The organism is Gordonia sp. VNK21 (genome assembly GCF_046098115.1).
Classification (GTDB): Bacteria; Actinomycetota; Actinomycetes; order Mycobacteriales; family Mycobacteriaceae; genus Gordonia.
Genome location: NZ_JBJURU010000011.1, coordinates 146536 through 195366 on the forward strand (window position 1 = coordinate 146536; position 48831 = coordinate 195366).

Sequence of the window (48831 nt, forward strand, 5' to 3'; positions counted from 1 at the left end):
TCACGTCGAGCGAGTCCACGTCGACGGTCCGCGTGACGGCGCTCGGGTGGCCGTCGTCGACGGTGACCTGCGCCTGCCAGGAGGTCACGGCGATGGTCAGCCGGTGACCGGTGCGTGCGGCCTTGCCGGTCACGCCGGTGCGGATGAGCAGTTCGCCGGAGCCTGCGGTGACGGTCTGCGTGTCGGTCATAGCCGCCAGCCTACGGTGTGAGCGCGTCTGCGCCGGGCCGTTTTGACCTGCGCCGATCGACGCGCGTACGCTTGACCGCTGGTGCTTGGCATCGTCGTGCCCGCTTCGGCGGCGTCGGCGATCACCACAGCCCCGGGTCCCCACCGGTCGCCGGGAGCAGCTGTGCCGAGCATTGGACCGGCAATCACGACGAACAGTGAGGACTACTGTGCCTACCTACACCCCGAAGGCCGGTGATGTCACCCGTACGTGGCACATCATCGATGCCACCGACGTGGTGCTCGGCCGCCTCGCCGTGCAGAGCGCCAACCTGCTCCGCGGCAAGCACAAGCCGACCTTCGCCCCGCATGTGGACGGCGGCGACTACGTCATCATCATCAACGCTGAGAAGGTCGCCGTCAGCGGCAACAAGCTGACCGACAAGAAGCTGTACCGCCACTCGGGTCACCCGGGCGGCCTGAAGTCCCGCTCCGTGGGCGAGCTGCTGGAGACCAAGCCCGAGCGCGTCGTCGAGTCGGCCGTCAAGGGCATGCTGCCCAAGAACAAGCTCGGCAACCAGATCGCCTCGAAGCTGAAGGTGTACGCCGGCCCGAATCATCCGCACGCGGCCCAGAAGCCCGTCCCCTTCGAGATCAAGCAGGTGGCCCAGTGACCAACGAGAACGTGAACAACGAGGTCGAGGTCGTCGAGGACGAGGTCGTCCTGGAAGACGGTTCCTACACCACCGAGTCGGCCGAGTCCGAGGCCACCGAGACCGTCTCGCGCGGCCCGGTCGTCATCGACCGCCCGGTCCAGACCGTCGGCCGCCGCAAGGAGGCCGTCGTGCGCGTCCGCCTGGTGAACGGCGACGGCCAGTTCACCCTGAACGGCCGCAGCCTCGAGGATTACTTCCCCAACAAGGTGCACCAGCAGCTGATCCAGGCTCCGCTGGTCACCGTCGAGCGCACCGGTGCCTTCGACATCCACGCCAAGCTCGTCGGCGGCGGCCCCTCGGGCCAGGCCGGTGCGCTGCGCCTGGCCATCGCCCGCGCGCTGATCGAGGTGGCTCCCGAGGACCGTCCGGCCCTGAAGAAGGCCGGCTTCCTCACCCGCGATCCGCGTGCTGTCGAGCGCAAGAAGTACGGCCTGAAGAAGGCCCGCAAGGCTTCGCAGTACAGCAAGCGCTGATCGCTTTCCGTACTGTGGCACGCCTTTTCGGCACCGACGGCGTCCGGGGCCGGGCCAACGATCAGCTCACTGCAGAGCTGGCGCTGGGCCTGGCCTCGGCCGCCGTTTGCGTTCTCGGTGCAGAAGCAACACAGCAGAACCGCCGCCCGCGGGTGGTGGTCGGCCGCGATCCGCGGGCCTCGGGTGAACTGCTCGAATCGGCGCTGTGCGCCGGTCTGGCCGCCGCCGGCGCCGACGCGATCCGGGTGGGCGTGGTGCCCACCCCGGCCGTCGCCTTCCTGACCGCCGACTACGGCGCCGACTTCGGCGTGATGATCTCGGCGTCGCACAATCCCATGCCGGACAACGGCATCAAGTTCTTCGCGGCGGGCGGGCACAAGCTGGCCGACGACGTCGAGGACGCCATCGAGGCGGCGATGAGCGGCGAGCAGCCGCGGCCGACCGGGGCCGGCGTGGGCCGGCTGGTCGACGCCCCCGACGCGGTGGACCGCTACCTGGCCCATCTCGCCCAGGCCGGTCACGGCACCCTCGACGGGCTCACCATCGTGGTCGACGCCGCCAACGGCGCCGCCTTCGAGGTGGCGCCCAAGGCCTATGCCGCGGCCGGCGCCCAGGTGATCGCCATTCACGCCGAACCCGACGGCCTCAACATCAACGACGGCTGCGGCTCGACGCATCTGGACGTCCTGCAGGCCGCGGTGCTCGAACACGGCGCCGACCTGGGCCTGGCGCACGACGGCGACGCCGACCGCTGCCTGGCCGTGGACTCGACCGGCGCGGTGGTCGACGGCGACCAGATCATGGCGATCCTGGCGCTGGACCTGCACGAACGCGGCGAACTCAAGGACGGTGTGCTGGTCGCGACGGTGATGAGCAACCTGGGTCTGCATCAGGCCATGACCCGGGCCGGCATCGACGTGCACGTCACCGGGGTGGGCGACCGGTACGTCCTCGAGGAACTGCGCGCGGGCGGGTACTCGCTCGGCGGCGAGCAGTCCGGGCACATCGTGGTCCCGGCCGCCGGGACCACCGGCGACGGCGTCCTCACCGGACTGCTGCTCGCGCAGCGGGTGGTCCAGACCGGCACCCGGCTGGCCGAACTGGCCGCGGTGATGACCGTGCTGCCACAGGTGCTGATCAACGTTCCGGTCAGCGACAAGCATGCGGTCGCCCGGGATCGGGCCGTGGCCGACGCGGTCTCGGTGGCCGAATCCGACCTCGACGGCAGCGGCCGGATCCTGCTGCGCCCCAGCGGAACCGAGCAGCTGGTGCGCGTGATGGTGGAGGCCGAGAGCGCCGACGCGGCACAGACCGTGGCGCAGCGGGTCGCCGAGGTGGTCGCCGCCGTCTGACACGCCCGCGCCGGCCGATGGAACCGGAACGGTCCGTGCTGCGTCTAATCAACATGACGGGTATGCGACTGGACCGGGACGGAGTGGCCGGAGCGGCGGCACGCCAGCGGGCGATCGCCCACGAGCTGGCCGAGGCCGCCGAACAGCTGGGGGAGTGGCATTTCGGAGGCTGGGCCGGCACCCGCGGTCAGCGCCGGGCCGCCGCGGCGCTGCGCGGCCGGCAACTGCACACCTGCGGACTGCTGCGGCGTCAGGCCCGTGCGCTCGACGCCCTCGGCCGCGCCCTGGCCGCACACGAGGCCGCCGTCGGTCGGGTCGACGGCGGCCGGGTGGACGGCGGCCTGCCGTGATCGACGATCTGCTGGCACTGCTGCACAGCTGGGTCGACCGCGGCGCCGTGGTCGACTACGACGACGAGCAGGTGGCGGCTCCGCACACCGTGATCGCCGCCTTCGACGCCGCCGGCTTCGACGACGACGTCGCGCGGCTGACGGCCGGCGCCGAGCATCTGCAGCGGCTGGGCGATCGGCTCGGCGGGGTGTGCGCCGACCTGCCCGAGGTGTGGAGCGGGCCGGGCGGCGTCAGCGCCGCCACCGCCGCGGGCCGGCTGCACGAGGAGCTCGCGGCCGCCGCCGACCAGCTCACGGTGCAGGCCCGTACCGCCGCCACCGCGGCGGCGGTCCTGGGCGAGGTGCTCGGCGAATACCGCACCGTGATGGCGGCAGCCGCCGCACCCCTGGCCGTCGGCACCAGTCCGCAGGCCGCCGGCGACGAGCTGAGCGCCCGCCTCGACGCGGCTCGCGCCGCCGGACTGGCCACCGAGCGGGCGGTGCGCGAGTCCCTGGACGTGCTCGCCGACCAGTGGCGCACCGCGGGCGAGCTGATCCTGGCCGGCGGGCGCTGAGGAGCACCGGGGCATGGACCATCGGAGTGCACTCGAGGAGATCGGCAGGCAGGCGCTCACAGTGCTGCGCAGCAGCCGGCTGCGGCCGCCGGGAATCCCGCCGCGCGGTGCCGCGGGCCTGCGCCGCCGCACCGCGGACGGCGGTCCGGCGCACACGCCGCTGCCACGGCTGATGGTGCCGGTGCCCCTCGTCGCGCGCTCGAAGCCTTAGGCTGGGAACGTGTCCGGAACCAAGAAGGCTCGCAAGAAGAAGGGCTCGGCCAAACCCGCCGACCTGATCAAGACGCTCGCACTGCGCGGACCGCACAAGGTCGACCGCGGCGACCTGGGCATCGTCGGCCTGGCCGGCCAGGTCTTCGCCCCGCGCACCGGGCAGGACTATCCGGCCGTCGCCTTCGGGCACGCCTGGCTCAAGGGCAGCGCCGCCTACCGGGACCTGATGGTGCACCTCGCGTCCTGGGGCATCGTGGTCGCCGCCCCCGACTCCGAACGCGGACCGCTCGCCTCCGACGTGGAACTGGCGACCGATCTGCGCGCCGCCCTCACGGTGCTGCAGAGCGTGCCGCTGGGCACCACCGAACCGGTCACCGTCAACCCCGCGCAGGTGGGGCTGGTGGGGCACGGCTTCGGCGCGGCCGCCGCGGTCCTGGCCGCCTCCTCGCGTCCGCTGCTCGGCCGTCCGCAGATCCCGGTCCGGGCGCTGGCCACCCTGTTCCCGGCGCCGTCCACCCGGCAGCTGCTGCCGGCGGCGGCCGAGGTGACCGCGCCGGCGCTGATCCTGGCCGCCGACGACCAGACGGACTCACTGACCGGCAACGCCGTGCAACTCGCCCACACCCTCGGCGGCGATGTGGTGTTGCGCACGTTGGCCGGGGCCACCAACCGGGGGCTGCTGGAGAAGCGCTCCCTCAAGACCCTGATCGGGGTCAACGGCGCCGACAAGGCCACCCACAAGACGGTCCGCGCCCAGCTCACGGGCTATTTGCTGCACACCCTGACCGGCGACGACCACTATGCGCCGTTCGCGGACCCGGAGGCGGTCTTCCCGGACGCACTGGGAGTGGAGCCGGGGCAGGTGCGGCCGGCCGACAACGATCACATCGCCCAGCTGCTCGGCGCGAAACCCTTCGCCGACGACAAGAAAGGGCAACCGCGTATCGCCGGGTAAACTCGGCGACCATGTGTGGAATCGTCGGATACGTCGGGCAGCGCGACGCCCTGGACATCGTCGTCGAAGCCCTGCGGAGGATGGAATACCGCGGCTACGACTCGGCGGGCGTGGCCATCGCCGACGGTCGGGGGACCATCGCGGTGGAGAAGAAGGCCGGCCGGCTGCAGAACCTGGAGAAGGTCATCGCCGAGGTGGGCCCGGCCGCGCTGACCGGCTCGACCGGCATGGGACACACCAGGTGGGCCACCCACGGCCAGCCCACCGACCGCAACGCCCACCCGCACACCAGCTGCGACGGCAAGGTGGCGGTGGTCCACAACGGCATCATCGAGAACTACGCCCCGCTGCGGGCCGGTCTCGAGGACGCCGGCATCGAGTTCTCCTCCGACACCGACACCGAGACCGCGGTGCACCTGCTCGAACGCGAGTACCTGACCGGCCCGGACGCCGGTGACTTCGTGGCCAGCGCCTACCGCACACTGCGCCGGCTCGAGGGTGCGTTCACGCTCGTCTTCATGCACGCCGATCATCCCGGCACCATCGTCGCCGCCCGCCGTTCGACCCCGCTGGTAGTCGGTGTGGGCGACGGCGAGATGTTCGTCGCCTCGGACGTCACCGCCTTCATCGAGCACACCCGCAACGCGGTGGAGCTGGGCCAGGACGAGGTGGTGGTGATCACCGCCGACGAATACGTGATCACCGACTTCGACGGCGAGCCCACCGGCGGCAAGCCGTTCCACATCGACTGGGATCTGGCCGCCGCCGAGAAGGGCGGCTACGACTACTTCATGCTCAAGGAGATCGCCGAGCAGCCCGAGGCGCTCGAGAGCACTCTGATGGGCCACCTGGAGGGCGGCCGCATCGTGCTCGACGAGCAGCGGCTCTCCGACGACGACCTGCGCGACGTCGACAAGGTCTTCGTGGTGGCCTGCGGCACCGCCTACCACGCCGGCCTGATCGCCAAGTACGCCATCGAGCACTGGACCCGGCTGCCCGTCGAGGTGGAGCTGGCCAGCGAGTTCCGCTACCGGGACCCGGTCCTGGACCGGTCCACCCTGGTGGTGGCGATCAGCCAGTCCGGCGAGACCGCCGACACCCTCGAGGCGGTCCGGCACGCCAAGGACCAGAAGGCCCGCGTGCTGGCCATCTGCAACACCAACGGCGCGCAGATCCCGCGCGAGTCCGATGCGGTGCTCTACACCCACGCCGGACCGGAGATCGGGGTGGCCTCCACCAAGTGCTTCCTGGCCCAGATCGCCGCCGCCTACATGGTGGGGCTGGCGCTGGCCCAGGCCGTCGGCACCAAATACCCCGACGAGGTGGTCCGCGAGTTCAACGCCCTCGAGGAGATCCCGGCCGCCGTGGCCGAGGTCCTCGAACAGATGGGGCCGGTGCGCGACCTGGCCCGCAGCTACGCCACCAGCGACACCGTGCTGTTCCTGGGCCGGCACGTGGGCTACCCGGTGGCGCTCGAGGGCGCACTCAAACTCAAGGAGCTCGCCTACATCCACGCCGAGGGCTTCGCGGCCGGCGAACTCAAGCACGGGCCGATCGCGCTGATCGAGGACGGGCTGCCGGTGATCGTGGTGATGCCGTCCCCGGTGGGCCGGGCGGTGCTGCATTCGAAGATGGTCAGCAACATCCGGGAGATCCAGGCGCGCGGCGCCCGCACCATCGTGATCGCCGAGGCCGACGATGCCGCGGCCGCCGCGGTCGCCGATCACCTGATCCCGATCCCGCACACCCAGACGCTGCTGCAGCCGCTGGTCTCGACCGTGCCGCTGCAGGTCTTCGCCGCCACCGTGGCCCAGGAGCGCGGCTACGACGTGGACAAGCCGCGCAACCTCGCCAAATCCGTGACGGTGGAATGAGCCGATGATCGGTTACCACCGCGTCGAGGCGATCCGGGCCGCCGAGGAGGCGACCGGCGAACTGCTGACCGGCGGGGTGCTGATGGCCCGCGCCGCCTCCGGTGTCGCCCGCGTCGGTGCGGCAGAGCTGCGGCGGCGCTGCGGCGCCGTCTACGGCCGACGCGTGGGTCTGGTGGTCGGTGCCGGCAACAACGGCGGCGACGCCCTCTACGCCGGTGCGCTGCTGCGGGCACGCGGGGTGGCCGTCGACGCGGTCCTGCTGGCCCCCGACCACGCCCATCGCGGCGGTCTCGCCGCGCTGACCGCGGCCGGCGGACGGATCGTGGACCGGCTCGAGCCCAGCAGCGACCTGGTGATCGACGCGGTGGTCGGACTCGGCGGGCACGGCCCGCTGCGCCCGGCGGCCGCCGCGGCCTTCGCCGCCGTGACCGGCGTCCCGGTGCTCGCCGTGGACCTGCCGTCCGGGGTGGACGCCGACACCGGTCGGGTGCACGAGCCGTCCGTGCGGGCGGCGGTGACGGTGACCTTCGGGGTGCCGCGGCGCGCACACCTGCTGGCGGCACCGCACTGCGGCCGCCTGGAGGTGATCGATCTGGGCCTGACGCTGCCGGCACCGGACCTGGCCGCCCTGACCGACGCGGAGGTGGCCGCCGGCTGGCCGCTGCCGGGCCCGGACGACGACAAGTACACCCAGGGGGTGGTGGGCATCGTGGCCGGCTCGGCCACCTATCCGGGTGCGGCGGTGCTGTCCACCTCGGCGGCGGTGGCCGCCACCTCCGGTATGACCCGCTACGCCGGAACAGCCCGCGAGGAGGTGCTCGCCCGGCACCCCGAGGTGGTCGCGGTGAGCGAGCTCGCCGATGCCGGCCGGGCGCAGGCCTGGGTGGTGGGCCCGGGACTGGGCACCGATGCCGTTGCCGCCGACCTGCTGCGACAGGTGCTGGACCGTGACGTTCCGGTCCTGGTCGACGCCGACGGGCTGACGCTGCTCGCCGCACAGCCGGAACTGCTCGCCGCGCGCAGCGCCCCGACCCTGCTCACCCCGCACGCCGGGGAGTTCGCCCGGCTGGCCGGATCGCCGCCCGGAACGGACCGCGCCGCGTCCACGGCCGCCCTGGCCGACCGGCTCGGCGCCACCGTCCTGCTCAAAGGCCGGATCACGCTGGTCGCCGACCCCGGACAGAGCGTGGTCTACGGCAACGACGCCCAGGGCTCGTGGGCGGCCACCGCCGGGGCCGGCGACGTGCTCTCGGGCATCGCCGGCGCCCTGCTGGCGGCGGGCCGCGAGCCGCGCTGGGCCGGGGCGGCCGCCGCCCGTCTGCACGCCCGGGCCGCGGCTCTGGCCAGCGGGGGTGCACCCATCGGAGCCGGCGCCCTGGCCGCCGCGCTACCCGCAGCGCTCGCGGCGCTCCTGGCAGAATGGACACCGTGACCGCTTCTCCCGCACCCGAATCGGCCGCGCTGACGGCCGTGGTGAACACCGACGCCATCGCGGCCAACACCGCGCTGGTCGCCGAGCGCGCGGGCACCGGTGTGATCGCGGTGGTCAAGGCCGACGGCTACGGTCACGGCGCCGTGCCCGCCGCCCGCGCCGCGCTGGCCGGCGGGGCCGCCGAACTCGGCGTGGCGCATGTACCGGAGGCGCTCGGGCTGCGGGCCGCCGGCATCGACGCGCACATCACCTCCTGGCTGCACACCCCGGTCACCGACTTCGGCGCCGCCATCGCCGGCGACGTCGATCTGGCGCTGTCCTCCCCGCGGCAGCTGGCGGCCGTGGTGGCCGCGGCCCACGAGCAGGGGGTGACCGCCACCATCTCGCTGAAGGTGGACACCGGGCTGGGCCGCTCGGGGATCGGCGCCGACGAATGGGACGAGACCGCCCGCGCGGTGGCCGCCGCGCAGGCCGAGGGAGCGGTGCGGCTCCGGGCCATGATGTGTCACCTGGCGTTCGGCGATGAGCCGGAGAACCCGCTGAACTCGCTGCAGGCGCAGCGCCTCGACGAGGCGAGCGCCGACCTGGTCCGGCTCGGCGTCCGGCCGGAACTCATGCACCTGGCGAACTCGCCGAGCGCGCTGACCCGGCCCGATCTGGCGCGGGATCTGGTGCGTCCGGGCATCGCCCTCTACGGCTATTCGCCGATCGTCGGCCGCGACTTCGGCCTCACCCCGGCGATGACGCTGGCCGCCCGGGTGGCGCTGGTCAAGAAGGTCCCGGCCGGGCAGGGCATCTCCTACAGCCACACCTGGACGGCGCCTGCCGACACCACCATCGCGGTGGTGCCGGCCGGCTACGCCGACGGGGTGCCGCGCCTGCTCTCGGGCCGGATGCAGGTGCACATCAACGGCCGCCGCTTTCCCAATGTGGGACGGATCTGCATGGACCAGCTGGTCGTCGACCTCGGCCGGGACGGCGGCGGGGTGCGCGAGGGTGATCTGGCGGTGCTCTTCGGGCCCCCGTCGCCGCAGGCCACCGAGCCGGTGCCGTCGGCCACCGACTGGGCCGAGGAGATCGGCACCATCGACTACGAGATCGTCAGCGGGGTCGGCGGCCGGGCCCGGCGGGTCTACGTGGGCACCGCCGGCCGCAGTGCGGGGGACCGCGATGACTGAACCCGAGCAGCGCCGGTCGGCCTGGAGTTCCGGTCTGGGACAGGCGGGTTCGCTCGGTGCGAGCACCGCCGGCGCCTTCCGGCGGCGCCGCCGGCGGCGCAAGGCGGGCACCGCCGTGGATCCGTACGCCGGCGAGAACTTCAAGATCATCTACGACGACGACTCGTCGACGGTGATCGCCGACGACGGGGTGGCGCTGGCGGTGCGCACCGTGCTCACCGGCGATCCGGACAAGGAGCCGGAGCTCACGGTGATCTTTATGCACGGTTTCACTTTGCGGATGGCGTCCTGGCACTTCCAGCGCTTCCAGCTCGCGCAGCGCTGGGCCGACAAGAACGTCCGGATGGTCTTCTACGATCAGCGCGGCCACGGCGCCAGCGACCCGGCACCCAAACCGAGCTGTTCGATCGCCCAGCTCGGTGAGGATCTGGCCGCGGTGATCCGCGCGGTCGCACCCACCGGACCGGTTGTGCTGGTGGGCCATTCGATGGGCGGCATGACCATCATGGCGCTCGCCCGCAGCCACCCGGAGCTCTTCGGGCACGCCCGCGGCAAGGTGGCCGGGGTGGCGCTGGTGTCCACCGCCGCCCGCGGCATCACCGAAGCCGGCCTGGGGGAGGGCCTGAACAATCCGATCGTCGACGCGCTGCGCGTCTCGGTGCGCTACTTCCCGGGGCTGGTGCAAGCCGGCCGCGGCATCACCCGCCAGGCGGTCGAGCCGGTGCTGGCCGCCGCCAGCTTCGGCCCGGACTTCTACAGCCCGGCCACCGAGCACGCCGTGGAGGCGATGATCCAGAACACCTCGATCGCCTCGATGGTGAACTTCCTGCACGCCCTGGAGAGCCACGACGAGTCCACCGCGCTGCCGGTGCTCGCCCAGGTCCCCACGGTGGTGATGTGCGGCGAGGAGGACCGGCTCACGCCGCTGGCCAACTCGGTGCGCGCCTTCTCCGAACTCGGCGACGATGCGCGGCTGCGGATCGGCGACGGCTGCGGGCACATGCTGCCGATGGAGAGCCCGGAACTGGTCACCGACGGCATCGTCGACCTGGTGGAACGCTCGCGCCTGGCCCGCAACCGGCCCCGCATCCCGTGGCGGAAGGCGCGCAGTGAGCGGTGACGGACACCCTCGGGTCCAGCGCGGACAGCCCGGCCGGGCCGTGCTCCCCGAGACCGCCGACACCGAAGACCTGGGTCGGGCGCTGGCCGGTGTGCTGCGGGCCGGCGACCTGGTGATCCTGGACGGACCGCTGGGGGCGGGCAAGACGGCGCTGACCCGCGGCCTGGGCGCCGGACTCGGCGTGGCCGGCCGGATCTCGTCGCCCACCTTCATCATCGCCCGCGAACACCGGCCGGGGCGGCCCGGCGGGCCGGGACTGATCCACGTCGACGCCTACCGGCTGGGCGGACTGGACGATCTGGACGCACTGGACCTGGACACCGACCTCGACGACAGCGTGGTGGTGGTCGAATGGGGTGAGGGCGTGGCCGAACGGCTCGTCGACGAATACCTGCTGGTGCGGCTGCGGCGCCCGGAAGACTCCGCGGACGGCTCCGAGGTGCGCACCGCCGACTGGGAATGGGTGAGCAATGACTGACACCGGCGGCACCGCCACGGTGCTGACCATCGACACGTCCACCGGCTCGGTGGTCACCGGGGTGGTGCGGCTCGGTCCGGGCGGCCCGCGGCCGCTGGCGCAGCGGGTGGTCGACGATCACCGGCGGCACGCCGAGGTGCTCACCACACTGATCAAGGAGGCGCTCGCCGAGGCTTCGGTGACCGGAGGCGAGCTGGACGCGGTGATCGTGGGCTGCGGCCCGGGCCCGTTCACCGGGCTGCGGGTGGGGATGGCCACCGGCGCGGCCTACGCCGATGCACTGGACCTGCCCGTCTACGGGGTGTGCTCACTCGACGCGATCGCCGCCGCCGAGCCGCAGGCCGTCGGCGACGGTCCGGTGCCGACGATGCTGGTGGTGACCGATGCGCGACGCCGCGAGGTGTACTGGGCGCGCTACGACCACGGCCGGCGGGTGGCCGGTCCCGAGGTGAGCCGGCCCGACGAGCTGGCCGCGGCGCTGGCCGGCGATCCGCCCGCCGTGGTGGTGGGCGATCCGGCGTTCACCTCGCGGTTCGGCCCGGCGGGAACGGCCACCGTGCCCACCCCGGCCGCACTGGCCGCGGTCGGGGCGGAACTGCTGGGTACCGAGCCTGCCCCGCTCACTCCGCTCTACCTGCGGCGCCCCGATGCGGTGGAGCTCAAGGACCAGCGCCGCAAGTCGCTGCTGTGAGCACCGGGCTGCTCGTCGACGCCCTGACGCCGGCGGATCTGCCGCGCTGCGCCGAACTCGAGGCGCAGATCTTCGCCGGCGACTCGCCGTGGCCGCTGGCCGGTTTCGTCGCCGAACTGCGCGCCGCCCACAACCGCTACTTCGCGCTGCGCACCGGGCCGGGTGCCCCGGTCGCCGGCTACGCCGGGATCGCCGTGCTCGGTCCGGTCGGGGCACACGAATGCGAGATCCACACCATCGCCGTCGACCCGGTGCTGCGCGGCCGCGGCGGAGGGCGGGCACTGCTGGCCGCCCTGCTGGACGTCGCCGACGGCCTGGAAGTTGCCGACGGTCAGGTCACCCCGGTATTCCTGGAGGTGCGCACCGACAACGCGCCGGCCATCTCGCTCTACCGGGACACCGGCTTCGGGATCGCCGGGCTGCGCCGCAACTACTATCAGCCTTCCGGCGCCGACGCCTACACCATGGTGCGCCCCGCCCCGCCGGACGACGAGGGGGAGAACGCGCCGTGATCGTGATGGGCATCGAGAGCTCGTGCGACGAGACCGGGATCGGCATCGTCTCCTGGGACGGCGAGCGCGCCACCCTGCTGGCCGACGAGGTGGCCTCGAGCGTGGATCAGCACGCCCGCTACGGCGGGGTGGTGCCCGAGGTGGCCTCCCGCGCGCACCTCGAGGCCATCGTGCCGACCATGCGCCGGGCCCGCGAGGCGGCCGGCATCGACCGCCCCGATGCGATCGCCGTGACCATCGGCCCGGGACTGGCCGGTGCGCTGCTGGTGGGCGTGGCCGCGGCCAAGGCCTATGCGCTGGCCTGGGATGTGCCGCTGTACGCGGTGAACCACCTCGGCGGGCACGTGGCCGTCGACACCCTCGAGCACGGGCCGATGCCGCCGGCGGTGGCGTTGCTGGTCTCCGGCGGGCACACGCATCTGCTCGGCGTGGACGACCTGTCGCAGCCCATCGCCGAACTGGGCACCACGATCGACGACGCCGCCGGTGAGGCCTTCGACAAGGTGGCGCGTCTGCTGGACCTGGGCTATCCGGGTGGGCCGGCGCTCGACGCGGCCGCCGCCGACGGCGACCGCGAGGCGATCGCCTTCCCGCGGGGCCTGACCGGTCCGCGCGATGCCCGCTACGACTTCTCGTTCAGCGGCCTCAAAACGGCCGTCGCCCGCTATGTGGAGGGCGAGGTGCGGGCCGGCCGCCGGGTGAGCATCCCCGACGTGGCGGCCTCCTTCCAGGAGTCGGTGGCCGACGTGCTCACCGCCAAGGCATTGCGCGCCTGCGGCGATCGCGGGGTGGACACCCTGGTGCTCGGCGGCGGGGCCACCGCCAACTCGCGGATCCGTGAGCTGGCCGCCGAGCGGGCGGCTGCCGCCGGCGTGGACCTGCGGGTGCCCAAGCCGCGGCTGTGCACCGACAACGGGGTGATGATCGCGACCCTCGGCGCCCACGTGATCGGCGGTGGCACCCCGCCGTCGCCGCTGACCGTCGCCTCCGACCCGGGAATGTCGGTTCAGGTCAGCGCGCTGTAGCGGGCGGTTCCGGCCACCGGCGCGACATGGCACTGTCCGGGGTTGAGCGCTGGCACTCGCATAGGTAGAGTGCTAGTCGGCACTGGTTCGTTCGCCGCGGCACCCGCGACGACGCGGCAGCGATCCGAAGCCGTCAACGTTCATCAGCAGTGAATAGAGAAGGACTGACATCGTGGCAGGCGTGAACATCAAGCCGCTTGAGGACAAGATCCTCGTGCAGGCCGTTGAGGCCGAGACGACCACCGCTTCGGGCCTGGTCATCCCCGACTCCGCCAAGGAGAAGCCCCAGGAGGGCAAGGTCATCGCCGTCGGCCCCGGCCGCTGGGACGATGAGGGCGAGCACCGGATCCCGGTGGACGTCAAGGAAGGCGACACCGTCATCTACAGCAAGTACGGCGGCACCGAGATCAAGTACGAGGGCGAGGAGTACCTGATCCTCTCCGCTCGCGACGTGCTGGCCGTCCTCGGCTGACACAAGAGACAAGACGACGAAGCCCCGGTGGATCTCCACCGGGGCTTCGTCGTCGGTTCTGCCGTCGCCGCCGATGCCGGGGCACCGGTGCCGGCGGCGCGGCGCGATCAGGAGGCCAGCGGCCGGCTCAGCTGCCGGCGGCGGATCAGATTCCGCTCGTGCTCACTCAGGCCGCCCCAGATGCCGTAGGGCTCGTCCACCGCCAGTGCGTGCTCGCGGCACTGGATGATCACCGGGCAGCCGTTGCACACCTGCTTGGCGCGCCGCTCGCGCTGCATTCTGGCGCGGCCGCGCTCGCCCTCCGGGTGGAAGAAGACCGACGAATCCAGACCGCGGCAGTCGCCGAGGCGCTGCCAGTCCCAGAAGTCGGCATTGGGTCCGGGCAGGCGGTCTGCGGTGGTGGTCACTGTGAACTCCTTGCTCAAGGTCCGCGTCTCGCGGGCGTGTTCATCGCTTGCAAGGCTCAAACTAGGCGGCGCCGATCTGGCCCGTCAAACAACGAATTCAGGCCATCTGAACTGCGTCTTTGCTGTTCGGTTAACGTACGATGAGCCGTCTGGGAATTCCACGTGGACCCGTAACGGGACAGAAACAATCGGGGGCCGCCGGGGCACCTTCCGGCAATCTGGGACGCTGATTGTTAACGCTGGCGAAAGCTCCGAGGCGGCGAGATCTACGCCACAGTGAGGACGACATGACCGATGTGACCCGATGGTGGGCGGCCGTCGAACTCGGTGCGCGCGGCCGTGCCGCGGCCGCCCGGACCGAACTCAACGCTCTCGACGCCGATCCGGGCACCGCACCGGCAGTACGCTCTCTGGCGCACAGTACGCGAGGTTCGCTCACTCGGCAGGCCGGCGGGCACGCCGTCGCCCGCGCCGCCGACGGTGCGGCCTGCGCGCTGGTGGCGACGGCGGTCCGGGACGGCGGGCTCGCCGGCCGCGGCTGGACGTCCGCGCCGTGGACCGCGGCGGCCTGGGCCGACGGCCTGATCGGACTGGCCGCCGACGCTCTCGGGATCGGCGACTTCCGGGCCGCCGACACCCTGCTCGGTCGCACCGAGAGCTTCCTCGACTCGCTCGCCGACGACCCGGCGGCCGATTGGCGCACGCTCGCACGGGTCCGCCTGCGGGCGGCCTGGGTGCGCACCGAGTGGGCCCTCTACAGCGGCCGTATCGCCGCCGCGCACGCGCAGACGGGGCGGCTGCAGTCGGCTGCGGCGGCGGTGCCCTCGCAGCGTCACCGGCTCAAGACCACGCTGATCCTCGCGGCGGTCGCCGCGGCCTCGGACAAAACCGGCGATGCGGTCGCGCTGGCTGAGGACAGCCGCCGCCGGGCCGCCGCACAGGGCGCTCTGCCGCTGCTCTGGGCCGCGGAGAGCATGCTCATGTCGCTGCCCCCATACCCCCAAGATATAGCCTCTGACGTGCGCAGACTCCGCGATGAACTTGCCCTTCGGGGGATGCCCTTCGCGCCCCTGCGGCCCGGTGAGCGACACGGTCGTTAAGGTGGACGGGTGCCACCCGGACAGCTCCCTGCTCAGATCCGGGGTGTGGCATCGATCATCCGTGTAACACTTCGATCACTCTCCGGCGATGAAACTGACAGGTGAGGCGCTGCACGAGGCAGTCCGTCTGGCAAAGGACGGAGACCGGCGGGCGCTGAACTCAGTGCTCGAGAGTGTTCGGGATCCGGTCCTGCGCTACTGCCGGGCACGCATCGGTGCGGCCGAGAGGCATCTCTTCTCGGCTGACGACGTGGCTCAGGAGGTGTTGATGGCGGTGATGACGGCTCTGCCCCGGTACGAAGACCAGGGGCGGCCCTTCATGGCGTTCGTCTACGGCATCGCCTCCCACAAGGTGGCCGACGCGATGCGTACCGCGGCACGCACCAAGGCCGATCCGGTCGAGGACGTCCCCGAGGTGGTCGACTTCTCGTCCGGTCCCGAACAGCACGCTCTCGACAGCGACGCCAGCGCCCGCATGCGCGAGCTGCTGGAGGTCCTGCCGGAGAAGCAGCGCGAGATCCTGGTGCTGCGTCTGGTGGTCGGACTCTCCGCGGAGGAGACCGCCGAGATGGTCGGCAGCAGCCCCGGCGCCGTCCGCGTCGCACAGCACCGGGCACTGGGCAAGTTGAAGAAACTACTGGATCCGGGAGGTGCGCGATGAACGAGAACGATCCCCGGTTCATCGACCCCCGCTCCGGCGAGGCCGCGTCGGTGGACCTGACCGCGGTACACCGGGACGACGAGTTCCTCGATGCCATCGCCGACGGACGGTCGGTGCCGCTGGACGATCCGGCGACCGCCGAACTGGCGGGCCTGATGTTCGCCTGGCGCACCGAGGTGCTGGCGGATCCGCCGCCGGCCCGGCCGACGCTCACCGACGTGGAGACTGCGATCGCCGCCGAGCAGGCCGCGCTGCGCCGCCGCTCCACCACCCGCAACCTGCGTCTCGTCTCCGGAGCCGCCGGCATCCTGGCGCTGGCCGGCGCCGGGCTGATGGTGATGAGCGAGAACTCGCAGCCGGGTGACCCGCTGTGGTCGGTCAAGAAGGTGGTCTTCGCCAGCGAGGCAGAGCAGACTCAGGCCCGGGTCGACGTGCAGAGCACGCTCGAATCGGCCCAGGAGGCGGTCGACGCCGGCGACGACGTCCGCGCCGACCAGCTGATCACCAAGGCCCAGGGGCAGCTCGAGCCGATCAACGATCGGGACACCCGCGAGCGGATGCAGCAGTGGATCCGCCGGTTGCAGGACGACAACGGCGACCACCCGGCCACCACCGACACCTCGGCGCCCGACGCGGCGACCCTGCCGTCCGATGTGACCGGCCAGGACCCGTCGTCCTCGGTCACGGTGACGATCCCGTCCGACTCCTCGTCGTCGAGCGTGCCGTCCTCGCCGTCGCCGTCGTCGAGTGTGCCGAGCAGCAGCACCACGCCCAGCGCCACCTCGTCGAGCGAGGCGCCCGCGCCCTCGACGACGGTCACCGCGGACCGCTCGGTCCCGGTCAGCTGACCGGGGCGGCGGGACGGTGCGCGAGCGCCGTCAGCGGCGTTCGTTGCGGTAGATCAGATAGGCGTCGGTGAATCCGCGGCAGTACTCCCAGGTCACATAGTCCTCGGGGCGCGGATCGACGGCCGGCTCGTGCGGCCGGACGGAACCGTCGGCCAGCAGCTGACTCAGACTGGCGCGCAGCATGTCCCAGTCGTGGAAGTGATCTTCGTGACAGTCCTCGCAGACCACCACCAGGCCGCGGATACCGCGGGGCGCGAGCAGCGACTCGTAGACCTCGAGATCCTCCAGGTCGTCCTGGACGGCGCGACGTTCCTGCTCATCGAGAGGAACGGCCGGTTCGAGAGCGTCGAGAGCCGCCGCGGGGTCGCTCGGATCGTCCGCGAAGGGATCCGGCGGCATTCCTGGTGGCAAGTGGTCTCGCACACCCCCACCGTAGCCCATGCCGGCGGCCCGGATCGACCGTGACGAAGGCCTGTCGGGAAACGACGATAGAATGAGCAGATGACGCGTGTGCACACCGGTGGAGATGATCCCGAGAAGGTCGCGATGCTCGGCCTCACCTTCGACGACGTACTGCTTCTTCCGTCCGCCTCGGACGTGGTCCCCAATGCGGTGGACACCTCTTCCAAGCTGACCCGCGAGATCACCCTCAAGGTGCCGCTGGTGTCCTCGGCGATGGACACCGTCACCGAGGCGCGGATGGCCATCGCGATGGCCCGGGCCGGCGGCATGGGGGTGCTGCACCGCAACCTGTCGATCGAGGATCAGGCGTCGGCGGTCGAGACGGTCAAACGCTCCGAGGCCGGGATGGTCACCGACCCGGTGACCTGCCTGCCCACCAACACCCTCGCCGAGGTCGACGCCATGTGCGCCCGCTTCCGGATCTCCGGTCTGCCGGTGGTCGATCAGGCCGGCGAACTGGTCGGCATCATCACCAACCGCGACATGCGCTTCGAGCACGACCAGTCGCGCCCGGTCTCGGAGGTGATGACCCCGGCGCCGCTGATCACCGCGCAGGAGGGCGTCTCCGCGGAGGCCGCGCTGGGTCTGCTGCGCCGCCACAAGATCGAGAAGCTGCCGATCGTCGACGGCAACGGCCGGCTCACCGGGCTGATCACCGTCAAGGACTTCGTCAAGACCGAACAGCACCCCGATGCCACCAAGGACGCCGACGGCCGGCTGCTGGTCGGTGCCGCCGTGGGGGCGGGCGACGAAGCCTGGAAGCGTGCCATGGCGCTCGACGAGGTGGGCGTGGACGTGCTCGTCGTCGACAGTGCCCACGGCCATTCGTCCGGGGTGCTGGACATGATCGCCAAGCTCAAGGCCGAGATCGGCAGCCGGGTGCAGCTGATCGGCGGCAACATCGCCACCCGCAGCGGTGCGCAGGCGCTCATCGACGCCGGCGTGGACGCGGTCAAGGTGGGCGTGGGCCCGGGTTCCATCTGCACCACCCGCGTGGTGGCCGGTGTGGGCGCCCCGCAGATCACCGCACTGCTCGAGGCGGTCTCCGTGTGCAAGCCGGCCGGTGTGCCGGTGGTGGCCGACGGCGGTCTGCAGTACTCCGGCGACGTCGCCAAGGCGCTGGCCGCCGGCGCCTCCACGGCCATGCTCGGTTCGCTGCTGGCCGGCACCGCCGAATCCCCGGGAGAGCTGATCCTGGTGAACGGCAAGCAGTTCAAGAGCTACCGCGGCATGGGCTCGCTGGGTGCCATGCAGGGCCGCGGCCAGGGCAAGTCGTACTCCAAGGACCGCTACTTCCAGGACGACGTGCTGGCCGAGGACAAGCTGGTTCCCGAGGGCATCGAGGGACGGGTGCCCTTCCGCGGCCCGCTCTCGCAGGTGATCCACCAGCTCTCCGGCGGTCTGAAGGCCGCCATGGGTTACACCGGCAGCGCCACCATCGAGGATCTGCAGGGCGCGCAGTTCGTGCAGATCACCGCCGCGGGCCTGAAGGAATCGCACCCGCACGACATCACTCTCACCGCTGAAGCGCCCAACTACTACACTCGTTGATCGGCAGATCTGACGGCAGAAGAAAGGCGCACCGTTGCGTGACCTCGTCGAATTCGGCATGGGCAGAACTGCCCGGCGTACCTACGAGCTGGAGGACATCTCGATCGTCCCGTCTCGCCGGACGCGGTCGAGCAAGAACGTCTCCACCTCGTGGCAGATCGACGCCTACCGATTCTCGATGCCGATCCTGAACCACCCGACCGATGCGATCGGCTCCCCGGAGACCGCGATCGAACTCGGCCGGCTGGGCGCGCTGGGCACGATCAACGCCGAAGGGCTGTGGGCCCGGCACGAGGACGCCGACGCCAAGATCGCCGAAGTGGTGGCCCTGGCCGAGGCCGATCCGGACCCGTCGGCCGCGGTGCGCCTGCTCCAGCAGCTGCACGCCGCGCCCATCCGGCTCGACCGGATCGCGGCGGCCATCACCCAGATGCGTGACGCCGGCGTGACCAGCGCGGTGCGGGTGAGCCCGCAGCTGGCGCCGACGCTCACCCCGGCCCTGCTCGAGGCCGGTCTCGAGGTGCTGGTGGTGCACGGCACCATCATCTCCGCCGAGCACGTGGTGCTCGTCGACCGCGGCGCCGAGGATCTCGAGCCGGAGCCGCTGAACCTGAAGACCTTCATCGGCGACCTGGACATCCCGGTGATCGCCGGCGGCGTCCACGACCATCGCACCGCGCTGCACCTGATGCGCACCGGCGCGGCCGGCGTCATCGTCGGCTACGGTTCGGCCGAAGGCGCCACCACCACCGGCGAGGTGCTGGGCATCGGGGTGCCGATGGCCACGGCCATCGCCGACGCGGCCGCCGCCCGGCGCGACTACCTCGACGAGACCGGCGGCCGGTATGTGCACGTGATCGCCGACGGCGACCTGCACACCTCCGGCGACGTGGCCAAGGCGATCGCCTGCGGCGCCGACGCGGTGGTGCTGGGCACCCTGCTGGCGCAGGCGCAGGAGGCCCCCGGCCGCGGCTGGTACTGGCCGTCGGCGGCGGCGCACCCGGACACCCCGCGCGGCGCGGTGCTGCAGGTGGCGCCCGAGGGCGAGCGGCCCAGCCTGGCCACTGTGCTGACCGGGCCGTCGGACGATCCGGACGGCCACCTGAACCTGATCGGCGCGCTGCGCCGGTCGATGGCCAAGGCCGGTTACGCCGATCTCAAGGAGTTCCAGAAGGTCGGCCTGTCGGTTCGTGCCTGACCGGTTCGCCGGTTTGCCGCAGAACCGCCGGCGGGCCGACGGTGCCCTAGGCTGAGCGCGTGGAGCTGATGGAAGACGTCTTCGGCTGGGTCGCCCTCGGCTTCGAGGTGCTCGGCGCCCTGTGCATGGTGCTGGGGACGCTGCTCGCACTGGGCCTCGCGGTCCGCGCGCTGCGCCGCGGCCACCCCGGTGCGGACGTCTTCCAGAGTCTCCGGCGGACGCTCGGCGGGGCGATCATGCTCGGTCTGGAAGTGCTGATCGCCGCCGACCTGGTGCGCACCATCACCTCCAAACCGTCGCTCGAGGATGTGGCGGTGCTGGGCATCGTGGTGCTGATCCGGACCGTGCTCTCGCTGTCGATCTCGGTGGAGATCGAGGGGGTGCTGCCCTGGCGCCGGGCCCTGCTCACCAGCGGGGCGAGCGTGATCGCGGCCGAAGCGGGCCGGGATCGGGCGGCGGCCGCACGGGTCCCGGGCGGCCCGACGGGGGAGTCGGTGCCACAACCTTCTCAATGATCATTAGTATGGTTGCATGGCTCACACCGACTTCGACGTTCTGATCATCGGCTCCGGATTCGGCGGGAGCGTGAGTGCGCTGCGGCTGGTCGAGAAGGGCTATTCGGTGGGGGTGATCGAGGCGGGCCGCCGCTTCGAGGACGAGCAGTTCGCCAAGACCAGCTGGCGGCTGCACAAATGGCTGTGGGCACCCAAGTTCGGGCTGTACGGCATTCAGCGCATCCACCTGCTCAAGGACGTGATGATCCTGGCCGGCGCCGGAGTGGGCGGCGGTTCGCTGAACTACGCGAACACCCTCTACAAGCCGCCGACCCCGTTCTTCACCGACCCCACCTGGGCGCACATCACCGACTGGGAGTCGGAGCTGTCCCCGCACTACGACCAGGCCCGCCGGATGCTCGGCGTGGTCACCAATCCGACGTTCACCAACTCCGACCGGGTGATCAAGGAGGTCGCCGGGGAGATGGGGGTGGGCGAGACGTTCCGGATGACCCCGGTCGGCGTCTTCTTCGGCGCCAAGACCGGCGGCCGCGGCGCCCCCGGCCAGACCGTCGACGATCCGTACTTCGGCGGCGCCGGACCGCGCCGCACGGCCTGCACCGAATGCGGGGCGTGCATGACCGGCTGCCGGGTTGGCGCCAAGAACACCCTGCTGAAGAACTATCTGGGTCTGGCCGAGCGGGCCGGCGCGCAGATCATCGACCGCACCACCGTCGACCGGCTCGAGCAGCGTCCGGACGGCAGCTGGCTGGTCTCGGCGCGCGGATCGTCGTCGTGGGGGCCGTTCGGCTCGCGGCGGCGGCAGTACACCGCCGGTCAGGTGATCGTGGCGGCCGGCACCTTCAACACCCAGAAGATCCTGCACCGGGCCAAGGACACCACCCTGCCGCGGCTGTCGGACCGGCTGGGCGTGCTCACCCGCACCAACTCCGAATCGATCCTCGGCGCGATGAGCGCCCGGGTGGATCCGGCGTCGGACTACTCGGAGGGCGTGGCGATCACCTCGTCGTTCCATCCGGAGGAGAACACGCACATCGAGCCGGTGCGCTATGGCAAGGGCTCCAATGCGATCGCGTACCTGCAGACACTGCTCACCGACGGCGGCAGTATCCCGAACCGGCTGGGGCAGGTGCTCCGGCAGATCGTGAAGAACCCCTTCCTGCTGGTGCGGCTGCTGCTGGTGCGCCAGTGGAGCCAGCGCACGGTGATCGCCCTGGTGATGCAGAACAGCAACAGCTCGCTGACCACGTTCGTGCGTCGCCGCGGCCCGCTGCGCTACGTGACCAGCCGGCAGGGACACGGCGAACCGAATCCGACCTGGATCCCGAAGGGCAACGAGGCTACCCGGCGGATGGCCGCCAAACTCGACGGTGGGGTGGCCGGCGGCACCTGGGGCGATGTCTTCAACATGCCGCTCACCGCGCACTACCTGGGCGGGTGCGTGATCTCCGAGAGCCCGGACGACGGCGTCATCGACCCCTACCACCGGGTGTGGAACTATCCGACCCTGCACGTGACCGACGGTGCGGCGATCACCGCCAATCTGGGCGTGAATCCGTCGCTCTCGATCTCGGCGCAGGCCGAACGCGCGATCTCGCTGTGGCCCAATAAGGGTGACGCCGATCCACGCCCCGCGCAGGGCGAGCCCTACCGCCGGCTCGCCCCGGTGACGCCGGCCGCCCCGGTGGTGCCCGCCGCCGCCCCGGGTGCGCTGCGGCTGCCGATCACCCCGGTCGACGCGCGCACCGCGCAGTCGATCGACGAGTTGTCCAAGGCGGCCGGCGCTCCGCAGCTCGACGAGGACGTCGCCGTCGACTGACACGTGCAGAATTTGGGCACTGTAAGGCGGATCCAGTCCGCCTTACAGTGCCCAAGTTCTTACAGTGCCCAAGTTCTGTGGCTGCGCCCGCGATCAGTCGAGACCGCGCGCGGCCAGGGTTTCGGCGAAGCCGTCGGCCACGGCCAGCGCCGCCAGTACGGTCGGGACGATCAGCACCCGCGGTCCGGGGCGCAGGCCGCGCGCCCGGCGCGCCTGATCCACCTGACCGAAGATCTCCGCGATCAGCGGGATGGAGCGGATGGTCAGCGCCAGTGCCAGGGCGATCAGATCGGTGCGCACCCCCAGCCGGGCCAGCGGGCGCAGGCCGGTCATGATGGCGTCGAGCATGTCATTGGTGCGGGTGGTGAGGGTGACCACCGCCGCCAGTGCGATGGCGGCGGCCAGCACGGCGCACACCACCAGCGCCCGGTGCCAGTCGGTGAGCACGGTCTGAATCACCATCAGGAACACCACCAGCCACAGGGCGCCCTTCATCAGCGGCCAGGCCCGCCGGGGGCCGATGCCGGCCAGCACGAAGACCGCGATCACGGCACCGGCGGTCACGGCCGCGCCGACCAGGTCGTGCACACAGATGCTCATCGCGATGATCGCCCCGAACAGGGCGAGCAGTTTCAGTCCGGCCGGCAGCCGGTGGATCGGTGAGTGCCCGGGCACATAGGTGCCGATCACGCTCACGAGCCCATCAGCTTCCGGTAGTGGTCCACCGCCGGGCCGGGTGCGTCGTCGGCGACGATCCGGCCGTCGTCGATCACCAGCACCCGGTCGAAGCCGGTGAGCATGTCCAGGTCGTGGGTGAGCACGATCAGCTGTTCGTCCAGGCCGGTGAGGGCCCGCTGCAGCATCCGGCTGTTGCGCAGGTCGAGCATGGTGGTCGGTTCGTCGGCCACCAGGATCCGCGGGCCGATCACCATGATCGAGGCGAGCGCCAGCAGCTGCTTCTGGCCGCCGGAGAGCGTGTGCGAGGGCTGGTCGGCCTGGTCGAGGAGGCCGAAGTCGGCGAGTACGGTGCGGGCCCGTTCGCGGCGCTCCCGCTTGTCGCCGATCGTGCGGGTCAGTGACAGCTCGATGTCCTCGGCGACCGTCGGCATGATGATCTGCCGGTCCGGGTCGGCGAAGATGAAACCCACGTCGCGGCGCACCGCGCGCTTGTTCTTGGCCACGTTGCGGCCATTGACGGTGACGGTGCCGCTTTCGGGCAGGATGAGCCCGTTCATCATCCGGGCCAGCGTCGACTTCCCGCTGCCGTTGGCCCCGATGATGCCGATCCGGTGTTCGGTGAGCTCCACGCTGATCCCGTGCAGGACGGGCCGGCCGTCGAACGAGTGCCCGACGCCGTCGAAAGCGATGGAGTTGCCGGTCATGGTTGCGCGGGAACGGCGGTGCGGCGCAGCCGGATCGGCGGGATCAGGCCCGGCCGGCCGCGGTGCACCTGCTGGGCGACCAGGGCGGCCACGGCGGCCTTGAGTAGGTCGCCGATGATGAACGGACCGTTCACCGCGGCGGCGGCGCCGACGCTCATGTCGGCGCGCACCATCAGCCAGATCGAACCGATGACGTAGACCAGCAGGGCGCCGCCGAGCGCGTTGATCACAAAGCCCAGCCACAGCCGGTAGCGCGGCATCATCATCGCGGTGGCGAGGCCGATCACGAATGCGGCCGGCAGGAAGGCGACGAAGAAGCCGCCCGTCGGGGAGCTCAGCGAGACCATGCCGGTGCGGCCGCCGGCCAGGATCGGCAGGCCGGCCAGCGCCAGCACCATGAAGATGAGCACCGCCAGGGTGCCCTTCTTGGGACCGAGGATCGCACCGGCCATCATCACGCCCATGCTCTGCAGGGTGATGGGGACGCCGCTGGACAGATTGAGCTGCCCGGGGACGCCGAGGACGGCGATCAGCGCGGCGAATACCGCGGCTTGCGTCAGGTCCGCGACCGACAGGGAGAGTCTCTGCACGCCATCAGGGTATTCCGCGGCCCGGGATGCGATCATCCGCCCTACTACTTCGGACGGAAGTCACTACAGTGGGTCCAGCCGATCAGGAGGTCCGATGACGCCGCCAGAGCCCTTCCATCCCGAGCTGCGGCGTGCACGCTGGATGCCCCGGGCCTCGATCGGGCCGCGCACCACCCGGTTGCTGCGGCTGCCGATCCCCGGCAGCCGGCGCACCCGCGGGGTGAGGGTCGAGACCGTCACGGCGCCCGGCCCGGCCGGGGATCTGAAGCTGCGGGTGTTCCGACCCGAGGATGCCGCCGGGCCCCGTCCGGCGCTGCTGTGGATGCACGGCGGCGGTCTGCTGATCGGGGCGCCCGAACAGGACGACGAGCACAACCTCGAACTGGTCCGGCGGCTGGGCATCGTCGTCGTCGCACCGCGGTACCGGCTGGCACCCGAGCATCCGGGGCCGGCGGCGATCGACGACGTCACCGCGGCGTTCCGGGCGATGGTCGACGGCGCGGCGCGGCTGGGGGTGGATCCGGAACGCATCGCGATCGGCGGGGCCAGCGCCGGCGGTCTGCTCACCGCGGCGCTCGCGCAACGGCTGCGCGACGAGGGCGGCGCCCAGCCGGTGTTCCAGGTGCTGGTGTATCCGATGCTCGACGACCGGACCGTTCTGCGCACCGACATCGACGAGAGACATGTGCGGCTGTGGACGGCCAAGAGCAATCGTTACGCCTGGCGCGCGCATCTGGGGGAGGCGGCCTTCGGTGAACGGGTGGACCCGTATCTGGTGCCGGCCCGCTGCGCGGATCTGTCCGGGCTGCCGCCGGCGTGGATCGGGGTGGGTTCGCTGGACCTGTTCCGCGACGAGGACGCGGCGTACCGGGATGCGTTGCGCGCGGCGGGCGTGACCTGCGACTGGCTGGAGGTGCCCGGCGCCTTCCACGGCTTCGACGCACTGTTCCGCCGGGCCGGGGTGAGCCGGGAGTTCCTGGGCGCGCAGGCCGAGGCGCTGCGGGGCGGCCTGCGCGGCGGGGAAACGGAACGATGATCACCGGGGGACGGCGATGAAGACCAACCAGCTCTTTCGTGACGGCTTCTTCAAGGACGCCGATTTCGACTTCGCCGTGCGCTGTGTGCTCGGCGGCTGCGCCTTCGGTGCGGCGGAGGCGGGGGAGGTGCTGGCGACGATCGACGGGGTGCGCTCGGGCGATCACCGGCACTGGTTCGACGCCTGGTCGTCCACCGCGCAGCGGGTGCACCAGTTCGCCGACGACCAGGCCGCCGCCGGGAACCGGGTGAGCGCGGCCGGCGCCTACCTGCGGGCCGCGAGCTACTTCGGGGTGGCGGTCGACGCGGTGAGCGCGCTCGGCGACGAGGAGTTGCTGCTGCCGGCCTTCCGTCGGCACCGGTCCGCCTGGGACGGTTTCGTCGGGGCCGTGGACGTGCCGGTGGAACCGGTGGCGATCCCGTACGGCGAGAGCACCCTGCCCGGCTTCCTCTTCCGGCCGGTCGGAACGGTGCGGCCGCGGCCGACTGCGGTGATGGTCAACGGCAGTGACGGGGCGATCAGCAGCATGTGGGTCAACGGGGCGGCCGGTGCGCTCGCCCGCGGCTGGAATGCGCTGGTCTTCGACGGGCCCGGCCAGCAGTCGATGCTCTTCGAGCGCGGGGTGGGCTTCCGGCCCGACTGGGAGGCCGTGCTGACCCCGGTGGTGGACTTCCTGCTCACCCGCGAGGAGGTGGATCCGGCCGGGCTGGTGGCGGTGGGGATCAGCCAGGCCGGCTTCTGGGTGCCGCGGGCGCTGACCGTGGAGAAGCGTTTCGCGGCCGCGGTCCTCGATCCCGGGGTGGTCGACGTGGCCGCCTCGTGGGAGAAGCATCTGCCCGGCTCGCTGATGTCGTTGTTCCGCAAGGGAGATCGGCATGCCTTCGACCGGGACATGGCCCTGGGCTTCAAGCTCTCGGCGAGCAGCGAGCGGACCTGGCGCTTCCGCGCCCGGCCGTACGGTGCCGGCGGGTACTTCGACACCCTCGCCGAGGTGAACCGCTATGCGCTGACCGCACAGCAGGCGGCGGAGATCGAGACCCCGCTGCTGATCACCGCCCCCGAACGCGAGCAGTTCTGGCCGGGACAGTCCGCGCAGCTGGCGCAGTGGGTGAGCGGCCCGGTGCAGGTGCTGCCGTTCACCGGCGCCGAGGGCGCCGACTTCCACTGCGAGCCGATGGCGCGCACCCTGGTCGACGCGCGGGTCTTCGGTGAGCTGACCGAGCTGATCGAACGTCACTGAGCGGACTATTCGGCCTGCACGAAGTCCTGAGTGCGGATCAGCAGCAGCGCCGCCGCACCGCCGACGATCGCGACGATGCCGCTGATCAGGAACAGCTCGTTCATCCCGTCGGTGAAGGCGGTGCCGATGGCATCGCCGAGTTCGGCCCGGTGCTGCGCCGGAGCCTCGGCGATCACGCGGGCCTGCTCGCCGCCGGTCACCGCCTGGGCGACGGCGTGCAGGTCCACGCCGTCGGCGGCGTCACCGCTGAGCCGGCTGCGCAGCCCGCGGACGATCGATGACGAGAAGACGGTGCCGTAGACGGCGATACCCACCGCGATGCCGACCTGCCGGAAGGTGTTGTTGACGCCCGAGGCCATCCCGGACCGGGCGACCGGCACCACGCCGACGGCGGTGGAGGCCAGCGGCGGGTTCACCAGGCCTGCGCCGACACCGGCGACGATGAAGCCGGCGATGAGGTGGGTCCAGGTGGAGTGCTCGTCCAGGCCGAGCATGCTCAGCAGACCGGCGCCGACCAGGATCAGGCCCGGGCCGATCATGGCCCGGGCGGGCAGCTTGGCGGTGAGCCGGCCGGCCACGGTGGCGACGATCATGGTGACCCCGGAGAACACCAGCAGCCGCACTCCGGCGTCGAGTGCGCTGTAGCCCAGCTCGTTCTGCAGATACAGCACGAGGTAGAGCATCATCGCGAAGAACGAGCCGTTCATGCAGAACGCGGCGACGGAGCCGCCCAGGAAGGTGGGCACCCGGAACAGATCCAGGTCGAGCATCGGCTGGCGCACACGCCATTCGAGGAGCGCGAAGCCGATCAGCAGGACGGCGGCGACGACGAAGCACCAGATCGCGGTGCTATCGCTCCAGCTGCTCTCACCGGCCCGGGTCACCCCGTAGACCAGGGCGAACAGTCCGCCTGTGAAGGTGAGCATTCCGGCCCAGTCGACGCGGCGCGCCTGTGGGGCCTTCGACTCGGGCATGGCGAGGAAGGTGAGGACCAGGGCGATGACGCCCACCGGCAGGTTCACGTAGAAGATTCCGCGCCAGCTGATGCCGGTGGTGATGGCGCCGCCGAGGATCGGGCCGACGGCCGTCGCGATGCCGGTGATGGCACCCCAGACGCCGAAGGCGATTCCGCGGTCCCGCCGGTCGGTGAACGTGGCCGCCAGAATCGCCAGGGAGGTGGCGAAGAGCATCGCCCCGCCGATGCCTTGTGCGGCACGGGATCCGATCAGCATGTCCGGACTCGTCGCGGCACCGCACAGCACCGAGCCCCCGGTGAAGACCACCAGGCCGATGGCGAAGACGAGGCGCCGGCCGAATCGGTCGGACAGCGATCCGGAGGTCAGCAGCAACGAGGCGAGGGAGAGTGCGTAGGCGTCGGTGATCCACTGCAGCTGGGTGAAGGAGGCGCCCAGATCGCGCTCCATGTCGGGCAGCGCCACCATGACGATGGTGACGTCCAGCAGGAGCATGAAGGTGGCCAGGCAGACGACGACGAGCGTCCACCACTTGCGGTTCACCGTGGCCTCAGATGTACAGCGCGGGTTCGGCGTAGGGGTCGATGATCTCGCCGGCCGGACGGGACTTCGCCGCCACGCCGACGGCCACGTAACCGGCCGGAACATCGTGCACCACAACGGCGTTCGCGCCCACCTTGACATCGTCGCCGAGGGTGACCGGGCCGAGCACCTTGGCGCCGGCGCCGATCAGCACCCGATCTCCGACGGTCGGATGGCGCTTGCCCTTGTTCATGCTGGTGCCGCCGAGCGTGGAGCCGTGGAACATCAGCACGTCTTCGCCGATCTCGGCGGTCTCGCCGATCACCACACCCATGCCGTGGTCGATGAAGAATCGCCGTCCGATGGTGGCACCGGGATGGATCTCGATGCCGGTGAGGAAGCGCGCCGCCTGAGAGAGCAGACGGGCGGGGAGCCGCAGCGGCAACGTCGAGATCCACATGCGGTGTGCGACCCGGTAGAACCAGAGTGCGTGCACACCGGGGTACGACAGCGCCACAACGAGTGTGGAGCTGGCGGCCGGATCTCGGTCGCGGGCCGCCTGCAGATCCTCACGCAGGGTGCGCAGCAACGGCCGCCGCGGCTCCTCGCTCATCAGTCCACGAGTCCTTCGAAGAGCGGGGTCGAGAGGTAGCGCTCGCCGAAGTCGGGCAGCACGACCACCACGGTCTTGCCCTCGAACTCGGGCCGCTTGGCCACGTTCACGGCGGCGGCGAGGGCGGCGCCGGACGAGATGCCCACCAGCAGGCCCTCTTCGGTGGCCGCACGACGGGCCCACTCGATGGCGGTCTGGGCGTTCACGTCGATCACCTCGTCGTACACCGCGGTGTCGAGGACCTCCGGCACGAAGTTCGCACCCAGACCCTGAATCTTGTGCGGACCCGGCTCGCCGCCGTTGAGGATGGCGGACTCCTCCGGCTCCACCGCGAAGATCTTCACGCCGGGCTTGCGCTCCTTGAGGACCTGACCGACGCCGGAGACGGTGCCGCCGGTGCCGATACCGGAGACGAAGGCGTCCACCTCGCCGTCGGTGTCGGCCCACACCTCTTCGGCGGTGGTGGTGCGGTGCGCGGCGAGGTTGGCGGGGTTGGCGAACTGACGGGCCAGCACGGCGCCGGGCCGCTCGGCGGCGATCTCCTCGGCCTTGCGGACTGCGCCGGCCATACCCTCGGCGCCGGGGGTGAGCACCAGTTCGGCACCGAAGGCGCGGAGCAGGGCGCGCCGCTCCTTGGACATGGTCTCCGGCATGGCCAGGACCACGTTGTAGCCGCGGGCGGCGCCGACCATGGCCAGGGCGATGCCGGTGTTGCCACTGGTCGCCTCGACGATGGTGCCGCCGGGCGGCAGCGTGCCGTCGGCCTCGGCGGCGTTGATGATCGAGACCGCGATCCGGTCCTTGACCGAGTTCGCGGGGTTGTAGAACTCGAGCTTGGCGAGCACGGTGGCGCCCGCGCCGTCGGTGATGCGGTTGAGCCGGACGAGGGGAGTGCGTCCGACCACGGCGGTGACATCCTCGTAGAAGTTCTGAGCCACGGTGCTTCCTCTTCGCGTCGGGGGCCGCCGTCGGGGCGGTCCGCGGGTCATGTTTTCTTCGGCGGTACTCGCGGGCGGTGCCGACGGCACCGGCGAGGCCTGCTTACGAGCCTAGAGGACGCGAACCGGCACCGGCGCCGGACCGCCGCCGTTCCGAGCGCTGCGTGATGCCTTCGCTGCCACTACTCTGATCTCACGGTAATAAACAAAGTCTACTAATAGTAGACATGTAGAGAGGTGGCGTCAGTGGTGCAGACGGTCAAGGGAGTCGTCTCCCGGTCCAAGGGTGATCCGACGGAACTGGTCGATGTGGTGATTCCGGATCCGGGCTCGAGGGATGTGGTGGTCAAGGTCCTCGCCTGCGGGGTGTGTCATACCGATCTCGCCTACGTCAACGGCGGGATCACCGACGAGTATCCGTTCCTGCTCGGGCACGAAGCGACCGGTGTGGTCGAAGAGGTGGGATCGGACGTCTCGCATGTCGCCGTGGGCGATGTGGTGGTGCTGAACTGGCGGGCGGTGTGCGGCGAATGCCGAGCCTGCCGGCGAGGCCGGCCCTGGTACTGCTTCGACACCCACAATGCGAGTGTGCCGATGACGTTGACCGACGGCACCGTCCTCACCCCGGCCCTGGGCATCGGGGCCTTCGCCGAGAAGACCCTGGTGCACGAAGGGCAGTGCACCCGTGTCGATCCGGCCGCCGATCCGGCGGCCACCTGTCTGCTCGGCTGTGGGGTGATGGCCGGACTCGGCGCCGCGATGAACACCGGTCGGGTCGGTCGCGGGGACTCGGTGGCGGTGATCGGCTGCGGCGGAGTGGGCGACGCGGCGATCGCCGGTGCGCGGCTCGCGGGAGCGTCGACGATCATCGCGGTGGACCGCGATCCCGCGAAGTTCGAGTGGGCCACGGCGCTCGGGGCCACGCACACCGTGGTCTCGGCGGGCACGGACGAGACCGCCGAGGCGATCCGGGAACTGACCGGCGGCCACGGCGCCGATGTGGTGATCGATGCGGTCGGCCGTCCGGAGACCTACGAATTGGCCTTCTATGCGCGCGATCTGGCGGGCACGGTGGTGCTGGTGGGCGTCCCGACTCCGGAGATGCGGCTCGAGCTGCCGCTGGTGGACTTCTTCTCCCACGGCGGCGCTCTCACGTCGTCCTGGTACGGCGACTGTCTTCCCGAACGCGACTTCCCGATGCTCGTCGACCTCTACCTGCAGGGCCGGCTGCCGCTCGGCGAGTTCGTCACCGAGAGGATCGGCATCGACGGCATCGATGCGGCCTTCGAGGCCATGGAATCCGGGCGGGTGCTGCGCTCGGTGGTCGAGCTCGGCACGGTTTCCCACCCGTAAACGCCGGTGTCACTGATCCGAAACATCTGGTCGGTTTCATAGCAGATGACAAAGTCTACTAAGGCGAACCGGCCGCTGACGGGGCCGGTCCGCCGCGGATCTCAGGAGAAGCACATGACCGTACAGCAGCAGGCCCTCGCGTTCCGGGTGACCGCCGACGCCTGGAAGGACATCCCGGTGATGCCGCAGGAGGAGTTCCCGGGGACCGACGGCCGTATCGGGGACGTCTACGAGAACCCCGAGGGCAGCCCGATGTGCGCCGGTTACTTCGAGCTCCGGCACACCGACGAACCGCTCTACTACGAGTACGAGTACGACGAGATGAAGGTCGTTCTCGAAGGTGAGTTCCTGCTGGAGAACAAGGAGACGGGGCAGAAGACGGTCGCCAAGGCGCGCGACGCGATCTTCTTCCCCAAGGGCTCCAAGATCTACTTCAGCACTCCGGACTATGCGCTGGCCTTCTACACCGGCTACCGCGACGCCAGCCTGCTCTGATCCACGGCCTCGATCGAGGAGATGAGCGCGATGAGTCAGATCGCCTACTCGAGCATCCCGGTCTGGGCGCGTCCCTCGGTCACCGATGAGCCGGTGGCCGAGGGGGCGGCGGGCGAGGGCATGCCTTCCCCGCCGCAGCCGGCCGGCGGCCCCGGCAGTTCCCGGCTGCTGATCGCCGTCGGCCGCGACGGCGCCGCTGCGGCCGCGGGCTGGCAGCACCTGCTGGGCCAGAGCAGTGCCCCCGTGCATGCGGTGCCGGCCGACGACGTGCAGACCGCTGCGGCGGGTCTGCGGTCGGCGCTGTCCCAGGCGCGCGTGGGGATCCGGGTGCTCATCGCCGGTTCCGCGGGCGACTGTCTCGCCCTGCGTGCCGTCGCACTCGGCGCGGGCCTGGCCGACGACGAGATCGCGGTCGCGCCCTGTGGGGGCGGACCGATCGAGGTGGCCTGCGCCCACTGCGGTGCCGCGACCGCCACCTCCGCCGGCGTGGGCAGCGTGATCAGTTGCGCAGGCTGCGCCGGCCGGCTCGTCGTCTACTACCACGTCTCCCGGCGCAGCGGCCGCTTCCTCGGCTACCTCGTCGATGCCGAAACCCTTCCGGCAGAACAGGAACCCCGCTGATGAGTACCAGCCTCACCGAGTCCCCGGCGGCCAGGCCCGTCACGCGACCGCCGGACACCCTGACACTGACCGTGACCGCCATCGCGCAGTCGGCGCCGGCCATCCGCTCCTTCACCCTGGCCGCCCCGGACGGTGCCGCATTGCCGGGATTCGTTCCGGGAAGCCACCTGACGGTCCAGGCGGGTGCGGTCGCCAACGCCTACAGTCTCACCGGCGACGGCATCCGCCCCACCGAATACACGATCTCGGTGCTTCGGCTGCCCGACGGATCCGGCGGATCCCGCTACCTGCACGACGAGGTGCGGGTCGGCGACGAACTGTCTGCCGAACTGCCGCGATCGGCCTTCGCTCCGGTCGGCGTCGCCACGAAATACCTGCTCGTCGCCGGCGGTATCGGGGTCACACCCATCCTCTCCCACCTGCGGTCGGCCCGTCGCTGGGGCCGTGCGGTGCAGGTGCTGTACACCTTCCGGGCCGGACAGGCCGCGCACATCGACGACGTCGTCGAGCTGAGCGGACCGGCCGCGGAACTCTTCGACGAGCAGCAGGCGTTCACCGAACGGCTGGCGCAGGCCCTGCACGAGCAGCCCATCGGCACCCACCTGTACGTGTGCGGACCCGGGCCGATGATGGACCATGTGGTCGGCGCGGCCGAGCAGGCCGGCTGGCCGCCGTCGCGCATCCATCTCGAACGGTTCGGCGCCGGACACCTCGACGACGGAGAGCCGTTCACCGTGTCGCTGTCCGAATCCGGTGGCACCGTGCAGGTTCCGGCCGGCACCAGCATGCTCGAAGCCCTCGAGGAACACGGTGTGTCCGTGCCCAGCCTGTGCCGCAAAGGCGTCTGCGGCCGATGCCGGACCCCTCTGCTCGGCGGTGCCGCAGTGCACCGCGATCTGTACCTGACCGACGCCGAGAAGGCCGCGGGCGAGGCGATCATGCCGTGCGTCTCCCGCGGTGAACGCGACTGCACCCTGGAGGTTTCACTATGACCGTCACCGATGCACGCCCGGCCGGCGGCGGCGCGACCGCCGGCTTCCCGTTCCCGTTCCCCGAAGCGAACTACCGCTACAGCACCAACGTCGAGCCCGCCGACGGGCCGGTGACCACCGATGCCGGGTCCTGGGGTGCGGCACTGGTGGACGTCGACGGAGAGTACCGATCCGAGCTCGCCGAACGGGCCGCCATCCTGGCCGCCGATCCCTCGCGCTGCCAGGTGCTGCCGCATATGGCGCCGGCGGCCTGGGACGCCGTGCTCACCCTGATGGGAGAGCTGGCCCAGGCCGATCCGGAGAACATGGCGCTGCGACGGCTGTCGGCGGACGCCTGGTCGTGGACCAATCGGCTGCTCGGCGAGGAGATCGAGTTCACCTACGGCGACCTGACCACGCTGCCGGCAGAACCGCTGCGCTACATCGGGTCCCAGGTGCAGGAGGACATCGTGCTGCTCGACCAGCGCGATGACCAGCTGTTCGCCGACGCCGGGCTGGTCACCTTCGCCGCCGACTGGAGCTTCGGCTTCGACGTGGGGATGAGCTTTCTGGAGATTCACGGGCCCGTGCCGCGGGTGCGGCGCGAGGGCGTGATCACCCGCGCCCACGAGTTCATCAAAGGCCTGCAGCCGCACCGCCCGTACCGGCGCACCAACTGGTCGATGACCATCGGCCGGCGGCTGGACGTCTCCACCGAGACCTATCCGCAGTGGGGTCCCGACCGGGAGCTGATCCGAACCGTCGACGACGAGACCTTCGGCCGGCTGGTGCACCTGCGGGTAGAGGTCCAGCACCTGGTGCGGCTGCCCGATTCCGGTGCGGTCATGTTCCTCATCCGCAGCTATCTGCTTCCGCTCGAGCGACTCGCCCAGGTGGAGCCGTGGCGGCTGCGGACCGCCGCAGTGCTCGCCGAACTGCCCGAGGACATGGCCGACTACAAGGGCATCATCAAGTACAAGGACCGGGCCGCGCAGTGGCTGGCAGACCATCCCGGTGGCGGCGAACCCTCCGGTCCCGGCCCCGAGGCGAGCGCCGACGCCGACGACCCGGACCGCGGGCTGCCGCGCTGGCCGGCCGCGCCGGGCCCGGTCGACACCGACGCCGCCGGCTTCCTGGTGGTGGCCGTCGGGCACGAGGCGAGCACCTCGCACACCGCGATGGTCTGGGTGAACGCAGCCAGGGCGGTGGCGCCGACCCGGCTGCTGGTGCTCGACGACCTGGCCGACGCCGACGACCTCGATCGGCTGCGCGATGCGCTGCGCGCGGCGCACATCGGAACCCGCATCCATGTGACCGGGAGCCAGTTCGACGTGATGGTGGCCCTCGCCGTCGCCCGCGAGGAGGGGGCGATCGCCGGTGAACTGTCCGCATTCCCCACCGCCACCGACGATCTGCCGCTGTTCTGCGCGCAGTGCCGCGGCATCCACCGGGTGACCGCCGCTCCCGGCGACCGGGTCCGATGTCCGGGCTGCAGCCGCGCCGTCACCGTTCACCGCCAGCACTCGGCGCAGCGCGGCGCCTTCCTGGCCGCGGCCGACGACGACGCCCGGCTCGCACCGGAACCGGCGGCGCGGGAGTCGGCGGGGGCGATCCGATGACCGCCCTCGTGCCGCCCCGGCACGCCCACGAGCATCCCGCCTACCGGACGGGGGCGCGCACCATGCGGGTCTGCCAGGCACGCGCACTCACCGCGACGGTCACACATTTCCGGTTCGAGGCGATGAACGGCGGCCCGCTCGCGCCCTACGCGGCGGGCAGTCACCTGATCGTCAGTGCCGGCGACCATCGCAACGCCTACTCGCTGGTCGACGACGGGTGGTTTCCGCAGTCGTACGGCATCTCCGTGCTGCGCCGTGGTGAGGGCGGCGGCTCGGACTGGCTGCACGACCATCTGGCGGTGGGCGACCTGGTGGAGATCGAAGGCCCGCGCTCGATGTTCGCGCCGGTCACCGACCAGCAGCATGCGCTGCTGGTGGCCGGCGGAATCGGCGTCACACCGATCCTGTCCCACGCCCGGGCCATGCGCCGCAACGGGGTGAGCGCCGAGATCCTGTACTCGTACCGGCCCGGCTGCGCCGCGCACCTCGAGGACCTGCGCGCGCTGGCCGCCGATCCGTCGATCACGCTGCACGAGGTGACCGGCGCCGGGGCCACCGAGGATCTGCTCGCCGGACTGTTCGCGAGCCAGCCGCTGGGCACCCACGCCTACGCGTGCGGGCCGCCGGGCTTCCTGGACGTGTACACCGCTCGGGCCGCGGAGGCCGGCTGGCCGTCGGCCCGGGTGCACCTGGAGCGGTTCACCGCACCCGAACAGGACGCGGGGGAGCCGTTCACCGCCCGGCTGACCGGCACCGGCGAGGTGATCGAGGTGCCCTCGGGAGTGTCCCTGCTCGACCGGCTGCTCGAGCGCGGCATCGAGGTGGACCACATGTGCCGGCGCGGCGTGTGCGGCCAGTGCCGGATCCCGGTGACCTCCGGGAGGGTCGAGCACCGCGATCTGGTGCTCTCCGAGGACGAGCGCCGTAGCGGGGACAGCATGCTGTGCTGCGTCTCCCGCGGACACGAGATCGAGGTGGACCTGTGACCGGAACCTCAGCACCCGCGCACTGCGCGCACCTGCCGTGGCCGTTCCCCGACGACCTGACCGTCTTCGACTATTCGGTGAACGTGGAGCCGGCCCGCACGCCGCGCCGCACCCGGGCCGGCGAATGGGGCGCGCATCTGGTGGATCTCGGCGGCGACCGGTATCCGGAGATCATGGCCGAGCGCCGGCGCATTCTGGACGCGGATCCCGGCCGGGTCCGGATCGGTGCCGGCATGGACCAGGCGTGCTGGGAACTGCTGCTCTACTACCTGCGCGACCTGGCGCTGTCGTACCCGGAGTCGATGACCTTCACCGAGGACGCGTGCGGGCGATGCCGCTGGCGCAACGAGATCCTCGGCACTGCACAGGACTTCGTCGTCGGCGACGGCGCCTCGCTGCCGTACGGGCCGATGGAGTTCCTCGCCCGCGAGATCCCCGACGATCTGCTCCTGGTGACCGAACGCGATTCCCGGCTGTACTTCGATGCGGGCGTGGTGACCTTCGCGGCCGGCTGGTCGGTGGCCTTCGACGTCGGCATGGACATGTACGAGATCCATGCGCCGGTGCCGCGGATGCTGCGTGCGGGCATCGTCGCCCGGGCCGAGCAGTTCCTCCGGTCGCTGCCGGCCGACCAGGTGTACCGGCGGGTCAACTGGACGCTGTCGGCGTCGGATTCGGACAAGCTCGACGTCAGCCTGGAACAGCGGCCCGAGTGGGCCGGGGACATTCCGTCGATGCTCGCCGACGGCGACTTCGGCCGGGCCCGGCTGCGGATCGAACTCGAGCACTTCATCCGGCTTCCCGCCTCGGGGGCGGTGACCTTCAACATCCGCACCTTCACCGCCGGCCTCGACGAGATCCGGACCGTTCCCGAATGGGCCGCGCAGCTGGCCACCGTCATCGAGACGCTCGCCGACGACATCGCCTCGTACAAGGGCTTTCTCGACTACCGCGACGACGTGGTCGCGTATCTCCGCGGCGCCTGACGCCGCGGAGTCTTTCCCTCCGGACCCGCACGGGTTCTCCGTCCGAAAGGCGTTTCATGGAAGCGATACTCTCCGCACACGCGGATCTGGCCTGGATGCTCGCGGCCTTCACGTTCGTCATGCTGATGATCCCGGGGCTGGCGCTCTACTACGGCGGCATGGTCGGCGGCCGCAACATCTTGAACATGATGTCGATGGTGCTGATCACCCTGGGCATCACCTGCGTGGTGTACGTGGTCTACGGCTACGGCATGGTCTCCGGGCCCACCGCCTGGGATGCCGGCGTGGTGGGCAATCCGGCCGACTTCATCGGTCTGGGCGACTGGATGGCCGACGACGGCTCGGGCGGTACGCAGACGCTGTACTTCGCGGCGTGGTTCATCCTGTTCGCGGCGATCACCATCGCGATCGTGGCATCGGGTGCGGCCGGCCGGATGAAGTTCTCCGCCTGGCTGCTGTTCGTCCCGGTGTGGCTGACGCTGGTGTACTTCCCGGTGGCGCACTGGGTGTTCGCCGTCGACGCGGACGGCTATCAGGGCGGCTTCCTGGTGAACGACATCGGTATCCACGACTACGCCGGCGGCACGGCGGTGCACATGAACTCGGGCGTGGCGGCGCTGGCGCTGGCACTGGCGCTCGGGGCGCGGCGGCGTCGTGCGGAGCGGCCGAACAACGTGCCGCTGGCTCTGCTCGGCGGCGGCATCCTCTGGTTCGGCTGGTTCGGTTTCAACGGCAGCTGCGCCGGTGGCGCCAACTTCACCACACAGGTGGTGATCCTCAATACGCTGCTCGCCGGCGGTGCGGGCATCCTCGGCTTCGCGGCGCTGGAACGGTACCGGGAGGGGCACGTGACCTCGCTGGGCATCATGACCGGTGCGATCGCCGGTCTGGTGGGGATCACCCCGTCGGCCGATACGATGACCCCGCTCGGCGCGCTCGGCGTGGGCATCGCCGCCGGTGCGGTCGTGGCGCTGGTGCTGAGCTTCAAGGCCCGGATGAAGGTCGACGACACTCTCGACGCCTTCGCCGTGCACGGGATCGGCGGCATCGTCGGCACCCTCTGCATCGTGCTCTGGGCATCGGATTCGGCGCCGGCCGGCGTGCAGGGCGTACTGCTGGGCGGCGATGCCGAGGTGGTCTGGAAGGAACTGGCGGGCATTCTGATCACCTGCGCGTACTCCTTCGTGCTCACCTATCTGATCGCCAAGGCGATCGACAAGACCATCGGACTGCGGGTGGACACCGAAACCGAGGTGGCCGGCCTGGATCCGACGGTGCACGCCGAATCCGCCTACGAGATCCCGGCCTCCGGGCTCGGCGGCGGCCCGGGCGGCGCGGCGCCGCAGATCGCGCATGCCAGGCACGCGCTGGCCGGTGACGGGACCACGACCTCCTCACCCTGATCCGGCCGGCGCGTCCGGCATCGCGCAGGCGGGGCCCACCACGGCGGTGGGCCCCGCCGCTCCCGTCTGCAGGGGCCTTCGGCGGAGTCTCCCTAACCCAGGTCTCACCGGCGCGAAACACACTGGAAACAGCGCGGGTGTCTACTAGCTGTAGACACTGATTCACCGTAGTTAACGAACACTTGGGAGTGCTCATGACCACGACCGCGATCCCCGACACAGAGATCCCCGGCACCGAGACCCTCGCGCAGCTCTGCCAAGCCCATGGGACGAAGTTCATTCTGGCGATGTTCGTCGACCTGCGCGGCAAGCCCTGCGCCAAACTCGTGCCCGTCGAGGCCGTCGACGAACTGTCCACCGACGGCGTCGGCTTCGCAGGCTACGCGGTCGGCGCGATGGGCCAGGAGCCCAAGGATCCCGACCTCGTCGCCGTGCCGGATCCGTCGTCGTTCCTGCCGCTGCCCTTCATCAAGGAGGGGCTGGCCCTGGTGCACTGCGACCCGCACGTCAACGGCGAGCCGTGGCCGTTCGCCCCACGCAACATCCTCAAGGCGCTGGTCGCGCAGGCCGGTGATGCCGGCTTCGAGCCGTGGGTGGGCGCCGAGGTGGAGTACTTCCTGCTCAAGAAGGCCGCCGACGGCACCCTGGTCACCGCCGACGATCACGACGACTCCGATCAGCCCTGCTACGACGTGCGCGGCCTGACCCGCATGTACGACCATCTGACGGCGGTCTCGTCGGCGATGAACCAGCTGGGCTGGGCCAACTACGCCAACGATCACGAGGACGGCAACGGGCAGTTCGAGCAGAACTTCGCCTACGACCGGGCGCTGGTCACCGCCGACCGGGTGGTCACCCTGCGGTACCTGCTCTCGACGATCGCCGCCGAACGCGGCATGGTCGCCACGTTCATGCCCAAACCCTTCGCCGACCGCACCGGCACCGGGCTGCACCTGCACATGTCGCTCACCAGCGGCGGCAGTCCGGTCTTCCCGACGGTGGCCGGTGAGGACCGGCGCGGACTCGGCCTCTCCGACACCGCGTACGGCTTCATCGGCGGAGTCCTCGAGCATTCCGCCGCGCTGCAGGCGCTGATGGCACCGACTGTCAACTCCTACAAGCGAACCGGCGGCACCTCGGTTCGGTCCGGCTCGTCGTGGGCGCCGCGCACCCCCACCTACGGCGGTAACGACCGCACCCACTACGTGCGGATTCCCGACGATCAGCGGGCCGAACTGCGCGGCGGCGACGGCGCGGCCAACCCGTATCTCGCGATCGCCGCAGCCCTGGGCGCCGGACTCGACGGCATCAAGCGGAGCCTGGATCCGGGTGCGCCCGGCAGCGCCCCCGAGCACGTCGGCACCCTGCCGGTCACCCTGCTGCATGCGGTCGAGGCGCTCGAAGCCAGCCCGGTGATCACCGGAGTGCTCGACGCGGCACTGCCCGCCGACTGGCCGGCGCAGCAGCCGCGGGTCTCCGAATACTTCTCCACCCTCAAGCGCGAAGAGTTCTTCGCCTGGCACGCCGACGTCTCCTCGTGGGAGGTCGACAAGTACCTCACCGCCTTCTGACCCGAACCACCACCTCAGCAAAGGACGTACCCCATGTGCGGAATCGTTGGACTTCATCTGCGGAACCCGGAACTGTATCCGCAGCTCGGCACCCTGCTCAGCGACATGCTCGGCGAGATGCAGGATCGCGGCGCCGATTCGGCCGGCATCGCCGTCTACGGCAACGAGAGCTGGTCGCCGGCCGGTCAGGCCACGGTCTGCCTGCTCGACGTGGCCGCCGACCCGGCTGCGGTGGCCGCCGATCTCGGTGCGGCACTGGGTACCCCGGTGCAGGCGCAGTTCGTCGATCAGACGCTGGTGGTATCGGCGGCCGTGCCCACCGACGACCTGCTCGCGGTGGCCCGGGCCGGCTATCCGGGTGCGCTGGTGGCGGGCTTCGGTGAGGACCTGACCGTCCTCAAGGGCGTCGGCGCCCCGCGAGATCTGGTCGACAGCTGGGGGCTGCGCTCGGCGTCGGGCTGGCAGGGTGTGGGCCATACCCGGATGGCCACCGAATCGGCGGTCACCCCCTCCGGCGCACACCCGTTCGCCGTGGGCCCCGAGCAGTGCCTGGTGCACAACGGATCGTTCGCCAACCACGCCACCATCCGCCGCGAACTGCGCGCGGCGGGGGTGCACTTCGACAGTGAGAACGACACCGAGGTGGGGGCGCGCTTCGTCGCCCACCAGCTGGCGGCCGGCAAGAGCGTCGAGACCGCATTGAAGGAGGTCTGCGCACAGTTCGACGGGTTCTACACGCTGGTGGTGTCCAACCGGGACTCCTTCGCCGTGGTCCGCGACGCCATCGCCTGCAAGCCGGCGGTGATCGCCGAGACCGACGACTGGGTGGCGATGGCCAGCGAGTACCGCGCGCTCGCCGGGCTGCCCGGCGTGGACCGGGCCCGCATCTGGGAGCCGGAGCCGGAGGTGGTCTACGCATGGACGCGCTGACCCTGGTCCCGGACGTCGCCGACCGTCCCTCAACCACCATCGACCAGCCCGAAGCCGCGAAAGGTCAGGACATGAGCAACACGCACCACTTCGATCTCGCCGAAACCTCGCTGCGCGAGGTCAATTCGGCCCTCCACGCCGCCGTCGACGGCGAGTTCGTCATCGACAATCCGGCCGGTGCCCACGCCGTCGCCGCCGGGATCGACGCCCCGGTCAAGGTGACCGTCGACGGTCACGTCGGCTACTACGCCGCCGGCATGAATCAGCAGGCCGAGGTGGTGATCACCGGCAACGCCGGTACCGGGGTCGGCGAGAACATGATGAGCGGCACGGTGGTGGTCAAGGGCAACGCCTCGCAGTCCGCGGGGGCCACTGCGCACGGCGGGCTGCTGATCATCGAAGGCGACGCCGCGGCTCGCTGCGGCATCTCGATGAAGGGTGTCGACATCGTCGTCGGCGGCAGCGTCGGTCACAACAGCGCCTTCATGGCGCAGGCCGGCCGGCTGGTGATCCGCGGGGACGCGGGGGAGGGGCTCGGCGACTCGATCTACGAGACCCGCATCTACCTGCGCGGCGATGCCGGATCGCTGGGTGCCGACTGTGTCGCCAAGCCGATGCGCGCCGAACATCTCGACGAGCTCGCCGGACTGCTCAAGGCCGCCGGCTTCACCGACGACGACCCGGCGTCTTACACCCGCTACGGATCGGCCCGACAGCTCTACCACTTCCACAGCGACAACAGCTCCGCGTACTGAGCACCGACCGCCGGACTCTTGAGGAGGAGACCATGACCGAGATGAGCTTCGAGCAGCGTGGGCTGCGCGAATCCGCCACCTTCGACCGCACCACCATCGCTGCCATCCAGCGCGCCGCCGAGACCGGCATCTACGACATCCGGGGCTGGGGCGCCAAGCGCGCGCTGCCGCACTTCGACGATCTGCTCTTCCTGGGCGCCTCCATGTCGCGGTACCCGCTCGAGGGCTACCGCGAACGCTGCGGCACCGACGTGGTCCTCGGTACCCGGAACGCGAAGTATCCGCTGCACCTGGACATCCCGGTCACTATCGCGGGGATGAGCTTCGGTGCGCTCTCCGGACCGGCCAAGGAGGCACTCGGCCGAGGTGCCAGCGAGGCCGGCACCTCCACCACCACCGGTGACGGGGGCATGACTCCCGAGGAGCGCGGTCAGTCCAAGCAGCTGGTGTACCAGTATCTGCCGTCGCGCTACGGGATGAACCCCGACGACCTGCGCAAGGCCGACGCCATCGAGGTGGTGCTGGGGCAGGGTGCCAAGCCTGGCGGCGGCGGAATGCTGCTGGGACAGAAGATCTCCGAGCGGGTGGCGGGCATGCGCACCCTGCCCGAGGGCATCGATCAGCGCAGCGCCAGCCGGCACCCGGACTGGACCGGACCGGACGATCTGGCGATCAAGATCCAGGAGCTGCGCGAGATCACCGACTGGGAGAAGCCGATCTACATCAAGGTCGGCGCCACCCGCACCTACTACGACGTGAAGCTGGCGGTGCACGCCGGCGCCGACGTGGTGGTGGTCGACGGCATGCAGGGCGGCACCGCCGCCACCCAGGAGGTGTTCATCGAACACGTCGGCATCCCCACGCTGGCCGCCATTCCGCAGGCGGTGCAGGCGCTGCAGGAGCTCGGCGTGCACCGACGGCCGGGAAAGGAGGGTGTCCAGCTGATCGTCTCGGGAGGCATCCGCAACGGCGCCGACGTGGCCAAGGCGATGGCGCTCGGTGCCGACGCGGTGGCCATCGGCACGGCCGCCCTGATCGCTCTGGGCGACAACGACCCCCGCTACGAGGCCGAGTACGCCGCGATCGGCTCGGCGGCCGGCTACTACGACGACTTCCAGGACGGCAGGGATCCGGCCGGCATCAGCACCCAGAACCCGGAGCTGGCGGCGCGCTTCGATCCGATCGAGGGCGGACGACGGCTCGCCAACTTCCTGCGGGTGACCACCATGGAGGCGCAGACCATCGCCCGCGCCTGCGGCAAGGCGCACCTGCAGCACCTCGAGCCGGAGGACCTGGTCGCCATCTCGATGGAGGCCGCGGCCATGGCCCGCGTCCCGCTGGCCGGCACCGACTGGATTCCGGGGGCCGGACTGTGAGCGCGGCGCAGACGGCGCAGGTGGTCATCGTCGGCGGTGGCCTCGAGGGCGTGGCGGCCGCATGGGCGCTGAGCCGGCGCGGGGTGACCGACGTCGTGGTCTGCGAGTCCGGCACCGTCGCCGGCGGGATGACCGGCAAGTCGTCGGGCATCGTGCGGTGCCACTACGGAGTGAGCTCGCTGGCCGCGATGGCGGCGGCCGGGCTCGAGGTCTTCGAGAAGGCCGACCAGATCTTCGGCTCCGACATCGGCTTCCGGCAGACAGGCTATGTGGTGGGCGTCGGCGAGCCCAACGTCGACAATCTCCGGAAAAGCCTTGCCGCCCAACGAGCGGTCGGGGTTCAGACCGAGGAGATCGACCGCGACGAGGTGGCGAAGCTGTGGCCGACCGCCGACCTGGAGCCGTTCGCGGCCTTCGGCTGGGAGGAACGCGGCGGCTACGGCGACGCGTACCAGACCGCGCAGGCCTTCGCGGCGGCGGCCCGGGCGGGCGGTGTGACCATCCGGCAGTCGACGCCGGTGGCCGGGTTGCTCGTCGACGGCGAGACGGTGACCGGCGTGCGGCTCGCCGACGGCGGCGAGATCCACGCCGACACGGTGGTGGTGGCCACGGGTGCCTGGTCGAAGCCGTTCCTGGCGCCGTACGGGATCGACGTGCCGATCCGGGTGCACCGCGAGCAGATCGTGATGATCGATCCGGGCGTGGACCTGGGGCCGGTGCCGGTGTTCTCGGATCTGGTGTCGCTGCAGTACGTGCGACCGGATGTGCGCGGGGAGATCCTGTTCGGCAACAGCGATCTGCAGGAACTGGAGATCGCCGATCCCGACGCCTACCTGAACAAGGCGAACGACGACTTCATCGATCTGACCGTGGACAAGGTGGGCACCCGCTTCCCGGGCTTCCCGGAACCGGCGATCAGTTCCAGCTACGCCGGCTGCTACGACGTGACCCCGGACTGGAATCCGATCATCTCCCGTGGGCCGCTGGACGGCCTGGTGCTGGCGGTGGGCTTCTCCGGCCACGGCTTCAAGATCTCGCCGGCCGTCGGGGAACTGGTGGCCGACCTGGTGATCGACGGGCACAGCAACGATGCGCGGATCCCGGAGGACGACTTCCGGTTCAGCCGCTTCGCCGAAGGGGATCTGCTCACCACCCGCTTCCCGTACGTCGGCGCCGGCGAGATGCGCTGAGCCATGTGTTCACTGGCAGTAGACACAGTCTCTGGCTACTCTTGCCACGTGACTGACGAGCACCTCATCCGCAATCAGACCGGCGTGGCCCGGGACCGTTCCGCGGATCAGCCGGTGGACGAACTGGAGCTGGAAGGGGCGATCGCCGCCAATGTGCGTCGATTGCGCCGCCAGGCCGGACTGTCGGTGGGCGACATGGCGGTGAAGATCGGGATCTCGAAGGCGATGCTCTCGAAGATCGAGAACGCCCAGACCTCATGCAGTCTCAGCACGCTGGCGCGACTGGCCACCGCCTTCGACATCTCGGTCACCTCGCTGTTCCACGGCGCCGACCTGGAGCGGCCCGCGGTGTTCGTCAAGGCGGGGGAGGGGGCCTCGACCATCCGCGCGGGTTCGCGGGAGGGACACGAGTACCAGTCGCTCGGTTCGCTGCGCGGCGAGCACCGTCGGCTCGAGACGCTGCTGGTGACTCTCACCGAGGATTCGCTGACCCAGCCGCTGTTTCAGCATCCGGGCACCGAGTTCCTCTACATGCTCGAGGGCGAGATGGATTACGCCCACAGCCACTCCGTCTACCGGATGGCGCCGGGCGACTCGCTGCAGTTCGACGGCGAGGGCGCTCACGGCCCGGTCCAGCTCATCGAGCTCCCGATCCGCTTCCTCTCGGTGATCGCCTTCCCCGACGCCGCTGTCTGAGTCGCCTCAGCCGCGCTGATTGAACAGGTGCTCCGGCTCCAGCGGATGGTCGGCGGCGGCCGCGCGGAGCTTGGACAGCAGCGCCTCGGTGGCCTCGCGCTGGCGTCGCCGGCCGTCGACGATGTCCGCACCGTGTTCCGGGCAGGTCTCGGTCGCGTTCCACGGCCGCGTGCAGCGAGCGTGAAAGCCCAGCCAGCGATACTCCCAGCGCCGGATCTCGGCGAGATCGTCCGCGAACGGAAACTCGACCGGGTCCGGCGGGCAGTCCAGTACCAGTCGGAGGGCCTGCCGTTTGAGCCCGACTCCGCGCGCGCAGGCCCGGGCCTCGCCGAGGTTCACCGTCGCGGTCTCCGGGTCCGGATCGTCGCCGAACTGCTCGTCGAGCGCGGCGGCGCTCCACGCGGACTCCTGCTCCCGGTCCAGGCTGATCGCATACCGGATGATCTCCGGGTCGTTGCCCAGCAGAAAGGCCACCTCGTTGGCCGTGAGCGGCTCATCGAGGGTTTCCAGATGCATGAGGGTCAGGACCCGGGGATCGAGCATGCCGTCAAGGTAGCGCGCACCTGCGACATTCGATCCGGTCCATGACAAGGGTGCTCGCCGTTACCGTCGAAGTTGTGACCGATGCCGGACATAGCGAACTCACCCGCCGTCAGGCGCTCGCCGCTGTCGGGACCGCTGCCGCCGGTGCCGCCGCGCTGGGCGCCGGAGTCGCGGCGGCCCGGCCTGCCGGTGGGTCCGACGTGCAGGACGACGGCAACGGCCTCATCGTCGCCGGGAACGTCCGGCTGACCGTGATCACGCCGCGGCTGGTGCGCTACGAGTACTCGGCGCGGCGCCGGTTCGAGAATCGGACCACCATGCTCGCGCACAATCGGGCCGCGCGCAGCGGCGAGTACCGGGTGACGCGTTCCGGCGGCACGCTCACTCTGGAGACTGCCGCCCTGACCCTGACCTGCCCGGTCGGCTCGTTCGACCCCGCGGCGCCGCAGGTGACGCTGAAACACTCCGGTGCGCGCGTGCGCCCGGCCTGGCAGCCGGACCGGTACGTCCCGGCGGTCAGCGGAATGGTCTTCCTGGTCAACGCCTTCGAGAGCTGGCCGGCGCAGGTGCCGCCGCTGCCGCCCGGCAACCTCGGTGGTTGGCTGCGCTGCCTCGACGGTGTGCGCGACACGGTGAACCTGCAGCCGGGCCTGCTCTCCACACACGGCTGGTTCTTCATCGACGACTCGCAGTCGGCGCTGATCGGCGACGGCGACACCCCGGCCCGGCGGGCCGCCGACCCGCAGTACCGGGACGGCTACCTGTTCGCCTACGGCCGCGACTACCGGCAGGCGCTGGCGGACCTGCGGACGCTGTCGGGCGCCGCACCGATGCTGCCGCGGCAGGCCTTCGGCAACTGGTTCTCCCGCTACGCCCCGTACCCGGACGACTACTACCGCACCAGCCTGCTGCCCACGTACCGGGCCAACGGGGCCTCGCTCGACGTCCTCGTCGTCGACACCGACTTCAAGTCGCCCAACACCTGGAACGGGTGGAACTGGAATCAGCGGCTGTTCCCGAATCCGGCGCGCTTCTTCCGCTGGGCGCACGATCAGGACCTGGCGGTGGCGCTGAACATCCACCCGAGCATCTCCGGTGACGACGTGCAGTTCCCACTGGCGCAACGGCGTTCCGGCGGCGCACTCAAGGCGGCGCTCACCCCGGCATCCCGGTTCTTCTCGGCGCTGGGCAAGAACGTCAAGGGCGCCTTCGGACCGACCTTCGTCTGGGATCTGACCGACCGGCGCCAGGTCGACTCGTTCATGCGCGCGCACGATCCGCTCGAGAAGCAGGGTGTGGATCTGTGGTGGCTGGACTGGATCATCGACGAGGCCTACTCCGGGATTCCGCCGCAGGAATTGGCCGCCGACGTATGGATCGCCCGGGCCTACGGCCGGCGGCCGCGGATGCGGCAGACGCGCTGGCCGCTGCTGGCGCGCAACGGGGCGTCGTACTGGGACATGGTGGGCACTCGGCCGGGGCCATGGGGCGGTCACCGGTACACGATCCACTTCACCGGCGACACCTACGCGACGTGGGGGACGCTCGCCATGGAGGTGAAGTTCACCCACGCGGAAGGCAACATCGCCATGCCGTACGTCTCGCACGACATCGGCGGCTTCAAAGGGGAGACCGACCCGGAACGCTATGTGCGGTGGATGCAGTTCGGCGCGTTCTCACCGATCATGCGCATCCATTCGCAGAACCTGCAGACGCGGCGGCTGCCCTGGGAGTTCACGGCGCCGTACCGGCAGGCGGCGGCCGAGATGCTGCGCGTACGGTCGGCCCTGGTGCCGTACCTCTACACGGCGGGCAGGATCGCGCACGAGACAGGATTGCCGATGGCGCGCGGCATGTACCTGCATTGGCCGCATGCGCCGCACGCGTACCGCGCCGAGCATCAGTATCTGCTCGGCGAAGATCTGCTCGTCTCGCCGGTCGTGAAACCCGATGGTGCCGTGCAGGTCTGGTTCCCAGAGGGAACCTGGGTCAATTGCTTCACCGGCATCCGGGTGACCGGTCCGACGGTGAAGCGGATGCGTATGGGGCTCAGTGACGTTCCGGTGTACGCGCGGGCGGGGGCGACGGTCCCGGTGCGGGCCGCAGTATCACCGGCTGCAGCCACCGCGGCGCCGATCGCCCTGCGGGTGCACGCCGGAGCCGACGGCGTCTCCCGGCTCTACCACGACGACGGCCACTCTCACGAGCACCGGGACGGGGCGTATTCGTGGACCACGATGTCCTGGAACGACACTGATCGGGCGTTGACGACGGCCGTCGAGTCACCGACCGGCTTCGGCGGTCCGACCATCACCCGCGTCGACATCGTCGGATTGGGCGGGGCACCGACCGGGGTCATCGTCGACGGCCGGCCGGTGCCGGATAAGGACTGGTCCTATGATCCGCGGTCCCGGACCGCGAGTGCCGACGTCGTCGTGCATCCTGGCCAGACTCAGGCCGGCGGTTCGGACGTCCGGGCCTGAAGGCCGCGGGACCTGCGCGTCGGGATTCGAGTACGCGGGCCGCGCTCAGTCTGAGAGGTAGGCGAGCGCCGCGACCACCTGGGCCTTGGTGCCGATCTCCAGGGTGGGGTCGATGACCGGGGCGAAGAACGGAGAATGATTGGCGGGGATGTCGGAGGCGACGGTGCCGGCGTCGACCGCAGCCTGATAGCGCTGCGGGTCCACCGAGCCGATGAACCAGTAGTCGTACGGGATACCGAAGGCGGCGGGGATCGCGCTGAAGTCCTCCGAGGCGGTGACCGGCGGGGAGTCGAGTACCGCGTCGTCGCCGAAGTAGCCGCGGAAGGCCGCGGTGACGGTGGCGTTGACGTCGGCGTCGTTGCTGGTGAGGGGGAACTCGTCGTAGTACTCGAAGGTCGGTTCCTGCGGCGATCCGGCGGCCTGGCATTCGGCGCGCACGATCCGCTCGATGGCGGTGAGCAGCTGGGTGCGGACCTGCGGGTCGTAGCTGCGGGTGTTCAGGCGCAGCTCGGCGCGGTCGGGAATGATGTTGGACTTGGTGCCGGCGTTGAGGGCGCCGACGGTGACGACGGCGAACTGGTCGGGCGGGACCTCGCGGGCGACGATGCTCTGCAGGCGCATGACGATCGACGCGGCCAGCACCACCGGATCGATCGCCAGGTGCGGCATGGAGCCGTGCCCGCCGCGACCGAAGACGGTGATCTTGATCGACTCGGCCGCCGACAGGATGGGACCGGCCGCGGTGGCGATCCGGCCGGCCGGAAGCGGCAGAATGTGCTGCGCGAGAGCCACTTCGGGTCGGGGGATGGCGGCGACGAGGCCGTCGTCGATCATCGCGTCGGCCCCGACCCCGGTTTCCTCGGCCGGCTGGAACAGTCCGATGTAGGTGCCGTGCCAGGCGTCGCGGTTCTCGGCCAGCACCCGGATCGCGCCGATCAGGGCGGCGGTGTGCATGTCGTGGCCGCAGGCGTGCATCACGCCGTCGACGGTGGAGGTGTAGTCCAGTCCGGTCTGCTCGGTGACCGGTAGAGCGTCGATGTCGGCGCGGGCCAGCACGGTCGGGCCGTCGCCGTTCTCGATCACCACGACCCGCCCGGTGCCGCCGAAGCGCTGCACCGCCAGGCCGAGCCCGGACAGTTCGGTTTCGATGATCTCCGCAGTGCCGGTCTCCTGCATGCTCAGCTCGGGATTGCGGTGCAGACGCCGGTAGATCTCACGCTGCCAGTCGAGCTGCGGCTGGAGATTGTCGAGCAGGGAGTCGAGGTTCATACAGTCATCAGGGACTGCTGCACGGTTAGGTGACATCTGATCTGGCTTGCCCGGGAGGGCTGGCCTGGAAGGATGACATCGTGCCCAAGCCCTATCCCACCGAGTTCCGTGACGACGTTGTGCGCGTCGCGAGGAGCCGCGAGCCTGGAGTGACGATCGAGCAGA

General features: G+C 70.7%; 50 protein-coding genes and 1 pseudogene. 40 read left to right on the plus strand and 11 right to left on the minus strand.

The window, feature by feature from the left end; translation table 11 throughout:
• Window positions 1-190 (minus strand): annotated as a pseudogene (locus ACJMNC_RS13660) (YceI family protein); the annotation flags it as partial.
• A gap of 208 nt (window positions 191-398) precedes the next feature.
• Between ACJMNC_RS13660 and rplM the strand changes: the two are divergent.
• The 16 genes from rplM to groES all read left to right on the plus strand — a co-directional run bounded on the left by rplM (window position 399) and on the right by groES (window position 13563).
• The gene (gene rplM, locus ACJMNC_RS13665) at window positions 399-842 is read left to right on the plus strand and encodes a 50S ribosomal protein L13 (RefSeq protein WP_408948503.1); all 444 of its coding nucleotides are present in this window, start codon (window positions 399-401) and stop codon (window positions 840-842) included.
• A complete protein-coding gene (rpsI, locus tag ACJMNC_RS13670; RefSeq protein ID WP_408948504.1) occupies window positions 839-1357 on the plus strand; it encodes a 30S ribosomal protein S9 in 519 nt (172 codons plus the stop codon). Before rplM ends, rpsI begins: the two co-directional genes overlap by 4 nt.
• A 14-nt stretch (window positions 1358-1371) precedes the next feature.
• On the plus strand, window positions 1372-2709 hold the full coding sequence (gene glmM / locus ACJMNC_RS13675) for a phosphoglucosamine mutase (protein ID WP_408948505.1): 1338 nt from the start codon (window positions 1372-1374) through the stop codon (window positions 2707-2709).
• A gap of 62 nt (window positions 2710-2771) precedes the next feature.
• The gene (locus ACJMNC_RS13680) at window positions 2772-3059 is read left to right on the plus strand and encodes a hypothetical protein (protein ID WP_408948506.1); all 288 of its coding nucleotides are present in this window, start codon (window positions 2772-2774) and stop codon (window positions 3057-3059) included.
• The gene (locus tag ACJMNC_RS13685) at window positions 3056-3613 is read left to right on the plus strand and encodes a hypothetical protein (protein ID WP_408948507.1); all 558 of its coding nucleotides are present in this window, start codon (window positions 3056-3058) and stop codon (window positions 3611-3613) included. Before ACJMNC_RS13680 ends, ACJMNC_RS13685 begins: the two co-directional genes overlap by 4 nt.
• A 13-nt stretch (window positions 3614-3626) precedes the next feature.
• Window positions 3627-3824 (plus strand): hypothetical protein, encoded by a 198-nt coding sequence (locus ACJMNC_RS13690; RefSeq protein WP_408948508.1) that lies wholly within the window; start codon window positions 3627-3629, stop codon window positions 3822-3824.
• A gap of 9 nt (window positions 3825-3833) precedes the next feature.
• Window positions 3834-4781 (plus strand): dienelactone hydrolase family protein, encoded by a 948-nt coding sequence (locus ACJMNC_RS13695; RefSeq protein ID WP_408948509.1) that lies wholly within the window; start codon window positions 3834-3836, stop codon window positions 4779-4781.
• Between the two features lie 11 nt (window positions 4782-4792).
• Complete coding sequence (glmS, locus tag ACJMNC_RS13700) at window positions 4793-6655, plus strand: glutamine--fructose-6-phosphate transaminase (isomerizing) (protein WP_408948510.1); 1863 nt, start codon at window positions 4793-4795, stop codon at window positions 6653-6655.
• A 4-nt stretch (window positions 6656-6659) separates the two neighbouring features.
• Window positions 6660-8087, plus strand: coding sequence for an NAD(P)H-hydrate dehydratase (locus tag ACJMNC_RS13705; protein ID WP_408948511.1), 1428 nt, complete (start codon window positions 6660-6662; stop codon window positions 8085-8087).
• Window positions 8075-9265: an alanine racemase gene (gene alr / locus ACJMNC_RS13710; protein WP_408948512.1), complete on the plus strand. Its 1191-nt coding sequence runs from the start codon at window positions 8075-8077 to the stop codon at window positions 9263-9265. The genes ACJMNC_RS13705 and alr overlap by 13 nt, the downstream gene beginning before the upstream one ends.
• The gene (locus tag ACJMNC_RS13715; protein WP_408948513.1) at window positions 9258-10385 is read left to right on the plus strand and encodes an alpha/beta fold hydrolase; all 1128 of its coding nucleotides are present in this window, start codon (window positions 9258-9260) and stop codon (window positions 10383-10385) included. The genes alr and ACJMNC_RS13715 overlap by 8 nt, the downstream gene beginning before the upstream one ends.
• On the plus strand, window positions 10375-10863 hold the full coding sequence (tsaE, locus tag ACJMNC_RS13720) for a tRNA (adenosine(37)-N6)-threonylcarbamoyltransferase complex ATPase subunit type 1 TsaE (RefSeq protein WP_408948514.1): 489 nt from the start codon (window positions 10375-10377) through the stop codon (window positions 10861-10863). The genes ACJMNC_RS13715 and tsaE overlap by 11 nt, the downstream gene beginning before the upstream one ends.
• Window positions 10856-11554, plus strand: coding sequence for a tRNA (adenosine(37)-N6)-threonylcarbamoyltransferase complex dimerization subunit type 1 TsaB (gene tsaB, locus ACJMNC_RS13725; RefSeq protein WP_408948515.1), 699 nt, complete (start codon window positions 10856-10858; stop codon window positions 11552-11554). The genes tsaE and tsaB overlap by 8 nt, the downstream gene beginning before the upstream one ends.
• A complete protein-coding gene (gene rimI / locus ACJMNC_RS13730; protein ID WP_408948516.1) occupies window positions 11551-12066 on the plus strand; it encodes a ribosomal protein S18-alanine N-acetyltransferase in 516 nt (171 codons plus the stop codon). Before tsaB ends, rimI begins: the two co-directional genes overlap by 4 nt.
• Window positions 12063-13091 carry a tRNA (adenosine(37)-N6)-threonylcarbamoyltransferase complex transferase subunit TsaD gene (gene tsaD, locus ACJMNC_RS13735; RefSeq protein WP_408948517.1) on the plus strand — a complete coding sequence of 343 codons (1029 nt, stop codon included), beginning with the start codon at window positions 12063-12065 and terminating at the stop codon, window positions 13089-13091. Before rimI ends, tsaD begins: the two co-directional genes overlap by 4 nt.
• A gap of 172 nt (window positions 13092-13263) precedes the next feature.
• Entirely contained in the window at window positions 13264-13563 is a 300-nt protein-coding gene (groES, locus tag ACJMNC_RS13740; protein WP_408948518.1) for a co-chaperone GroES, read from the plus strand.
• A gap of 107 nt (window positions 13564-13670) precedes the next feature.
• Here the strand turns inward: groES and ACJMNC_RS13745 are convergent, their stop codons facing one another.
• Window positions 13671-13970, minus strand: a complete 300-nt coding sequence (locus ACJMNC_RS13745; RefSeq protein ID WP_408948519.1) for a WhiB family transcriptional regulator — start codon at window positions 13968-13970, stop codon at window positions 13671-13673.
• 287 nt (window positions 13971-14257) lie between these two features.
• Here ACJMNC_RS13745 and ACJMNC_RS13750 point away from each other — a divergent pair, with 287 nt between their 5' ends.
• From ACJMNC_RS13750 to ACJMNC_RS13760, 3 genes are all read left to right on the plus strand, one after another.
• Window positions 14258-15070 carry a hypothetical protein gene (locus ACJMNC_RS13750; RefSeq protein ID WP_408948520.1) on the plus strand — a complete coding sequence of 271 codons (813 nt, stop codon included), beginning with the start codon at window positions 14258-14260 and terminating at the stop codon, window positions 15068-15070.
• A gap of 88 nt (window positions 15071-15158) precedes the next feature.
• On the plus strand, window positions 15159-15731 hold the full coding sequence (locus tag ACJMNC_RS13755; RefSeq protein WP_408948521.1) for a sigma-70 family RNA polymerase sigma factor: 573 nt from the start codon (window positions 15159-15161) through the stop codon (window positions 15729-15731).
• The gene (locus ACJMNC_RS13760) at window positions 15728-16579 is read left to right on the plus strand and encodes an anti-sigma-D factor RsdA (protein WP_408948522.1); all 852 of its coding nucleotides are present in this window, start codon (window positions 15728-15730) and stop codon (window positions 16577-16579) included. The genes ACJMNC_RS13755 and ACJMNC_RS13760 overlap by 4 nt, the downstream gene beginning before the upstream one ends.
• A 30-nt stretch (window positions 16580-16609) precedes the next feature.
• Here ACJMNC_RS13760 and ACJMNC_RS13765 read toward each other — a convergent pair whose 3' ends face one another.
• Complete coding sequence (locus ACJMNC_RS13765; RefSeq protein ID WP_408948523.1) at window positions 16610-17002, minus strand: DUF5319 domain-containing protein; 393 nt, start codon at window positions 17000-17002, stop codon at window positions 16610-16612.
• A 78-nt stretch (window positions 17003-17080) separates the two neighbouring features.
• On the opposite strand from ACJMNC_RS13765, the gene guaB reads away from it, so the two are divergent.
• The 4 genes from guaB (at window position 17081) to ACJMNC_RS13785 (ending at window position 22124) form a co-directional block, all read left to right on the plus strand.
• Window positions 17081-18592: an IMP dehydrogenase gene (gene guaB, locus ACJMNC_RS13770; protein WP_408948524.1), complete on the plus strand. Its 1512-nt coding sequence runs from the start codon at window positions 17081-17083 to the stop codon at window positions 18590-18592.
• A gap of 34 nt (window positions 18593-18626) precedes the next feature.
• Window positions 18627-19790, plus strand: a complete 1164-nt coding sequence (locus ACJMNC_RS13775) for a GuaB3 family IMP dehydrogenase-related protein (protein WP_408948525.1) — start codon at window positions 18627-18629, stop codon at window positions 19788-19790.
• 68 nt (window positions 19791-19858) lie between these two features.
• Window positions 19859-20305, plus strand: a complete 447-nt coding sequence (locus ACJMNC_RS13780) for a DUF1622 domain-containing protein (RefSeq protein WP_408948559.1) — start codon at window positions 19859-19861, stop codon at window positions 20303-20305.
• Between the two features lie 16 nt (window positions 20306-20321).
• Window positions 20322-22124 carry a GMC family oxidoreductase N-terminal domain-containing protein gene (locus ACJMNC_RS13785; RefSeq protein WP_408948526.1) on the plus strand — a complete coding sequence of 601 codons (1803 nt, stop codon included), beginning with the start codon at window positions 20322-20324 and terminating at the stop codon, window positions 22122-22124.
• Between the two features lie 93 nt (window positions 22125-22217).
• On the opposite strand, the gene ACJMNC_RS13790 is transcribed toward ACJMNC_RS13785, so the two are convergent.
• Genes ACJMNC_RS13790 through ACJMNC_RS13800 form a run of 3 tightly spaced genes read right to left on the minus strand, consistent with a single transcriptional unit; the run spans window position 22218 to window position 24132 of the window.
• Window positions 22218-22820, minus strand: coding sequence for an energy-coupling factor transporter transmembrane component T family protein (locus tag ACJMNC_RS13790; protein ID WP_408948527.1), 603 nt, complete (start codon window positions 22818-22820; stop codon window positions 22218-22220).
• Complete coding sequence (locus ACJMNC_RS13795) at window positions 22817-23506, minus strand: energy-coupling factor ABC transporter ATP-binding protein (protein ID WP_408948528.1); 690 nt, start codon at window positions 23504-23506, stop codon at window positions 22817-22819. The genes ACJMNC_RS13790 and ACJMNC_RS13795 overlap by 4 nt, the downstream gene beginning before the upstream one ends.
• Entirely contained in the window at window positions 23503-24132 is a 630-nt protein-coding gene (locus ACJMNC_RS13800) for a biotin transporter BioY (RefSeq protein ID WP_408948529.1), read from the minus strand. The genes ACJMNC_RS13795 and ACJMNC_RS13800 overlap by 4 nt, the downstream gene beginning before the upstream one ends.
• Window positions 24133-24190: 58 nt before the next feature.
• Between ACJMNC_RS13800 and ACJMNC_RS13805 the strand changes: the two genes are divergently transcribed.
• Window positions 24191-25132, plus strand: coding sequence for an alpha/beta hydrolase (locus ACJMNC_RS13805; protein ID WP_408948530.1), 942 nt, complete (start codon window positions 24191-24193; stop codon window positions 25130-25132).
• 16 nt (window positions 25133-25148) lie between these two features.
• Window positions 25149-26372, plus strand: coding sequence for an alpha/beta hydrolase family protein (locus tag ACJMNC_RS13810; protein WP_408948531.1), 1224 nt, complete (start codon window positions 25149-25151; stop codon window positions 26370-26372).
• 5 nt (window positions 26373-26377) lie between these two features.
• On the opposite strand, the gene ACJMNC_RS13815 is transcribed toward ACJMNC_RS13810, so the two are convergent.
• Genes ACJMNC_RS13815 through cysK form a run of 3 tightly spaced genes read right to left on the minus strand, consistent with a single transcriptional unit; the run spans window position 26378 to window position 29419 of the window.
• A complete protein-coding gene (locus tag ACJMNC_RS13815; protein WP_408948532.1) occupies window positions 26378-27889 on the minus strand; it encodes an MFS transporter in 1512 nt (503 codons plus the stop codon).
• Window positions 27890-27896: 7 nt separating this feature from the next.
• On the minus strand, window positions 27897-28481 hold the full coding sequence (gene epsC / locus ACJMNC_RS13820; RefSeq protein ID WP_408948533.1) for a serine O-acetyltransferase EpsC: 585 nt from the start codon (window positions 28479-28481) through the stop codon (window positions 27897-27899).
• Entirely contained in the window at window positions 28481-29419 is a 939-nt protein-coding gene (gene cysK, locus ACJMNC_RS13825) for a cysteine synthase A (protein WP_408948534.1), read from the minus strand. Before cysK ends, epsC begins: the two co-directional genes overlap by 1 nt.
• A 246-nt stretch (window positions 29420-29665) precedes the next feature.
• Here cysK and ACJMNC_RS13830 point away from each other — a divergent pair, with 246 nt between their 5' ends.
• From ACJMNC_RS13830 to ACJMNC_RS13895, 14 genes are all read left to right on the plus strand, one after another.
• Window positions 29666-30772, plus strand: a complete 1107-nt coding sequence (locus tag ACJMNC_RS13830) for an S-(hydroxymethyl)mycothiol dehydrogenase (protein WP_408948535.1) — start codon at window positions 29666-29668, stop codon at window positions 30770-30772.
• Between the two features lie 114 nt (window positions 30773-30886).
• Window positions 30887-31267: an ethanolamine utilization protein gene (locus ACJMNC_RS13835; RefSeq protein ID WP_408948536.1), complete on the plus strand. Its 381-nt coding sequence runs from the start codon at window positions 30887-30889 to the stop codon at window positions 31265-31267.
• Between the two features lie 30 nt (window positions 31268-31297).
• Window positions 31298-31888 carry a dimethylamine monooxygenase subunit DmmA family protein gene (locus ACJMNC_RS13840; RefSeq protein WP_408948537.1) on the plus strand — a complete coding sequence of 197 codons (591 nt, stop codon included), beginning with the start codon at window positions 31298-31300 and terminating at the stop codon, window positions 31886-31888.
• On the plus strand, window positions 31888-32880 hold the full coding sequence (locus ACJMNC_RS13845) for a PDR/VanB family oxidoreductase (protein WP_408948538.1): 993 nt from the start codon (window positions 31888-31890) through the stop codon (window positions 32878-32880). The genes ACJMNC_RS13840 and ACJMNC_RS13845 overlap by 1 nt, the downstream gene beginning before the upstream one ends.
• Entirely contained in the window at window positions 32877-34478 is a 1602-nt protein-coding gene (locus ACJMNC_RS13850) for a heme-dependent oxidative N-demethylase subunit alpha family protein (RefSeq protein ID WP_408948539.1), read from the plus strand. Before ACJMNC_RS13845 ends, ACJMNC_RS13850 begins: the two co-directional genes overlap by 4 nt.
• Window positions 34475-35464: a PDR/VanB family oxidoreductase gene (locus ACJMNC_RS13855; RefSeq protein WP_408948540.1), complete on the plus strand. Its 990-nt coding sequence runs from the start codon at window positions 34475-34477 to the stop codon at window positions 35462-35464. The genes ACJMNC_RS13850 and ACJMNC_RS13855 overlap by 4 nt, the downstream gene beginning before the upstream one ends.
• Complete coding sequence (locus ACJMNC_RS13860; RefSeq protein WP_408948541.1) at window positions 35461-36450, plus strand: heme-dependent oxidative N-demethylase family protein; 990 nt, start codon at window positions 35461-35463, stop codon at window positions 36448-36450. Before ACJMNC_RS13855 ends, ACJMNC_RS13860 begins: the two co-directional genes overlap by 4 nt.
• A gap of 56 nt (window positions 36451-36506) precedes the next feature.
• Entirely contained in the window at window positions 36507-37853 is a 1347-nt protein-coding gene (locus ACJMNC_RS13865; RefSeq protein WP_408948542.1) for an ammonium transporter, read from the plus strand.
• A gap of 194 nt (window positions 37854-38047) precedes the next feature.
• Window positions 38048-39424 carry a type III glutamate--ammonia ligase gene (gene glnT, locus ACJMNC_RS13870; RefSeq protein ID WP_408948543.1) on the plus strand — a complete coding sequence of 459 codons (1377 nt, stop codon included), beginning with the start codon at window positions 38048-38050 and terminating at the stop codon, window positions 39422-39424.
• Between the two features lie 33 nt (window positions 39425-39457).
• Window positions 39458-40354 (plus strand): glutamine amidotransferase, encoded by an 897-nt coding sequence (locus ACJMNC_RS13875; RefSeq protein WP_408948544.1) that lies wholly within the window; start codon window positions 39458-39460, stop codon window positions 40352-40354.
• Window positions 40342-41109, plus strand: coding sequence for a protein glxC (locus ACJMNC_RS13880; RefSeq protein WP_408948545.1), 768 nt, complete (start codon window positions 40342-40344; stop codon window positions 41107-41109). The genes ACJMNC_RS13875 and ACJMNC_RS13880 overlap by 13 nt, the downstream gene beginning before the upstream one ends.
• Before the next feature lie 32 nt (window positions 41110-41141).
• Complete coding sequence (locus ACJMNC_RS13885) at window positions 41142-42485, plus strand: FMN-binding glutamate synthase family protein (protein WP_408948546.1); 1344 nt, start codon at window positions 41142-41144, stop codon at window positions 42483-42485.
• Window positions 42482-43675: an NAD(P)/FAD-dependent oxidoreductase gene (locus tag ACJMNC_RS13890; protein WP_408948547.1), complete on the plus strand. Its 1194-nt coding sequence runs from the start codon at window positions 42482-42484 to the stop codon at window positions 43673-43675. The genes ACJMNC_RS13885 and ACJMNC_RS13890 overlap by 4 nt, the downstream gene beginning before the upstream one ends.
• Window positions 43676-43678: 3 nt before the next feature.
• Complete coding sequence (locus ACJMNC_RS13895; RefSeq protein WP_408948548.1) at window positions 43679-44371, plus strand: helix-turn-helix domain-containing protein; 693 nt, start codon at window positions 43679-43681, stop codon at window positions 44369-44371.
• A 6-nt stretch (window positions 44372-44377) separates the two neighbouring features.
• Here the strand turns inward: ACJMNC_RS13895 and ACJMNC_RS13900 are convergent, their stop codons facing one another.
• Entirely contained in the window at window positions 44378-44914 is a 537-nt protein-coding gene (locus tag ACJMNC_RS13900) for a hypothetical protein (RefSeq protein ID WP_408948549.1), read from the minus strand.
• 74 nt (window positions 44915-44988) lie between these two features.
• Between ACJMNC_RS13900 and ACJMNC_RS13905 the strand changes: the two genes are divergently transcribed.
• Window positions 44989-47397 carry a TIM-barrel domain-containing protein gene (locus ACJMNC_RS13905; protein ID WP_408948550.1) on the plus strand — a complete coding sequence of 803 codons (2409 nt, stop codon included), beginning with the start codon at window positions 44989-44991 and terminating at the stop codon, window positions 47395-47397.
• A gap of 45 nt (window positions 47398-47442) precedes the next feature.
• Here ACJMNC_RS13905 and ACJMNC_RS13910 read toward each other — a convergent pair whose 3' ends face one another.
• Window positions 47443-48666: an amidohydrolase gene (locus tag ACJMNC_RS13910; protein ID WP_408948551.1), complete on the minus strand. Its 1224-nt coding sequence runs from the start codon at window positions 48664-48666 to the stop codon at window positions 47443-47445.
• Between the last annotated feature and the right edge of the window lie 165 nt (window positions 48667-48831).

Coding starts and splice junctions, on each gene's coding strand:
- ACJMNC_RS13875 (WP_408948544.1), top strand. CDS start 39,458: ATGTGCGGAATCGTTGGACTTCATCTGCGGAACCCGGAACTGTATCCG.
- epsC (WP_408948533.1), bottom strand. CDS start 28,481: ATGAGCGAGGAGCCGCGGCGGCCGTTGCTGCGCACCCTGCGTGAGGAT.
- guaB (WP_408948524.1), top strand. CDS start 17,081: ATGACGCGTGTGCACACCGGTGGAGATGATCCCGAGAAGGTCGCGATG.
- glnT (WP_408948543.1), top strand. CDS start 38,048: ATGACCACGACCGCGATCCCCGACACAGAGATCCCCGGCACCGAGACC.
- ACJMNC_RS13750 (WP_408948520.1), top strand. CDS start 14,258: ATGACCGATGTGACCCGATGGTGGGCGGCCGTCGAACTCGGTGCGCGC.
- ACJMNC_RS13760 (WP_408948522.1), top strand. CDS start 15,728: ATGAACGAGAACGATCCCCGGTTCATCGACCCCCGCTCCGGCGAGGCC.
- ACJMNC_RS13795 (WP_408948528.1), bottom strand. CDS start 23,506: ATGACCGGCAACTCCATCGCTTTCGACGGCGTCGGGCACTCGTTCGAC.
- ACJMNC_RS13900 (WP_408948549.1), bottom strand. CDS start 44,914: ATGCTCGATCCCCGGGTCCTGACCCTCATGCATCTGGAAACCCTCGAT.
- ACJMNC_RS13800 (WP_408948529.1), bottom strand. CDS start 24,132: ATGATCGCATCCCGGGCCGCGGAATACCCTGATGGCGTGCAGAGACTC.
- ACJMNC_RS13680 (WP_408948506.1), top strand. CDS start 2,772: ATGCGACTGGACCGGGACGGAGTGGCCGGAGCGGCGGCACGCCAGCGG.
- ACJMNC_RS13780 (WP_408948559.1), top strand. CDS start 19,859: ATGGAAGACGTCTTCGGCTGGGTCGCCCTCGGCTTCGAGGTGCTCGGC.
- ACJMNC_RS13845 (WP_408948538.1), top strand. CDS start 31,888: ATGAGTACCAGCCTCACCGAGTCCCCGGCGGCCAGGCCCGTCACGCGA.
- ACJMNC_RS13805 (WP_408948530.1), top strand. CDS start 24,191: ATGACGCCGCCAGAGCCCTTCCATCCCGAGCTGCGGCGTGCACGCTGG.
- ACJMNC_RS13755 (WP_408948521.1), top strand. CDS start 15,159: ATGAAACTGACAGGTGAGGCGCTGCACGAGGCAGTCCGTCTGGCAAAG.
- ACJMNC_RS13690 (WP_408948508.1), top strand. CDS start 3,627: ATGGACCATCGGAGTGCACTCGAGGAGATCGGCAGGCAGGCGCTCACA.
- ACJMNC_RS13840 (WP_408948537.1), top strand. CDS start 31,298: ATGAGTCAGATCGCCTACTCGAGCATCCCGGTCTGGGCGCGTCCCTCG.
- tsaB (WP_408948515.1), top strand. CDS start 10,856: ATGACTGACACCGGCGGCACCGCCACGGTGCTGACCATCGACACGTCC.
- alr (WP_408948512.1), top strand. CDS start 8,075: ATGGACACCGTGACCGCTTCTCCCGCACCCGAATCGGCCGCGCTGACG.
- ACJMNC_RS13885 (WP_408948546.1), top strand. CDS start 41,142: ATGACCGAGATGAGCTTCGAGCAGCGTGGGCTGCGCGAATCCGCCACC.
- ACJMNC_RS13810 (WP_408948531.1), top strand. CDS start 25,149: ATGAAGACCAACCAGCTCTTTCGTGACGGCTTCTTCAAGGACGCCGAT.
- ACJMNC_RS13910 (WP_408948551.1), bottom strand. CDS start 48,666: ATGAACCTCGACTCCCTGCTCGACAATCTCCAGCCGCAGCTCGACTGG.
- ACJMNC_RS13880 (WP_408948545.1), top strand. CDS start 40,342: ATGGACGCGCTGACCCTGGTCCCGGACGTCGCCGACCGTCCCTCAACC.
- ACJMNC_RS13850 (WP_408948539.1), top strand. CDS start 32,877: ATGACCGTCACCGATGCACGCCCGGCCGGCGGCGGCGCGACCGCCGGC.
- ACJMNC_RS13705 (WP_408948511.1), top strand. CDS start 6,660: ATGATCGGTTACCACCGCGTCGAGGCGATCCGGGCCGCCGAGGAGGCG.
- glmS (WP_408948510.1), top strand. CDS start 4,793: ATGTGTGGAATCGTCGGATACGTCGGGCAGCGCGACGCCCTGGACATC.
- ACJMNC_RS13865 (WP_408948542.1), top strand. CDS start 36,507: ATGGAAGCGATACTCTCCGCACACGCGGATCTGGCCTGGATGCTCGCG.
- ACJMNC_RS13895 (WP_408948548.1), top strand. CDS start 43,679: ATGTGTTCACTGGCAGTAGACACAGTCTCTGGCTACTCTTGCCACGTG.
- ACJMNC_RS13785 (WP_408948526.1), top strand. CDS start 20,322: ATGGCTCACACCGACTTCGACGTTCTGATCATCGGCTCCGGATTCGGC.
- ACJMNC_RS13835 (WP_408948536.1), top strand. CDS start 30,887: ATGACCGTACAGCAGCAGGCCCTCGCGTTCCGGGTGACCGCCGACGCC.
- ACJMNC_RS13715 (WP_408948513.1), top strand. CDS start 9,258: ATGACTGAACCCGAGCAGCGCCGGTCGGCCTGGAGTTCCGGTCTGGGA.
- ACJMNC_RS13855 (WP_408948540.1), top strand. CDS start 34,475: ATGACCGCCCTCGTGCCGCCCCGGCACGCCCACGAGCATCCCGCCTAC.